At 29.1% G+C, this 57671-nt stretch carries 50 protein-coding genes and 1 other RNA gene (2 of these 51 running past the window's edge); 7 read left to right on the forward strand and 44 right to left on the reverse strand.

From position 1 onward, the window contains the following. On the forward strand, positions 1–628 hold the 3' portion of the coding sequence (locus tag IPH62_01115) for an excinuclease ABC subunit C (protein ID MBK7103870.1). Its footprint begins 1205 nt before the window's first position; 628 of the gene's 1833 nt are visible here — the last part of the coding sequence; its start codon lies off the left edge, out of view; its stop codon occupies positions 626–628. Between the two features lie 178 nt (positions 629–806). Next, complete coding sequence (locus IPH62_01120; GenBank protein ID MBK7103871.1) at positions 807–2060, forward strand: hypothetical protein; 1254 nt, start codon at positions 807–809, stop codon at positions 2058–2060. On the opposite strand, the gene ffs is transcribed toward IPH62_01120, so the two are convergent. From ffs to IPH62_01190, 14 genes are all read right to left on the reverse strand, one after another. Next, an RNA gene (gene ffs / locus IPH62_01125) (signal recognition particle sRNA small type) lies at positions 2061–2157 on the reverse strand. Positions 2158–2378: 221 nt separating this feature from the next. Next, positions 2379–3497 (reverse strand): glycosyltransferase, encoded by a 1119-nt coding sequence (locus IPH62_01130; protein MBK7103872.1) that lies wholly within the window; start codon positions 3495–3497, stop codon positions 2379–2381. An 8-nt stretch (positions 3498–3505) separates the two neighbouring features. Next, a complete protein-coding gene (locus tag IPH62_01135; protein ID MBK7103873.1) occupies positions 3506–4465 on the reverse strand; it encodes a GNAT family N-acetyltransferase in 960 nt (319 codons plus the stop codon). A 95-nt stretch (positions 4466–4560) separates the two neighbouring features. Beyond that, entirely contained in the window at positions 4561–5460 is a 900-nt protein-coding gene (locus IPH62_01140) for a PorV/PorQ family protein (GenBank protein MBK7103874.1), read from the reverse strand. A 79-nt stretch (positions 5461–5539) separates the two neighbouring features. Beyond that, complete coding sequence (locus IPH62_01145) at positions 5540–6529, reverse strand: hypothetical protein (GenBank protein MBK7103875.1); 990 nt, start codon at positions 6527–6529, stop codon at positions 5540–5542. Between the two features lie 26 nt (positions 6530–6555). Next, positions 6556–8121 (reverse strand): hypothetical protein, encoded by a 1566-nt coding sequence (locus tag IPH62_01150; GenBank protein MBK7103876.1) that lies wholly within the window; start codon positions 8119–8121, stop codon positions 6556–6558. A gap of 2 nt (positions 8122–8123) precedes the next feature. Continuing rightward, complete coding sequence (locus IPH62_01155) at positions 8124–8933, reverse strand: hypothetical protein (GenBank protein MBK7103877.1); 810 nt, start codon at positions 8931–8933, stop codon at positions 8124–8126. 183 nt (positions 8934–9116) lie between these two features. Next, positions 9117–9971 carry a site-2 protease family protein gene (locus IPH62_01160; protein ID MBK7103878.1) on the reverse strand — a complete coding sequence of 285 codons (855 nt, stop codon included), beginning with the start codon at positions 9969–9971 and terminating at the stop codon, positions 9117–9119. A gap of 122 nt (positions 9972–10093) precedes the next feature. Continuing rightward, entirely contained in the window at positions 10094–10966 is an 873-nt protein-coding gene (locus IPH62_01165; GenBank protein MBK7103879.1) for a DUF1207 domain-containing protein, read from the reverse strand. Positions 10967–10971: 5 nt separating this feature from the next. Further along, positions 10972–11952, reverse strand: a complete 981-nt coding sequence (locus tag IPH62_01170) for a radical SAM protein (GenBank protein ID MBK7103880.1) — start codon at positions 11950–11952, stop codon at positions 10972–10974. Beyond that, on the reverse strand, positions 11952–13043 hold the full coding sequence (locus IPH62_01175) for a glycosyltransferase (GenBank protein MBK7103881.1): 1092 nt from the start codon (positions 13041–13043) through the stop codon (positions 11952–11954). The genes IPH62_01170 and IPH62_01175 overlap by 1 nt, the downstream gene beginning before the upstream one ends. Continuing rightward, positions 13022–13666, reverse strand: coding sequence for a polysaccharide deacetylase family protein (locus IPH62_01180; protein MBK7103882.1), 645 nt, complete (start codon positions 13664–13666; stop codon positions 13022–13024). Before IPH62_01180 ends, IPH62_01175 begins: the two co-directional genes overlap by 22 nt. After that, positions 13663–14793 carry a glycosyltransferase gene (locus IPH62_01185; protein ID MBK7103883.1) on the reverse strand — a complete coding sequence of 377 codons (1131 nt, stop codon included), beginning with the start codon at positions 14791–14793 and terminating at the stop codon, positions 13663–13665. The genes IPH62_01180 and IPH62_01185 overlap by 4 nt, the downstream gene beginning before the upstream one ends. Continuing rightward, positions 14790–15722: a flippase-like domain-containing protein gene (locus IPH62_01190; protein ID MBK7103884.1), complete on the reverse strand. Its 933-nt coding sequence runs from the start codon at positions 15720–15722 to the stop codon at positions 14790–14792. The genes IPH62_01185 and IPH62_01190 overlap by 4 nt, the downstream gene beginning before the upstream one ends. 222 nt (positions 15723–15944) lie before the next feature. Between IPH62_01190 and bshC the strand changes: the two genes are divergently transcribed. Continuing rightward, the gene (gene bshC, locus IPH62_01195; protein ID MBK7103885.1) at positions 15945–17561 is read left to right on the forward strand and encodes a bacillithiol biosynthesis cysteine-adding enzyme BshC; all 1617 of its coding nucleotides are present in this window, start codon (positions 15945–15947) and stop codon (positions 17559–17561) included. A 2-nt stretch (positions 17562–17563) separates the two neighbouring features. Beyond that, the gene (locus tag IPH62_01200) at positions 17564–18226 is read left to right on the forward strand and encodes an alpha/beta hydrolase (GenBank protein MBK7103886.1); all 663 of its coding nucleotides are present in this window, start codon (positions 17564–17566) and stop codon (positions 18224–18226) included. A 51-nt stretch (positions 18227–18277) separates the two neighbouring features. Here the strand turns inward: IPH62_01200 and ettA are convergent, their stop codons facing one another. The 10 genes from ettA to IPH62_01250 form a co-directional block, all read right to left on the reverse strand. Continuing rightward, positions 18278–19960: an energy-dependent translational throttle protein EttA gene (gene ettA / locus IPH62_01205; protein MBK7103887.1), complete on the reverse strand. Its 1683-nt coding sequence runs from the start codon at positions 19958–19960 to the stop codon at positions 18278–18280. 142 nt (positions 19961–20102) lie between these two features. Next, positions 20103–21383: a 3-phosphoshikimate 1-carboxyvinyltransferase gene (gene aroA / locus IPH62_01210; GenBank protein MBK7103888.1), complete on the reverse strand. Its 1281-nt coding sequence runs from the start codon at positions 21381–21383 to the stop codon at positions 20103–20105. Further along, positions 21380–21970, reverse strand: coding sequence for an RNA methyltransferase (locus IPH62_01215; GenBank protein MBK7103889.1), 591 nt, complete (start codon positions 21968–21970; stop codon positions 21380–21382). Before IPH62_01215 ends, aroA begins: the two co-directional genes overlap by 4 nt. Then, positions 21967–22200, reverse strand: a complete 234-nt coding sequence (locus IPH62_01220) for a hypothetical protein (GenBank protein MBK7103890.1) — start codon at positions 22198–22200, stop codon at positions 21967–21969. Before IPH62_01220 ends, IPH62_01215 begins: the two co-directional genes overlap by 4 nt. Beyond that, positions 22200–23069 (reverse strand): deoxyribose-phosphate aldolase, encoded by an 870-nt coding sequence (deoC, locus tag IPH62_01225; GenBank protein ID MBK7103891.1) that lies wholly within the window; start codon positions 23067–23069, stop codon positions 22200–22202. Before deoC ends, IPH62_01220 begins: the two co-directional genes overlap by 1 nt. A gap of 6 nt (positions 23070–23075) precedes the next feature. Next, positions 23076–23960, reverse strand: a complete 885-nt coding sequence (gene folD, locus IPH62_01230) for a bifunctional methylenetetrahydrofolate dehydrogenase/methenyltetrahydrofolate cyclohydrolase FolD (GenBank protein MBK7103892.1) — start codon at positions 23958–23960, stop codon at positions 23076–23078. 23 nt (positions 23961–23983) lie between these two features. After that, positions 23984–24970, reverse strand: coding sequence for a site-specific DNA-methyltransferase (locus tag IPH62_01235; protein MBK7103893.1), 987 nt, complete (start codon positions 24968–24970; stop codon positions 23984–23986). Continuing rightward, a complete protein-coding gene (locus IPH62_01240; protein ID MBK7103894.1) occupies positions 24967–25773 on the reverse strand; it encodes a TIGR00282 family metallophosphoesterase in 807 nt (268 codons plus the stop codon). Before IPH62_01240 ends, IPH62_01235 begins: the two co-directional genes overlap by 4 nt. Before the next feature lie 36 nt (positions 25774–25809). After that, entirely contained in the window at positions 25810–26079 is a 270-nt protein-coding gene (locus IPH62_01245; GenBank protein MBK7103895.1) for a hypothetical protein, read from the reverse strand. A gap of 155 nt (positions 26080–26234) precedes the next feature. Beyond that, positions 26235–26486, reverse strand: coding sequence for a hypothetical protein (locus IPH62_01250; protein MBK7103896.1), 252 nt, complete (start codon positions 26484–26486; stop codon positions 26235–26237). Positions 26487–26701: 215 nt separating this feature from the next. Here IPH62_01250 and IPH62_01255 point away from each other — a divergent pair, with 215 nt between their 5' ends. Next, positions 26702–28348, forward strand: a complete 1647-nt coding sequence (locus IPH62_01255; GenBank protein ID MBK7103897.1) for a GIY-YIG nuclease family protein — start codon at positions 26702–26704, stop codon at positions 28346–28348. Between the two features lie 22 nt (positions 28349–28370). On the opposite strand, the gene IPH62_01260 is transcribed toward IPH62_01255, so the two are convergent. The 20 genes from IPH62_01260 to nth form a co-directional block, all read right to left on the reverse strand. Beyond that, the gene (locus IPH62_01260) at positions 28371–29324 is read right to left on the reverse strand and encodes a polysaccharide deacetylase family protein (GenBank protein MBK7103898.1); all 954 of its coding nucleotides are present in this window, start codon (positions 29322–29324) and stop codon (positions 28371–28373) included. A gap of 164 nt (positions 29325–29488) precedes the next feature. After that, a complete protein-coding gene (htpG, locus tag IPH62_01265; GenBank protein ID MBK7103899.1) occupies positions 29489–31417 on the reverse strand; it encodes a molecular chaperone HtpG in 1929 nt (642 codons plus the stop codon). Between the two features lie 298 nt (positions 31418–31715). Beyond that, positions 31716–33365, reverse strand: a complete 1650-nt coding sequence (locus IPH62_01270; GenBank protein ID MBK7103900.1) for a S41 family peptidase — start codon at positions 33363–33365, stop codon at positions 31716–31718. Next, a complete protein-coding gene (gene tmk / locus IPH62_01275; GenBank protein ID MBK7103901.1) occupies positions 33358–33990 on the reverse strand; it encodes a dTMP kinase in 633 nt (210 codons plus the stop codon). Before tmk ends, IPH62_01270 begins: the two co-directional genes overlap by 8 nt. A gap of 1 nt (position 33991) precedes the next feature. Next, positions 33992–34903 carry a hypothetical protein gene (locus tag IPH62_01280; GenBank protein ID MBK7103902.1) on the reverse strand — a complete coding sequence of 304 codons (912 nt, stop codon included), beginning with the start codon at positions 34901–34903 and terminating at the stop codon, positions 33992–33994. Between the two features lie 65 nt (positions 34904–34968). Further along, positions 34969–35622, reverse strand: coding sequence for a BMC domain-containing protein (locus tag IPH62_01285; protein MBK7103903.1), 654 nt, complete (start codon positions 35620–35622; stop codon positions 34969–34971). Positions 35623–35630: 8 nt separating this feature from the next. Beyond that, on the reverse strand, positions 35631–35909 hold the full coding sequence (eutM, locus tag IPH62_01290) for an ethanolamine utilization microcompartment protein EutM (GenBank protein MBK7103904.1): 279 nt from the start codon (positions 35907–35909) through the stop codon (positions 35631–35633). A 93-nt stretch (positions 35910–36002) separates the two neighbouring features. Then, complete coding sequence (ruvX, locus tag IPH62_01295; protein ID MBK7103905.1) at positions 36003–36434, reverse strand: Holliday junction resolvase RuvX; 432 nt, start codon at positions 36432–36434, stop codon at positions 36003–36005. 1 nt (position 36435) lies between these two features. Beyond that, positions 36436–38610, reverse strand: a complete 2175-nt coding sequence (locus tag IPH62_01300; protein ID MBK7103906.1) for a bifunctional (p)ppGpp synthetase/guanosine-3',5'-bis(diphosphate) 3'-pyrophosphohydrolase — start codon at positions 38608–38610, stop codon at positions 36436–36438. After that, the gene (locus IPH62_01305; protein MBK7103907.1) at positions 38607–39683 is read right to left on the reverse strand and encodes a hypothetical protein; all 1077 of its coding nucleotides are present in this window, start codon (positions 39681–39683) and stop codon (positions 38607–38609) included. Before IPH62_01305 ends, IPH62_01300 begins: the two co-directional genes overlap by 4 nt. Next, entirely contained in the window at positions 39619–40245 is a 627-nt protein-coding gene (gene upp / locus IPH62_01310) for a uracil phosphoribosyltransferase (GenBank protein MBK7103908.1), read from the reverse strand. Before upp ends, IPH62_01305 begins: the two co-directional genes overlap by 65 nt. Then, on the reverse strand, positions 40245–41603 hold the full coding sequence (locus IPH62_01315) for an FAD-dependent oxidoreductase (protein MBK7103909.1): 1359 nt from the start codon (positions 41601–41603) through the stop codon (positions 40245–40247). Before IPH62_01315 ends, upp begins: the two co-directional genes overlap by 1 nt. 38 nt (positions 41604–41641) lie before the next feature. Beyond that, complete coding sequence (gene der, locus IPH62_01320) at positions 41642–42955, reverse strand: ribosome biogenesis GTPase Der (GenBank protein MBK7103910.1); 1314 nt, start codon at positions 42953–42955, stop codon at positions 41642–41644. Between the two features lie 3 nt (positions 42956–42958). Continuing rightward, complete coding sequence (locus tag IPH62_01325; GenBank protein ID MBK7103911.1) at positions 42959–43825, reverse strand: hypothetical protein; 867 nt, start codon at positions 43823–43825, stop codon at positions 42959–42961. A gap of 8 nt (positions 43826–43833) precedes the next feature. Next, on the reverse strand, positions 43834–46920 hold the full coding sequence (locus tag IPH62_01330; GenBank protein MBK7103912.1) for a PD40 domain-containing protein: 3087 nt from the start codon (positions 46918–46920) through the stop codon (positions 43834–43836). An 11-nt stretch (positions 46921–46931) separates the two neighbouring features. After that, entirely contained in the window at positions 46932–49889 is a 2958-nt protein-coding gene (locus tag IPH62_01335) for a T9SS type A sorting domain-containing protein (protein ID MBK7103913.1), read from the reverse strand. A gap of 8 nt (positions 49890–49897) precedes the next feature. Continuing rightward, positions 49898–51061 (reverse strand): PorV/PorQ family protein, encoded by a 1164-nt coding sequence (locus IPH62_01340; protein ID MBK7103914.1) that lies wholly within the window; start codon positions 51059–51061, stop codon positions 49898–49900. Between the two features lie 51 nt (positions 51062–51112). Next, complete coding sequence (porU, locus tag IPH62_01345; protein ID MBK7103915.1) at positions 51113–55087, reverse strand: type IX secretion system sortase PorU; 3975 nt, start codon at positions 55085–55087, stop codon at positions 51113–51115. Between the two features lie 270 nt (positions 55088–55357). Beyond that, positions 55358–55915: an HDIG domain-containing protein gene (locus IPH62_01350; protein MBK7103916.1), complete on the reverse strand. Its 558-nt coding sequence runs from the start codon at positions 55913–55915 to the stop codon at positions 55358–55360. Continuing rightward, positions 55916–56563, reverse strand: coding sequence for an endonuclease III (gene nth, locus IPH62_01355; GenBank protein ID MBK7103917.1), 648 nt, complete (start codon positions 56561–56563; stop codon positions 55916–55918). A 64-nt stretch (positions 56564–56627) separates the two neighbouring features. On the opposite strand from nth, the gene IPH62_01360 reads away from it, so the two are divergent. Both IPH62_01360 and IPH62_01365 read left to right on the forward strand, forming a co-directional pair. Further along, the gene (locus tag IPH62_01360) at positions 56628–57464 is read left to right on the forward strand and encodes an NHL repeat-containing protein (GenBank protein ID MBK7103918.1); all 837 of its coding nucleotides are present in this window, start codon (positions 56628–56630) and stop codon (positions 57462–57464) included. A gap of 2 nt (positions 57465–57466) precedes the next feature. Next, positions 57467–57671, forward strand: partial view of a DUF2085 domain-containing protein gene (locus IPH62_01365; GenBank protein MBK7103919.1) — the 5' end (the start) only. It continues 257 nt past the right edge of the window; 205 of the gene's 462 nt are visible here — the first part of the coding sequence; its start codon is at positions 57467–57469; its stop codon lies beyond the right edge, outside the window.

A 57671-nucleotide genomic window follows, 5' to 3' on the forward strand; every position in this document is an offset into this window, starting at 1 on the left:
ATGTTTCGATATTTCAAATCTTCAAGGAACTGATACGGTTGCAAGCATGGTCGTTTTTGTTGATGGAAAACCTAAAAAATCTTTGTACAGAAAATACATTATTAAATCTGTTGAAGGTCCAAATGATTTTGCGAGTATGCAAGAAGTAATCGAAAGACGCTACTCAAAATTAATTGAAGAAAATGAACCGCTTCCGGATTTAATTATGGTTGATGGTGGTAAAGGTCAGCTTTCAAGCGCGGTGGAAATTTTGGATAAACTTGGAATTAAAAAATATCAAATTATTGGCTTGGCAAAAAGATTAGAAGAAGTATTTTTTCCGGGAATTTCCGAAGCACAATCAATTCCTAAAACTTCATCAAGTTTAAAATTATTGCAGCATTTACGAGATGAAGCTCACAGATTCGCAATAACATTTCACAGACAAAGAAGAGATAATAGAACACTCCAAACTGAATTAACTGAAATAAAAGGAATTGGGAAAAAAGTTGCTGAAAAATTATTAACAAATTTTAATAGCATAAATGATATCAAATCCGCAAGTGAAGAAGATTTATCAAAAATAATTGGAAAAACAAAAGCAAAGATAGTTATTGAATTTTACACACATTCTGAAGAAAATATTTAATTTTTTTCAATAAATAAATTACTCATCATTCAATCAAAAGTAATGTCGATATTTTTGACCTTAAAATTTGATTGTCAATAATACAAATTTATCTTACTTTAGACTTAAACAAAATTACTTTTTTTGTATTGAAATCTTGAAATTATATTCGACCAAAAATAAAATATGAGTTTATCCAATGAAAAAATTAATTGCATTTATAGTTTTTATTAGTAAATTTTCATTTGCTCAAGGCGAAGCAGCCATACCGTTTGTAACATTGCAGCAATCAAATTTATTATTAGGTGCCGGACAAATTGGCGTATCTATTCCAAATAATGATGTATTGGGATTTTATTTTAATCCGGCAATTTTAGGTTATACATCAAAAGAAAATCATGCCTCCATTTATTCATTAACAAAAAAAACTGATTGGTTTTGGGATCCGATTACATACCACAATTATGGGTTAAATTTAGGTTATAATTTAGCATCTGAAATAAATTTCCCGTTATCAATAGGAGTGGGATTTATACATAACAAATTTGATTTTGGAGAATATTTTGTAACCAGTGAAGAAAGTCCCGTACCAATTGGTAAATATAGAAGTTATGATAGTTTTAACAGTTTTAGTTTAGGAATTGGAATTGATTATTTTGCAAAAATTAATGTTGGTGTTTCTATTAAATCTTTTGATTCAAATATAGGAGCAAGATATACAGATGGACAAATTAAAAAAATTTCAGTTGATGGAACAGTACTGGATTATGGCACTTTAATTATTCTTCCATTTTCAGAATTATTAAAATCAAACTTAGATTTTCAACTTGATGATTTTTCAACTTTAACTCCAAATCTTAATTTTAGTCTTGGATACTCACTAACAAATGTTGGTGATGAAGTTTATTATATTGATGAAAGTCAAAAAGATCCGCTTCCAAGAACTTCAAGATTTGGTTACACTCTAAATTTTGGTTATCAACTATTACATAAAAATATTAAAATCAATTTAGTTGACTATTCTTTTACAGCAGAGGCAAATGATATATTGGTTAATAGAGACTTTGATGATGATGGTAATCAAGTAACATTTAATGCACAATACCAAAATTTATTTGGTGATATAGATATAATTGATCATGTAATTAGTCTGAATCCAGACGAAAAAGTTATTGTTCATAAAGGGCATATTTTTAATTTCTTTGAAACAATAATTTTAGCTAAAGGAAGTTTTTTAGGCAGAGGATATTCTGAAGTTAGAAAAACTGACGGAATAGGAGTTTCTTCAAAAGGAATTTTTAAACTATTAAATTCAATAATTGGAAATTCTACAATAAATTTTATAACCAAACATCTTCAAATAGATTATTATGATTCGTTTGTAGAAATTTCGAAAGGAAGTAAAACAAATTTTAATGGCATATCATTACATTTTATTGATTTTGAACTATAAAAAAGCCAAGCAGCAAATTACACAAATTGAATACTGACCGCTGCTTCCTTCCGGACCTCACGGAGTTGGGCATCAACTTGTTAAAATGTGCTTGGCAAATTTGAGGTGTAAATATAATTATTTATTGTTTTAGATAAAATTCTTTTCTATGCTAAATTGATTTTCATTTCTCATATTCTTAATCATAATCTTATTCTTAATCTTACTCATTTTTTTAAAATAATAATTACTACATAGATAAAGGGAAAACATGATTTTAGAAAAAATTAAAAAAGGTTAAGATTAGGATTATGAGTAAGATTAAGAAAATAAATGAAGTTATGACAATTGATTCAACACTTTTTTAAATTCATTTTCCCAGTTTAATTCCTTCGAAGCTTTTACACAGTTTTCTTTATAAGTAAAAAGCAAATTTTCATTCTTCAAAAATTCATTTATCGCAGAAATAATTTCATCATCATTTTCAACATTTACATATTTCCCAACATTGAATTCATCAACTATTTTTTTCATTTGCGGAAGATTGCTGCACAAAACCGGAACTCCAGCCATAATGTATTCAAATATTTTATTTGGTAATGCGTAGTAATAACTTAGACTAATATTTTCAATTAATGCAATTCCCAAATCCGCAGAAGCCGTACAGTTTAAAAGTTCATTATGATTTACAGAGCCGATAAAATGAACTCTATTTTGCAAATTTAATTTTCTTGTTTCATTTTCAAATTTCGTTTTAAACTCGCCATCACCAACAATAACAAAGTGTGCATTTTCAATTTTGTTCAATATTTGAATTAATTTTAAAATTCCTCTGCCTTCTAAAATTACTCCTTGATATAAAATTATCTTTTCATTTAATCCAATTCCTAACTTTTTTCTTAAATCAACTTTTTCAAAATTATCCTTAAACTTTGGCAAATTTCTCAATACAAGAATATTTTTTAACTCATATTTTTCTTCAAGAAATTCTTTATCCATTTCTCCGGTAACAAAAACATTGTCAACTTTTCTAATAAACTTATTTTCAATTTTTGCAATTATATTTTGCACAATTGATTTATTTCTTAATCCGGCTAAGTGGGCATAAATTTCTCTGCTGTTATAAAATATTTTTGCTTTATTAAATTTTGCAAAAAAATATGTTACATGAAGTGTATAAACATCTTCGGCAAAGTAAATATCTGATTTATATTTTAATAAATCTTTTATAAGTAAATAAAAAAATGAGAAGTAAAATTTTAAACTAGATTTCGATTTATCAAGTTTATAAATATTTGTTTTGCCCAACTGGGATTTGAAATTTTCGGATTTCCAATCGAATGAAATTGTTTGAACTTCGTAATTTAAATTTGTTAAAGATTCAATCAAATTAACAACGCGCGAATCTTGATTTGCATTACCGAGAAAAGTAATTATTACAGATTTTTTATCAGACATTTTAATGTCTATAATTTTATGTGAAGTGTATTTCTCATAATTGATTTTGCATCAAATTTTTCTTTGAAATCTATTAAGTTCATGCTTGGCGTCATTGGATTTTCAGCCGATGTATCTTGCGAAACTCCAATATCGACATAATTATAATCGCGTTCGGTTGCATCTTTTACAACTTCAAACATTACACGCTGAATTGGTTTGTATTCGGCATATTCATAACGAAGCATATTGTAAAAACAAATTGCAACATTTTTATTTGCATAAAACATTAGCGAACCGGCAATCGGTTCTTCATCCAAATAAACCATAAAAAGTTTTAATCTATCCGGCATAAGTTGTTTTAATTTTAATAAATCTTCGTACGAGTGCGTTGGCTTTACGTTATGTCGTGATTTGTTCTCAATCAATATCGGATAGAATTCATCATATCGTTCATTCACTTCTACTCTTACACCTTCTTTAATTGAATGACGAATATTTCTTCTTGTAGTTTGTGTAAATCTAGAAATTATTTCAATGTTTGGATTTAGTTTTATTGCACTAGAAATATAATGTAGTTGAAATTTAAATCCTTGCCACAACATTGCAAAATCCAAATTATGATTTGGAAAAGTTTCGTAAATCATTGGAGCAGCAGTAAGTGTTAATTCATTAATTCCATTTTTCTTTGAATATTCCAAAAGTGCAGAAACAATTTCCATCGTTTCTTTAAAAGTTATATCTGGAATTACAATTGATCCGTAACTTGCACCAATTGGTGATTCAAAATGTGAATTATTTATTAGACTTCCCGGAAGCACGGCGGCAATTTTATTTTTATCCAAAAATATTAAATGATTAAATTTGAATTTTCCCGGAGTGTGGTAATCAAAAAATTTCTGCATGTGAAACATTGTTCCATTGCTTGACTTTAGAACAAATTCATCCCACTTATCTTTCCATTCGGGTGTGTATTCAATAATTTCCATAATTGCCAAAAGTAAGTTGTACGGAGGTTAAAAATACAAAATAAGAATATGTTTCACATAATTAAAAAAACTCAAATTATAATTTTGAAACATATTTAGAAAATATATTGAAGGGAAATTGTATTTGCATTTCCGATGTTATAAGTAAATGGTGTAAATGCATAATCCAAATTAAAGCCTTTGTAGAAAACTCCAGCACCGAAAGAAATATTACGAGATTCAATTCCATTTACATAACCAAATCTTAGAAAGAATTGTTTATCGTATCCAATTTCCGAGCCGAAATGAATGCGCGTAATTTCAGAATCAAAATAATTTTGAATTCCAAAAACCGGAAAAATTTCCAATGAAGCTGATTCAACCGAAAATTTATATGTCGCATTTAGCAATAAATCCGAAGGTAATTTTGTTTTTTCAAGTCTTAAATTATTCATACTTCCTAAATTTCTTACTGATAAACCTAAATTTAGATTTTCTAAAATATCTGTATAAATTAAACCCAAATCATATCCTAATCCGGCTGCATCATCAGTAAAAATACTTTCATATAAATATTTAATTGAAAAGCCAAAGTAAATATTTTCGGTCAATCCAAATCCGGATGATAAATTTCCATAAAAATAATTTACGTCAAAAGTTGATTGTGGAGTTTCAGTCGGTTGAGTTCTAACTTCAAAGTCATTTACTTTTGTTGTGTTTGCGCCAACTGAAAATGGAATTCCCCATAAACTAAAGTTTGCTCCAACAAATTGACTTGATAAATCTTGAATCCATGCTTGGTGAGAAAACATAATACCGGCAGAATTATTTAAATTTACCGTCGCCGGATTATAATAAACAGATGAAACATCGCCGTCTAAAAATCCAATATCGGAAACGGCAATTGTTTTTGCACTTGGTCCAATTTTTAAAAATGATAAACCGCTTTTGCCAGCATTTTGAGCAAACACTGAAAAGATAATTATGAAATTTAATGTTAAAATTTTTTTTATCATTTTATTTTCAAATAATTCTTCTTAAAAAATTAACCACAGAGAACACAAAGATGTTCTCAAAGATCACAAAATATTTTAATTAAAATAAAATTTCAATTCCAATTATATGATGATCGTAAGCAGCGTAAGGTTCAATTGCAAAGGCGTAATTTATTCCGACTAATATTTCATTTATCATTTTAGAATAAGAAAATCCAAATGCTGGTCTTAATGGAATATCAAAATTTGAAATACTAATTCTATCAATTCCACCTCTTAAAAATAAATTTTCTATTATATTATATTCGGTTCCTAATCTTAAAAAATCTGTTTCGGCGTTACTATGTTCAAATTCTAAAGTTGCAATCACTTTTGGATCTTCAAATTTATATGCCGATGAAATTTTTACGAAAAAGGGAAAATTGTAAGTCTTTGAGTTTCCGCTTGTTCCGTATAATTTACTTGAATCCCATTTATATTTTGAATTTACGTCTGTTAAAACAAAAGCAAAATTTAAATTTTTATTAAATTTATATAAAGCACCAAAATCCAATCCAAATCCAGATGAAGTTATATCTTCATAAAGTTTATAATAATACAGCTTTAGTCCTACCCCAATTGATAATTTTTCCGAAAATCGATTTGAAAAACTAAGGAAGAACTGATTTTCCGATGTTGATAAATCTTTAAATTTTTCTCCTTGATTATCTCTTCCATCAATATTACTTACGCCGGCATTTATTATCCCAAAACTTATTCCGGCAATTGAACGCGGTTTTCCATCTGCAGATTTATTTTTTCCAAATTCAAATTTTCTTGTAAAATTTAGAAAATTTAATGATCTATCTAATGACAAAAATGAATATGAAGTTTGAAAATAATTATTTTCTTGAAATGCAGATAATGCGGGATTATAATATGAAACTAAATTTCCTTCATCTAATGCGGAAATTGAATTTCCCATTGAAATTCCACGAGCGCCAAAACCCATACGACTAAAGGCTCCGGACATACTGTTTAATTTTGAAAATTCCGATTGTGCAACAATTGATGAAGATAAAATTAATATTCCCGAAAAACTAAATGACAAAAATAATTTGGTAAGATTTCTTTTAATCACATCAACACCATGATTTTGCCATAAGATTGTTTGTTATCGCCAATATCAATTCTAAAAAAATAAACTCCATTCGGAACAATATTATTATTTTCATCACGGCCATTCCAATAATCAATATTATCTAATCCGCCCGGTCTATTTGCATTTTGAATTATTGTCTTTACCAGATTCATTCCAAAATCAAAAATTCTAATTGTTACTTGCTTACTTTCGCCATCAAAATTATATTTAATATTAATTTGCTCTTCATCAGGCTGAAAAGGATTTGGAAATGCAATCGCTTCTGATTCAGAAGAAACCGCTGGTGATGAAAGGAAAACTTTCCAATTGCCGACCCACATTCCACCCGTTTCAATTAGTTTTGCAGTCCCAGATTCAGAACCAAGCCAAATATTATTGCTCTGTGAATTATCCAATGTGCAATTAACTGCTCTGAATTTTGTAGTATTTAGAGTATTACCAGATTCAGAATCTATAATTTGCGGAATGTTTATCCAAGTATTACCTAAATCATTTGAGCGAAAAACTCCATTATCAGTTGCTGCTAAAATATCAGCTTCTGTTTCATTCTGATTAAATGTAAAATCAATATCGTGAATATTTTCGCCAGCCAAATAAGTATTCCAGTTTTCACCAAAATCTGAAGAAGAACTTAAGCCATAAAATTCTGTTAATCCTTCGGCTTTCCAAGTTGCAGCCCAAATTGTATTGTTGGAAATATCAAAATCAATTTTTAAAACAAAATTTCCGCTGATAGAATTTTCTTGATTCAAATGATTAAATTTACGCCAGCTAATTCCGCCATCCGAACTTAAATTAATTCCGTTTGCTGTTCCCACTAAAATTGTAGAATCATTCAAAGTTTTTAGAGAGAAAAATCTATGATTTAAATTATCTTCAAATCCCAAAGCTCCAGAAGATGGTGAAATAGTAAAATCCAAAGTATCGGTTGGTTTAATAGAATCAAGGTAATCCGGCGGGACTACAACTTTTTCCCAAGTTTTACCAACATCAATACTTTTTCTAAATCCTCCGTAAAATGAAGCAATCCAAATTGTGTTTTTTGTAAAAGCAATGCTTCTTGTAAAATTCCCTTCTTCAACCGGAATTGGCAAAGCACGCAAAGTATTTATTCCATAAACAATTGACGAATCATCTTCTGCATCAATCGGTTGAGCAATGTCAATCCAAGTTTCGCCCTTATCCGCAGAATAATGCAAACCTGAGCCAACAGGAACAACATCATCGGAATTTTCAAGAGGATGCCAAGTTGCGCACCAAATTGTATCATTATTTATTGCAAGAGCAGAAATTCCTTCTTCGCCGAATTTGTAACTTGTCCAACTTGCTCCGCCATCTATTGATTTACTCAAACCAATTGTTGTAGCAACCCAAATATCTGAGCCCATAAAATCAATGTATTCAACAGCGTTTCCGCTTGGAGTTGGATCCGCTAAAATTTTAGAAAGACTTGTTTTATCTAAAGTAAATTTATTTGGTAATGTTTGTGCATACAAACTTACTGCAAATATTAACGAAATTGTGATAAAATATTTTTTCAAAATTAATTTACTTTTAGTGAAAAATTAATTGTATTGCTAACTAAACCGGATTTATCAACTGCGTTAAATTTAAAGTGCCAAAAGCCGGTTTGAGATGTAGGTCCAAAATTGTTTTTTAAAGAAAAAATTCCATCTCCGCGAACTTCGTCACCAGATCCGGAAACATCACCGTTATCAAACATTGGAAATTTTGTAATTGTATTGTTTGCATCAACAAAAACAACAGAGCTATCCGGTCTTAGTAATTCAAAATAAACTTGTTGAATATCACTTAATCCATTTGGTTCACTTACTTTTACTGTAAAAACAAAAGTTGTATTTCTATCTACTGAAGATGGAATGTTTAAATCAGAAATGGCAGGATGAAGATTTTCTGCATTGCTTAGATATTTAAACTTTTTAACACCAATTTTCTTAATATTTTCACCAGCAGGATTTACATTATCTTCAACATAAAAATCAATTTCATAATTTCCAGGTAGCATACTTTCGCTAAAAATAATTTCACCCGAATATGTTTTCTTAATACTTGAATTATTTGTATTCATTAAAATTCTATCAGTAATTTCTTCACTTCCATCTTCGTTAAATAAAATAAACCAAACTGATTTTACTGATTGCGATTTATTTATTGAAACAAAATTTTGCAATTTTTTATTTGTTGCGGAATAAGCAAATTCATCTGGCGAGGAAATAGATTCAACAAAATAATCGGCATTTTCCTTTTCAATAACATCGTTAGGAATTTCTTCACAACTTAAAAATATTGCGATTGAAACGATGTAAAATATTTTCATCAATTTTATTTTCATATTAAAAAAGATGTGATTGCTTGAAGAATTTTGATTAGAAACCACATTAAAATTTACTGTCTTATTTTTGTTGAGAAAATTTAATTAAAAAGTAGCAAATTTTTCTATGGTCACCTTTTGATTTTTGTGGATTAAAATTTAGAGAAGTTGATTAAAACTATCAAGTACAATTTTTATTGCACCTTAAAAGCTAATATAAAACGGTGACGGTGAAAATGAAATTGCCAAAATAAACAAACTGAAATAACCAATTAGTTTCCTTTTCCAATCAAGTTTTTCAAAATATCTAACCGGCGGATGTTTTACCTTAATAATAAAGTATAGAATTACTGCCCAAAATAGCCAACCCGTCCAGCCAAAACCAATACTCAATTCTAAAAGTCCATCAACAATTCCGGAAATTCCAAATATTATTAAAAATATCATTGAAATACTTGCAACTGCTTCTTGAATTTTTGGACCAAACATACTAAATACAATATGTCCGCCGTCTAATTGTCCAACCGGAATCATATTCATTGCGGTGATTAAAAGTCCAAACCATCCCGTCATCAAATAAGGATAATGATAAACTTCGGTCATCGGCGGAACAAATTCATTTGTTGAAGTCAATAAATTTTTTAGAAAAATAAAAAGTAAATTATTTCCGAATTCAAGTGATAAAGAATTTTTGCCGTAATCCGGAGAAAAATAATCGGGATGAATTGCGAGAATATAATCTTGTGTGGGAAGATGAGTAAATCCGTAAACCAAAACAATTATAGATGCAATAAAGCCGGCAATTGGTCCGGCAACTCCAATATCAAACATTGCTTTGTTATTGGGAATTTCCGATTTTGTTCTAATCACTGCGCCCATGGTTCCGAAATTAAAAAACTCCGGAATCGGAGGAATCGGAATAAAATACGGAAGCGTTGCTTTTACTTTATGAAATTTTGCCGCAAAATAATGTCCGAATTCATGAGTAGCTAAAATGAATAACGCCGAAAGAGAATATGGAAGCCCGATTGCTAAAGATTCCAAATCATATGGACCCATTGTTCCGGTTACCCATTCGGTTCCGGCAATAACAGTTGTTATAAAAGTTATTAAAAAAAGTAATAAATGAAAAAATGGACTTTGAAAAAATTTATTTTTGATCAATATAAAATTCCTTAAAACTATAAATCTAAATTGAAACCAAATGCAGTGAAATTTTCTTTTAAATCAAAATATTCACCGTGAATATTGTAGCCGCTAAAATATCTTAAATAAATGCTAAATCCTTTATCTGCTATATTTCCAATTTTAATACCAACTTGCAATGAATTATTTCCAGTATATCCATAAATATTTATTAAGCGAAAATCATAAGCTAAATATGGAGTTATTTTTTTACTAATTATATTTGTAAGAAAATAATCAAATCCGATTTGATATTGATCTTGACCAATATTTTTCGGATCAATTTTATAAATGTAAGTTAATCCGGCATAAATTCTAAAATCATTAATTTTAAAATATGGAAGAAGTTCGAAAAATTCTCTGCTGTAAACTTTCGGATTTCTAACATCTCTCCATTGATTCAAATCTTTATCAAAATGGCCATCTACAAAATGAGCGCTAATGTGACTAATTCTTAACCTTGCGCCAAATTCATATTTATCACATATTTTTCTATATCCAAAATTAAATCCAAATAAATAATCAACTGCATCAACTGGAAAATGAAAATCACTTTGACTTCTTAAAAGTGTATATGTAAACAAATCTGCGCCAAAAGATAATATATTTTTTTCATCTATTTTGAATTGTAAAATATCTAATGAATTTCCAACATTCAGACTTAATTCATTAATATTTGTTTTGACTTCAAATCCCAATTTTGGTTCTAAAGTATTTGTCGTGTATGGCTGTAATAATAATTTGGAAGGAAATAATTCCCAATTTGATTGAGCAAAATTAATATCTATTAAAAACAGAAAGAAAATAATTGCCGACAAAATTATATTTTCTATCTCATTAAATTTTAAAACTGATTTCACAAATTTCATAAAGTTTAATTTCTAATAATTTTTTTAATTTTTTGTTTTACTAATTTATTGTATCCATATTTAAATTTGGAAGTAACACTTGCCAATCCGTATAAATTTGTTGGGAATGCAAATGATGGTTCAAAATAACAATTAACCGTACAGCCTTGACAAAAATCAAATTTTCCTTCCATCTTTAAAAAATATTTATACTTTTCACTCTGCATAATTTCTTTAATTGGCTTATCAATTTTAATTTTATCATTTTCAAAATGATAGCATGGAAGAATAATTTCATTAAACGGAGAAATTACTATTACTCGTGAAACTGCTTTGCACAAAGGATTTTGAATATTGTTCCCGCCATTTCTTCTCAAAGTTAAAAAGGAAGGATTTATATAAATATCCAACTTTCCATCTATATATTCTTCAATAAAATCCATTGCTTCGTTTGATAAGCCCGGATTTCCAAAATATGAAAACACTGGATTAACCAATAAAACTAAATCTCTTTTTGCAGCTAACTCATGCATCTGAGGAAGTTTTTTATAAGTATCATTTGTAACAGTAAAAAGTATATCCGGAAATTCTCCAATACTTTTTGCAATTTCCACACTTTGCAAAACGGAATTGTAGCAATCAATTTTTCTAATTTTGTTATGTTCTTCTTCATCCGGAGAATCTAAAGAAAAATGGAGCAAGTTTACTTTGCTGGCTAAAGATTCTGCAAACTTTTTATAGAGCAAAGTATTTGTTGTAATGCTGGTTTGCATTCTATAATTTTTTGCGAGTGAAACCATTTCAGCAATATCTTTATTTAGTAAAGGTTCCCCGCCGGTTAAGTCAATAAATTTCACTCCCAATTTTGCCAATTGCAAAATATTATTTCTAAAATCTTCCAATGTTGCATGAGGTGAGTCTTTAAATTTTCCATGTTCCGCAAAATGACAAAATTCGCAAAAGGCATTGCACCTATATGTTACATAGTAGTTGCATAAAAGAAGCATTAAAATTTCCTACCTTTCCACATAACTTTTCTGCTGAATAATAAGTTCACACTTGTTACAATAAAATAAATAGGTACGTAAATTTCAAAAGCAATAAAATTTATAATTTTAAGTTTTAGTTTCAGACTTTTATAAACATTTGAAATCATGAAATAATCTGTAAATAATTTGAATACTAATAAATACAAAGCTATATCTGAATAATTAAATGGAATTAAAAGTGAAAGCAGCATTACAAACATTGCAGTTCCAATTACAATTGCTCCATCGAGTCTGACATTCAATCCGCCAACTGCCCAGCGTTTTTTCTGATGAAAAATTGTTTTAAAATCCAGACAAGGTTTTGAAGTTACCAAACCTTCGGAATCAAGCGGATAAATAATTTTATATTTTTTGTGATCATGAATTGCCATTAATAACTGAAAATCTTCAGTTACGGAAAATGGAATTTTCTCATATCCGCCGACTTCCAAATAAGCAGATTTTCTGTACGACATATTATTTCCAATTGCAGAAATCGGTTTCCAAATATTTATTGAACCGGCTGCGACAATTAGCAAATAGATAAAATCAATATCTTGAACAGCTTCAAAAATATTATCTGATTTTTGATTTGTATAACCACAAACCATTGCAACATCATCTGTGTAATAACTTGCTAAAGTTTTAACCCAATTTGGATTTACAACGCAATCTGCGTCGGTAGTAAAAATTATTTCACCTTTTGCAACTTCAATTCCATTTGCAATTGCTCTCGCCTTTCCAAGTGTTTGTCCATAATTTTTAATTGGCTGAATTAATTTAAATATCGGTTTATCAGTAATATACTTTTCAATTATACTTTTTGTTTGATCATCGGAAAAATCATCGACGAGAATAATTTCTAACTTACCTTCCGGATAAATTAATTTGTTCAATGATTCCAAACATTCGCTTATATTTTTTTCTTCATTTCTTGCTGCCACAATAACGGTGGCGCTTGGAAGATTTTCAACATCAATTTTCTTAAATTGTTTTTTCGCACCAATTGAAATTAAAATTGCTTGAATAAAATAAAGTGAAATGCTAATTATGAAAAGTATTTCAAACATTCAGAAGGTTTTCCAATTTGATATTTTTTATTTGCCGATTCTTCCACAATAATATTTATCGAATCTAAAATTATATCTTTTGATTTATTGCTATCGTGCAAAACTATTATTGAGTTTTGTATTAAATATTTTTCTACGGCAAATTTAACAATATTTAAATCATTTTTGTAATCAAATGTGAGAAGAGACCAAAGCACATTTCTGAGATGAAATGAATTAAGAATTTTTTTTGTACGAAAATCAAATCTTCCGTGCGGAGGTCTGAAATATTTTATTTTATAATCAAATTTTTCCAAAGCATATTTTTGTACTAAATTTATCGAAGAATGAATTTCCGAAGAATTTAATTTTGTAATTTTCTGATGTTTCAAAGTATGATTACCAATTTCGTGACCTTCATTCATAATTTCTTTTGCTAAAGAATTATACTTCTGAAGATTTTCACCTACGCAAAAAAATATTGATTTAATATTATTTTTCTGTAATTCTTTCAAAATAATTTCTGTTGTATTAGGATTTGGTCCATCATCAAAAGTGATTAATATTTTTGATATTTGAGAATTCCATTGGAAATCAGAAAAAATATTTTTTACTAAACTTGGCGGATTATATTTCCATTTCATCTTTTTATTTTTCTGCCTTTCCATTCGTAGTTGCCGAATAATCCGGAAATTCCCGCAAATATTATATATGGTATGTGTAAAATTTCTGCAAGAATAAATAATTTCAAATTAACTTTTTTGAATAAATCTATTGATTCTTTTCGCATTATTTGATTTTCAGTTATGACTTTAAAAAGAAAACTAAAAATAAAACTCACAAAAAATAATTTGTTAAAAAATAATCCAAGTAAAAACTGAATTAGAAAACTTAAATAAAACAAATAGATTAAAGCCAGCATAAACGTGATTGATTTTTTAACATAATAAAAACTTTTACTTGACCAACGTTTTCTCTGACTGATAAAATCTTTAAAAGTTGAATTTGGATTTGTATAACTAATTGCATTTTTATCAAAACAAAACTTGATTTTATAATCTGTTTGTGATGATATTTTCTGCATTAAAAATTCATCATCGCCGGAAGATAAATTTAAATTATCTTCATAACCATTAACTAATTTGAAAACTGATTTTCTAAAACCAAGGTTTGCGGCATTGCAAATTATTGGTTCTTTAATTCCAATTAAAGCTGCGCCAACAATAATCAAACTCGAGAATTCTAACCTTTGCATTTTTGAAAATAATTCTTCATCATCAATAAATTCAACCGGACCGGAAACAAAAGCTGTCTCCGAATCAAATTTATTAATCATTGTTTTTAGCCAATTTCTTCCGTGAATACAATCAGCATCAGTTGTTATAATAATTTCACCTTTTGCTAATTCTATTGCCTTTGTTAACGCAAGTTTTTTATGTGCGCGATTTGCTAAACTTGAATCTGATTTTATGATTTTTACATTTTCAGAAGTAATTGAATTGTTTAATATTTCAAAAGATTTATCATCAGAATTATCATCAATATAAATAATTTCATATTGGTTTTTAGGAACTGATTGTGACTCAATACTTAACAAACTTTTTAAAATATTTTTTTCTTCATTTCTAAAAGGAATTATTACGCTGATAAATTCTTGATTTTCATTTTCAGCTAAATCATTTTTAACAATTCTAATTCCATCAACAATCTTAACTAAAAAGACTAAATAATATAATCCCAGTAAAGCAAATATTAAAAAGAGAATTATCATTTATTTTTTTTGATAAGTAAGAATAAACCAATTATAGATGGGATGAGAAGATTAAATAGAAATAAAAATATTGCGGAATTAAATCCTACCGCTTTTGATAAACCCATTTTTGTTAAAACTAAAATTGATGAACTTTCTCTAATTCCCAAATCGGCAAAAGAAATAAAAGATAAAACACTTTTTACAAACATTACTAAAGTTCCGGCCCAGAATGAAAAAATTAAATTTCCGCCGTTATTAAAAGCCAAAACTAAAAGTGCATATTGGAAAATGTATAGAAAATAAAAAAAGATGGAGTACATAATTAATTTTTGCAAACTTTTTTTTCCAATTTCCTTTACATATCTAAGCTCAACAAATAAGTTTTTAAAAAACAAAAATTTTTCTTTAAGATAATTAACAAATTTACTTGATCGTTTAATTCCTTTAACAAAATAAAATATTGAAATAACTGATAAAATAAAAAACACAAATGCAAGAGCTGCAAATTCAGATGAATAATAATTGTATAAAAATATTATCAATGTTATTGATCCAATAAAAAGTACTAAAATTAATGATGTAAATTTTTCAATAACTGTTGCTATTGTAACTTTCATTAATCCAATATTCTCAAAAGCTAATTTACGACCAACATATTCACCAATACGCACCGGGGTTGCAATTCCGCCGCTGAATCCATAAAACAATGAAAGCCAGATTTTATTTTTATCTTTCATTCCTAACAGTGAATTACATACTATTTCCCATTTAAGAAATTGCATATAAATATTTAGAAAGCTTAACAAAAAAACAACGAGAATTATTACTTTATTCGATTTTTTCATCGCCAAAATAATTGAATTATAATTTACATATTCAATCAAATAGACCAATAATATTAAGGCTATACTTATTTTAGCAATTAGTTTAAATTTATTTTTTAACATCACATTTTAAGCTATTTGAGAACTTGATTTTACCAGAACAACTATATTATTATTATCAAAACTAAATTTTAATTTAGTTAAATAAGAAGCAAAATAAAAGAATTCTAATCACAGAACGAATTGCAAAATTTATATTTTCTAAAAATGGAATTATTAAATACCTGTAAAACAAACTTTAAGATTATTATTTTTATAATTACAATGTTATAAATTGGAGAAATAATGCAAGTTGATTTTAGTCAAATTCCTGGAATGAGCGAACTTTATATTGATTATGTAAATGATTTTGAAAAAGTCAAAAATTTTTATGAGATAAATTTTAGAGATGAGAATTTTTATGAAAAGATTTTCAACAATATTAAAAATAGAAACGGAAATGAAATTGTTGAAATTATAAAAAAACAATACAATAATTTCTCAGCATCGGAAAAAACAAAATCCAATATTGAATTGCTGAAGAAAGAGAATACGATTGCCGTTTTTACCGGTCAGCAGCTTGGCTTATTTGGCGGTCCACTTTATACAATTTATAAAATTTTTACAGCAATAAAATTAAGTGAATATCTAAATGAGAAATTTAAAGATCACAATTTTATTCCTATTTTTTGGATGGCTGGCGACGATCATGATTTTGAGGAAATTGCAAATTTAAAACTTCTTAATAATGAAAATGAAATTGAGACAATTTTATATAATGATAAGATTCTAAATGAGGAAAATAATGGAAGCGTTGGTTCGTTAAAATTTTCAGACTCAATAAATGATTTTAATAATAGAATTATAAATTCTTTACGCCAAACTGAATTTATAAAGGAAGTTATAGATTTTTCGAAAGAAGTTTTTGATCGAAATCTAACAATTGCAGAATCTTTCTTTAAATTCATTCACAAAATTTTTGATGAAACCGGATTAGTAATTTTTAATCCGCAAGATAAAGAAGTAAAAAAATTATTAATTCCAATCTTTCGCAAAGAACTAACCGATTATAAAATTCACACAAAAGATATTTTGTTAAGAAGTGTTGAACTTGACGAAAATTATCATTCACAAGTAAAAGTAAAACCTATAAATTTATTTTTCTCTGATGAAACCGGAAGACATTTAATTGAACCAATTGAAGATGAATTTAGACTTAAAGGAAAAAGAAAAAGAATTACAAGCACAGAGATTTTCAATTTACTTGAAGAAAAGCCGGAATGTTTTAGTCCGAATGTTTTGTTGCGACCAATTTGTGAAGATTACCTTTTCCCAACCGGTTTTTATGTAGCTGGTCCCGGTGAAATAAATTATTATGCACAAGCAATTCCGCTATATAAACATTTTAATTTACAGCATCCGTTTATTTTTCCGCGCGCTTCGGCAACAATTTTAGAAAGCAATATTGCAAAAATATTAATGAAGTATAATGTAAGTACTGCACAATTTTTTGGTGATTTTCAAAAACTAATAGATGAAATTTTAAATAATATTTCTGATAACAGTATTGAAAAAATGTTTACTGATGCTTCAGAAAATATTCAAAACATTTTGAATAATTTATCAAATTCATTAGAAACAATTGATAAAACCTTGAGCGATTCTTCAAAAAATGCTTCCGAGAAAATTATTCATCAACTTGAAATTCTAAAATCAAAATCTCTTAAATCGCAAGAAGTTAAATTTGAAGCTACAATAAGACAGCTTAAAAAAGCAAAAAATAATATTTACCCAAATGATAATCTGCAAGAAAGAGAATTGGGAATTATAAATTTTATAAACAAATACGGATTTGATTTTTTCGATTGGCTATACAATGAATTGGATATTCATGAATTCAAACATCAAATTCTTGAATTGTAATAATGGATAAAAATCAATATTCACTATACTTTATTCCCGGCTTATGTTTTGATAAGAGAATTTTTGAAAATCTTAATTTAAATTCACAAAAAATTACTTATCTAAATTGGATTGAACCAAGAATAAAAGAGTCACTTTCAAATTATGTTGAACGAATAACACAACAAATTAGTAATAATGAAAATAAAATAATTTTAATCGGACATTCATTTGGCGGAATTGTTGTTCAAGAAATTTCTAAAATAATTAATGTTGAAAAAGTAATTATCATTTCAAGCATAAAACTTAGTAAGGAAAAACCCTTTTCTTTATTGATGTTTAAGCACTTACCAGTTTATAAATTGTTTAATAAAAAATTGGTTTTAAAAACTTTTCCTTTGTGGGCAAATCTATTTGGATATAATTCAGATAAAGGTAAAACACTTTTTATTAATATGTTAAATAACTGCACTGATAATTATTTTAGATGGGCATTTGATAAAATCGTTAATTGGGAAAATGAAAAAATAATTCACCCAAATTTATTTCATATTCACGGAACAAATGATAAAACATTTCCAATTAAATTAATTTCAAATCCAATTATTGTTGAAGATGGAAGTCACTTTATGGTAAACTCTAAAGCAGAAGATTTAAGTAAAATTTTAAATGAATTGATTGTTTAAAAAGATACGATCTTTCTAAAAGATCGCATCTTTAATTATATTCAAACGGAATTATCTAACCAACTTTTTATATTTTATTCTTTGCGGAATATCAGCAGCAGAACCTAATCTTTCCTTTTTATTTTCTTCATAATCTGAAAAGTTTCCTTCAAACCAAACAACTTGACTATTTCCTTCAAATGCTAAAATGTGTGTACAGATTCTATCCAAAAACCATCTATCGTGACTAATAACAACTGAGCAGCCGGCAAAATTTAATAAGCCTTCTTCCAAAGCCCGCATTGTATTTACGTCTAAATCGTTTGTAGGTTCATCCAACAAAATTACATTTGCACCTTCTTTCAAAACTCTTGCTAAGTGAACTCTGTTTCTTTCACCTCCGGAAAGAACTCCAACTTTTTTCTGTTGATCGCCTCCGGCAAAATTAAATTGCCCCACATAAGCGCGAGAATTCATTTCTCTGTTTCCTAATTTAATAATATCAGAGCCTTCAGAAATAATTTCCCAAACTGATTTATCACTTTTTAAAACATCTCTGCTTTGATCAACATAAGCTAGCTTAACGGTTTCGCCAATTTTAAAATTTCCCGAATCAGCATTTTCTTGTTCAATAATCATTCTAAATAAAGTTGTTTTTCCGGCACCATTAGTACCAATTACTCCAACAATTCCTCCTGGAGGAAGCGAAAAATTTAAATTTTCAAAAAGTAATTTCTCACCAAACGATTTTGAAACATTTTCTGCTTGAATTACAACATTCCCTAATCTTGGTCCGGCTGGAATATAAATTTCAAGTTCTTTCTGGGCTTGTTCTTTTTCATCCTTCAACATATTTTCATAAGAAGTAATTCTAGCTTTGGATTTTGCTTGTCTTCCTCTTGGCGACATTTTAATCCAATCTAATTCGCGTTGTAAAGTTTTTTGTCGTTCAGTTTCTTTTTTCTCTTCAAGCTTTAATTTATTTTGTTTTTGTTCAAGCCAAGAAGAGTAATTTCCTTTCCACGGAATTCCTTCTCCTCTATCTAACTCCAATATCCATCCGGCAACATTATCAAGAAAATATCTATCGTGAGTTACCGCAATTACAGTTCCGGGATAACGATTTAATTCAGATTCAAGCCATAATACAGTTTCGGCATCAAGATGGTTTGTTGGTTCATCCAATAGAAGAATATCGGGCTTCTTCAATAATAATCGGCATAAAGCAACTCTTCTTTTTTCACCGCCGGAAAGTACTTTAATTGATGTTTCTCCTGGAGGGCAACCTAATGCATTCATCGCCATATCTAATCGCGAGTCTAAATCCCACGCATTCATAGAATCTAATTTATCTTGAACTTTTCCTTGCTTTTCGAGCAATTCAGTCATTTCATCTTCGGTCATTTCTTCAGCAAATTTTGCATTAATATCATCATATTGTTTCAAAGTATCTACAATTTCTTGTACTCCCTCTTCAACAATTTGTTTTACGGTTTTTGTTTCATCAAGTTGCGGTTCTTGTTCAAGCAATCCAATTGTATAGCCGGGAGAAACTGCTGTTTCTCCGTTAAATTCTTTATCAACTCCGGCAAGAATTTTTAGAAGTGAACTTTTACCAGATCCGTTTAGACCAAGAACTCCAATTTTAGCACCGTAGAAATAAGAAAGATAAATATTTTTAAGTATAACTTTTTTATCATAATATTTACTCACGCCAATCATTGAGTAAATTACTTTTTTATCATCAACACTCATTTATTCTCCGTAAAAACTTTTTCTGATTTTTTTATTTTTTTCTTACTCTTAATCATAATCTTATTCTTACTCTTAATTTTATTTTAGGTTTATTACTCTCAGATTAAGATTATGATTAAGAGTAAGATTAAGAAGTTCATAATTATAAATTACTTATACTCTTTAATTGATTTATGAAATCCGGATTTGAAACAGCTACGCAATCAAAATTATCAATCGTAAAATCTCCTTCAATTATGGATGACAAAATTGCAAACGACATTGCAATTCTATGATCTCCATAACTATCAAAAGTTGCTGTTTTATTTGTAATATTTCCGTGAACTGCAAATCCGTCTTCAAATTCATCAACTTGTAATCCCAACTTTTCCAAATTTCTGCATATTGAATTTATTCTATCACTTTCTTTTGTACGCAATTCCTTAACTTCGGAAATTTCAAAATCACCATTTGCAAAAATTCCCGCAATGGTAAGTATTGGTATTTCATCAATAATATTAGGAATTATTTCTTCATCGAATTCAACATTTGTTAATTCTGCACTTTTAATAATTAAATCACCTCTTAATTCACCGTTAAGTTCACTAATATTTTCAGCAGAAATATTTGCGCCCATTGCATCCAACACAGAAATAATTCCAGTTCGAGTTTCATTTAATGAAACTCCCGTAATTTTTAATTCGGAATTTTTTACTAGGCTTGCCAAAACAATAAAGAAAGCTGCAGTTGAAATATCAGATGGAACTTTATACTCCGAGGCAACCGGATATTTATCTAATGAAGAATAAATTGTTTTAATATTTCCTTCTTGAATTACTTTTAAACCCAACATTTTTTCTGTGTGATCTCTTGTTTCAACATCTTCTACAACAACAGTTTCTTCATCCAAATACAAACCAGCTAACAAAATACAGCTCTTAACTTGCGCACTTGCAATTGGTAACTCATAATGAATTGGTCTTAAATATTCTGTTGGTTTTATTATTAGCGGAAGACAATTATTATTTCCGGAAATGTTTGCACCCATTTGTCTTAGCGGAGTTATTATTCTTTTCATCGGACGCTTGGATAAAGATTCATCACCGATAATTGTAGTTGGAAATTTTTGTGCAGCCAAAATTCCGGCAATTAATCTTGTTGTTGTTCCGGAGTTTCCTAAATCAAGTTCACTTTCCGGTTCGGTCAATCCGCTGAAACCGTTGCCCCAAACAATAATTTTATCTTTTTCAATATCGAATTTGGTTCCCATATTTCTGAATGCGCTAATTGTAGAATTAACATCATCTGACATTAAGCAATTATAAATTTCCGATTCACCATCGGCAAGCGCAGAAAACATAACTGCTCTATGCGAAATTGATTTATCGCCGGGTAAAATTAAAGTACCATTAATATTTTTTATTTTTTTGAATTGCTGATTCATTTGTTGCACCAAACATTAATTAAATTTTCTAACTGGTTATTTGTAAGTTCACTTTTTTCATACATTTTTTTATTTGTTCTCTGTCTTTGAGCTTCATATAAAATTACAGCCGCTGCAACAGATACATTTAAACTTTGAATCATTCCGTGCATTGGAATATAAATTTTTTTATCAACTAACTTTGCAATTTCATCCGAAATTCCACGATGTTCATTTCCCATAATTATCGCAACTTTATTTGTGAAATCAACCTCATAAATACTTTCGGCATTTTCAGATAAAATACTTCCGTAAATTTCAAAACCATCCGATTTCAATTTATTTATACAATCTTCAACTGAATCATATCTATTTTGCTCTATCCATTTTTTTGAAGAAGCAGAAGTTATTTTACTAATTTTGGGAAATGTTTCAAATGTATAAATTAGATCAACTTCCGGAATTCCAACAGCATCACAAGTTCTAAATATTGCACTAACATTATGCGGATCATGAATATTTTCAAGAACAACTCGTAAGGAAAATTGCCTTTCCGTTAAAACTTTTTCAATTTTTTTTAATCTCTTTTCTGTTTTGAATTCTTTCACGGAAGGTCTTTATTAAAAACTAATTTGTAAACTGTTTTGAATTTATTTCCACGAGCTTTATCAATATTAATTTTAGAATCTGAATCAAGATTTAAGTAGTATTTTAAAAGTTCAATTGATTTTTCAATAACTTCATCTTCTTGATGCGCCCAACATTCACATCCTTTTATTGAAGGAATTTCAGCGGTAAAACCATCATCAGATTTAATTGTAACTAAATCTAAAACCACTAATATTCTTCTGATTTAGATTTATCACCGGAAACAATTTTTACACTTGCGCTTGCACCAATTCTATCGGCGCCGCTTTTAATCATTAATTCTGCATCTTCTAAAGTTCTAACTCCGCCGGAAGCTTTTACTCCAACTGAAGAACCTACAACAAATCTCATTAGCGCAATATCTCCGGCAGTTGCGCCGCCTTTGCTAAATCCCGTTGAAGTTTTAACAAAATCTGCTTTTGCTTGTTTACTAATTATACAAGCTTTCACTTTTTCTTCATCAGTTAAAAGTGCGGTTTCAAATATAACTTTACAAACTGCATTTTTTCTTTTTACAGAAAGCACAACTTGATTTATATCATTAAAAACATATTCATAATCACCGGCTTTTAATTTGCCGATATTAATTACCATATCAATTTCTTCTGCACCGTTATTTAATGCTTCTTCGGCTTCAGCTCTCTTTGTCAAAGTTGTTGTAGCTCCAAGTGGAAATCCGATAACCGTACAAACTTTTACTTGAGTTCCGAATAATAATTTACTACAAAGTGGAACATAACTTGGGTTTATACAAACGCTTGCGAAATTATATGTTTTTGCTTCTTCGCAAAGAGTTGTAATTTCTTGAGGAGTAGCTTCCGGCTTAAGCATTGTGTGATCAATCATTCGTGCTAAAGAAATATCTTTTAGTTCCGTTCCAATTCCTTTACCGGCAGAAATTCTTTCAGCACCATTTTCAACAATTTTATTTATTGCTGTTGGCTGATCAACAATATTTCTTTCCCAACCTTTGCAAGTATCTCCAACACAATAAAAATCGTGTAGAGCTTTTTCTGTAAATACTTGATTTACAATTTTATCAATAATATTTTCTTTCATAAAATACTAATTTGAATTTTCCTTTAATGAATATGCTTTGAATGTATTACTTAAAAGCATTGCAATTGTCATTGGTCCAACTCCGCCGGGAACCGGAGTTATAAAAGATGCTTTTTCAGATACTTCTGCAAAATCAACATCTCCAACTAACCTATATCCATTTTTACTATTTTGATCTTCAATACGATTTATGCCAACATCAATTATTACAACATTTTCTTTAACCATTTCTTTTGTAATAAAATTTGCCTTTCCAATTGCAGCAATTAAAATATCTGCTTGTTTTGTGTAAACGGAAATATCTTTTGCAGCAGAATGACAAATTGTTACAATTGAATTTGCACCATCTTCTTTTTGTAACATTAAATTTGCAATTGGTTTTCCAACTATATTACTTCTACCAACTACAACAACATGTTTTCCCTTTGTTTCAATTCCGTATCTTTTTATTAATTCCATAATTCCAAAAGGCGTGCAAGATTTAAAAGTATCTTTTCCGATTACTAATTTTCCAACGCTGATTGGGTGAAATCCATCAACATCTTTTTGCGGATTTATGGTCTCAATAATTTTATCTTCATCAATATGTTTTGGCAACGGAAGCTGAACAAGTATTCCGTGAAAATAATCATCATTATTGTATTGTTCAATAATTTTTAATAATTCATCTTGACTAACATTTTCATCTAATTTTTCAAGTTTGGAATTCATTCCAATTTCTGCGCAAGCTTTTATTTTGCTGTTTACATAAACTTTTGATGCCGGATTTTCACCAACTAAAATTGTAATCAAGCCGGGAACTTTTTTCCCTTTTTCTTTCAGAGAATCAATTTTCAATTTTAATTCTTCTCTAATTTCTGCAGATGTTTTTTTTCCGTCAATAATTTGCATTTTCAGTAATTACCTATTTCAACTTAATCTTTTATTTCTAAATTATAATTTTCTATTAAATAATTTTTCAATTCGGCATTTTCTAAAATTTCATTTTCAAAAGGATTAGAATTCTGCCATCCTAATTTACCAGACTTTCTAAATCTTTCCAATCTTCTAATTGCAATTTCACAATAAATTGGATCTATATCAATCGAAATTGATCTTCTGTTTAATTTTTCGGCAGCCAAAGTTGTTGTTCCGGAATGAGCAAAAAAATCAATTACCAAATCATTTTCTTTGCTCGAAACTTCAATAATTCGTTCAAAAGCTTTTAATGGTTTTTGAACGAAACATCCGTTTACATTTTCTTCGCGAAGATAAAAAACTTGCTGAATATCAATCCACACATTTCCCGCACGAATTTTATCAGATTTGCTTCTTTCAATATTTTCCGTAATGCTTCCGTTAATTTCTTTATAGTAACCTTTTACAGCTTTGGGAATATCCGTATAAACTTTTTCAATATTAAAAATCGGTTCACCTTTTACATAATATAATAATTCTTGCCGAACCGACATCCAATTTTTTTGAGTTCCGTAACCGCGCTGATTACGCATTGTAATAAAACTTCTTGATTTGAATTCTGATTCTTTCATCATTAAAATAAATTCTGCGAAAGGTTCAAAATGATTTTTTTGATCTGCGCCGAGCCAAATATAAAGTGATGAATTTTCATCTAAAATTTTATCCGAAATATTTATCCACTTTTTACACCATTTTACAAAAGTTTGAGAATCCCATTTTTCAAACGCAATCATATTATACGGCGGATCATGAACGGCAAGCTGCGATTTATTATTCCCGAAAAGTTTATAAATTGAATTTTCATCAATTGCATCTAAACAAGCAATTTTATGTTTTCCAATTGGATCTTCCCAAAATTCTCCGGTTTTTAATCTGCAAAATTTTTGGAGATAATTTTTTAAAATTGGATCTTTATCAATTCTTGGAAGCGGAAAATTTTTCATTCCTTTGAAATTTTTGTTTCGAATTCTGGAATTAAAATTCTCTCAATTTCAACAGTTTTTCCGGTTTCAATATTTACTTTTGCAAAAATTCCGCATAAATGATTGTTCTCAGTTGCTGTTTGATATTTTTGTGGGGTTTGTAAAATAAATCTGTTAATTGCAGCTTCGGTTTTCATTCCAATTACGGAATCGTACGGTCCGGTCATTCCGGAATCTGTAATATATCCCAAACCTTTTGGAAAAATTCTTTCATCCGCTGTTTGAATATGAGTATGAGTTCCGACAAAAACACTTGCTTTTCCATCAACATGATTTGCCAAAGCCAATTTTTCTGCCGTTGCTTCAGCATGAAAATCTATAAAAATTACTTTTGTTTCTTGCGCTAATTTGCTTAAAATCCATTCTGAAGATCTAAACGGACAATCAATCGTAGCCATAAAAGTTCTACCTTGAAGATTTACAACTGCGGCTTTTCCTTTTTTTGTTTCGACAATTATATAACCGTTTCCGTAAGTTCCTTTTGGATAATTTAACGGACGAAGTGCGCGTTTTTCTGTCTTTAAATATTCTTGCGATTGATGTTTATCCCAAGTATGATTTCCGCCGGTTAAAACATTTGCACCTAAGTTGAATAAAATTTGTCCCTCAGTTTCAGTGCATCCTTTACCATCCGACGCATTTTCTGCATTAACAATAACCAAATCTGCTTTGTATTTTTTTATTAAACTTGGCAGCCACATTGTTGCAATATCCATTCCCGGTTTTCCAACAATATCGCCAATAAATAAAATATTTAAATCCATAATCTCCAACTTATATAAAGTAACATTTTTTCCAAATTATTTTCTTAAATTAATTTCTGCTAAAGCATGTAATTTATATTCGCGAATTTTATCATTCAATAATTGAGAAATTTCTCGTTTTCTTACATCTAATTCCATATGACTCATTTCTTCTAAGCCATCTTCAGATGCTTTTCGGTAAGCGTGTTTTTCAACTTCATAATCTAATAGAACTCTCAAAAGTGCATTATTATCTATTAATTGCTGAAGAACAGCTTTATTATATTCGCCGATATTATCAAATTCCAAGGGAATATTATCTGCCATAAAAAAACTCCAATAAGATGTTTATATTTCTGAATATAATTATAACAAAAGATGACTAAATTTTGAAATTTTCTCTTATTGTAATTAAATATTTTTTAAGATTTTTTTAATAAGAAACTTTAATTGATATTTTTAAGTTATTAAATAATAAAATTTTAGGAAGTTTTTTTATTTTGGAAATATTTAAATATTCCAAAAAAACTTATCAAAACCCAAAAAACTTCAATTACAAATGCCGAAATGTTGAAATCATTTAACAAAGAAATAATTACAAAAGCGGCACCAAATAAATTCATCAAAGAATATTTAATATTTTCGCTTTTTATTTTGTTAAGCTGCAAAAGTAAGTAGGCAAGAATTATTAAAAATACTCCAACGATTCCTATAAAATCATAAATTGAATACATTTTTACCAAATAGTTTTTTAATCAAATTACAAACAAAGTTTATTTATCAGAAACTTCTGAAATATTCAAAATGTCATTCCCGTGATCCGTCAACTGACGGACGGAATCTATTGGATTCTCGCTGGATTCCCACTTTCGTGGGAATGACAAGTACTATTAGTTTAATTTTTCAGAAGTTTCTATAGATTTGTTTAGAAAAATATTATTATTGTTTGATGAATCAAAAAGAAAAAAATTTTACCGAAGCCGTATTTTCAGTTTTGGATTTTGAAACAACCGGAACCTCGCCGCCAAGAAGCAGAGCAATTGAAATTGGAATTGTAAAAATTGAGAATGGAAAAATTAAAGATAGTTTTCACTCACTAATAAATCCCGGTCAAATTATTCCGCCTTTTATAAGTTCTTTAACCGGAATTACAAATGAAGATTTATTTGATGCGCCGGCATTTGAAACGATTTCCCAAAATGTAAAAGATTTTATTGATGGAACAATTTTAGTCGGGCACAATTTACCATTTGATTTCGCATTTCTAAAATCCGAATTTGAATTTGCCGATATTCAACTTCCTAAACTTGATCAGATTTGTACTTTAAAAATTTCGCGGAAAATTTTCCCGGAATTAAAAAGTAAATCTCTGGGAAGCATGATTAATCATTTTAAAATTGTGCATAAAGATGTTCATAGAGCTTTGGGCGATGCAACTGCAACGGCAAAACTTTTTCTCAAACTTCTTGAGAAATTAAAGGATGATTACAATTACGAAAGTGTTTCCGATTTGGTTGATTTCCAAACTACTCAGCAAGTTTCAAAAAGTTTTAGATTAGTGAAAAAAAAGTTAGTGGGAGATTTGGCAAGTTTGCCGGATTCACCCGGAGTTTATTTTTTCAAAGATGCAAATGATAAAATAATTTATATCGGAAAAGCTAAATCATTAAAGAATCGTGTAAAGAATTATTTCTCAAGTTCGGCTGCAAGAAAGGCAAGAAAAATTGCGCGCAAAGCAAATCGATTGGGATTTCATAAAACAAATTCAGAGTTGAGCGCATTAGTTTTGGAAGCCGAATTAATTAAACTTCACAAACCGCAATTAAATACTTTACTAAAAAAATTTTCGCAAAATTATTTTATTAAGGCAAATCTTAATCATGATTTTCCGGATATAAAAGTTGAAACTGATTTTGATTTTGACGGAAACGATTATTTTGGACCTTATTCAAATCGAGTTACAGCAAACAGTTTAAAAGAAATTGTTGATAAAACTTTTACTTTGCGTGAATGTTCTGATAAAGAATTAAACAAACATAAAAAATGTTATTTATTGGATATTAAAAGATGTTCAGCTCCGTGCATTGCAGAAGTAAATTCTGAAGATTATAAAATTGAGTTGGAAAATGTTTACGAATTTTTATCCGGAAAAAATCAAAATGCAGTAAACAGATTGCTGAATAAAATGAAGGAATTTTCTGAAAAGCAAAAGTATGAAGAAGCCGCTGAAGTTAGAGATACGGTAAATTTAATTTTGAGTCAGCTTACAAGATCATCAATTTTAGCAGAACCAATAAACAAAGTAAATGCTATGATTGAAATTAAAGATTATGAATTTACAGACTACATTTTGTTTTTGGAAGGAAGAGTTTACATTAAAGATTATCATATAAAAGAACAAGATTTTTTTGAAATGGCTTTGGATGATTATTTTGAAAATACATTTCAGCTTTTATCCGAAATGGAGGACAGAGATTTGGAAAAAATTAAAATTTCACTTAGCTGGCTTGTAAAAAATAGAAATAAAATTAAAGTTCATTATCTTCAAAATTACAATTCAAAAGAAGAATTATTCAGACAATTAAAATATTCTTAAGTAACAAATAATTTCTAATATCTTAAACAGCAATTTTACTTGGCAAATTTTTATTTTTTAATATTTCATTAGCATGTTCACTCATACAAACCAAGTTAAAGTTAGAAGTCATTTTTTCCATAACAATATCAAACAATTCTGCTTTATAACTGCTTGATAAATCCATTCCCGGAAAAAAATTTAACTCCGGAATTAAATCGCCGCCAATTAAATCCAAAGGATGGAGTAAAAAACTTGGTTCAGTGTTAGTAATTTTACAAAGTGAAATTGCAGTTTGCAAATATGAATTCATTAATCCGACAGAAACTTTTGCTAAATAATGTAAATAACTAAAATGAAATGGTACTTTTAAAATTGGAATTGTACTTACGGGAATTTCAAGTAATTCTGAATTATTTCCCAAATTCCACTTGAATGGTTTTATTGTTTTAAATCCATCAGAAAAAGATCCGAATAAACCTTCGCGGGTTTTTCTTTCTTCCTTTGTTAAATTTGATTGCCGGAAATAATATGTTCTTGCTAATGGACCTATCCAAGTTGGCAAAGTTGATGCATCATATAAATAATTTTTCTCTTTTAGAATTTGAAATAATAACTTGCTCCGACTAAATCCGGGTCCTCGGAAACCAATCGGCTGTGCTCCCGTAATTTTTAAAATTGCTTCTTCTGTTTTATTAAGTTCATCTAAAATTTCGTCTCTTTTGTAAAAATTAAAAGCCGCTTCATGATTGTAAGAATGGTTTCCAACTTCGTGCCCGAATTTTGTAATTTCACTTATTGCTCCGGAATTTCTTTCATCATCCGCATCTTTTCCAACTATAAAAAAAGTTATTTTCAGATTGTACTTTTTTAACATTTCCAATCCATGTGGAATAAATTTTTCTAAATAAGTTGGATATTTTTCCCAACCTTCATCTCCGTGGACTTTCATATAAGCCCATTGATTGTCTAAATCGAGTGAAATACTTGCATCCATTTTATTAACGGTTTTTCATTGATAAATTGATAATATGAAATTTAAATATTATCGTATAATTTAATGAAGAATTAAAGTTTGTAAAGGAAAAGTTTGATAAATAATTAAATCATTCCAGATCATGTCTAATAAAAAAATGACATGTCTGGATTAATAATTACATTTTATTTTTGGATATCATTTAGATTTTTTACGGATGCATACCAATCGCTTGAATTTTCCAAAAGTGAATTTACTCTATTTACCAATTTATGCGGATCATACAAAAATCCTTCAAGTAAAAGTGACGATTCATAAAGTTGTTCAACAACCGTTGTAATATATTCATCTTTATCATTTGCCTTAAAAACTTTTATTAAATTTCTTATCAATTTATGATCTTTATTTACTTCCATTGTTTTCTGTGGCACAGTAGAAGTTTTGCCGGTAATGTTCATTAATTTCTGCATTGTTGATGTCATGCCACCATCAGAATTTACAAGAACAATCGGACTTCCGGTTAATCTATCGGATTCTTTTACATCTTTAATTCTATCACCCAAAATTTCTTTCATTCTTTTCATCAAACTTGAAAAATGTTTTTTATCATCTTTAGAAAGTTCATCAACTTTATCTTTTTTATTTTCTTCAACATTATCTAATTTATTTAATTTTTTAATATCTGCAGATTCAGTTGATTTGATTTCATATTCCTTGTACTTCCTTAAAGAATCCATGACAAATTCATCCATCGGATCATACAAATACAAAACTTCAATTCCTTTTGTTTTGAAAATTTCCAATTGAGGATCTAAGGTAATAGATTCGCGACTATTTCCCGCTAAGTAATAAATTTCTTTTTGATCATTTTTCATTCGTTCAACATATTGATCTAAGCTAAAAAGTTCTTCTGAATCTTTTGAAACTGATGTATTAAATCTTAAAAGTTTACTGAATTTTTCATGGTTTGTAAAATCCATGTAACCCATTTTAAAGGTTTTTCCGTGTTCCTTCCAAAATGTTTTAAATTTATCTTCTTCTTTTTCGGATAGAGTCTGGAGATGCGATAAAATTTGTGTTGTTACGCTTCCGGCAATTTTTGTGAAAATTATATTTTCTTGCAAAGTTTCTCTGGAAATATTTAAAGGCAAGTCTTCCGAATCAACAACACCTTTTACAAAGTTTAAATATTCCGGAAGCAAATCTTTATTCTGATGCTGAATTAAAACGCGGCGAACATATAAATCTAAGCCATAATCTTCACGATTGTAACCCCAAATATCCATATTCTTTTTTGGCATGAACAACAAACTTGTAAACTGAATAGGCGCATCAACACTTCTGTGAATTGTTGTTAGAGGTTCTTCTTGATCATAAGTTAAAAATTTATAAAACTCTGTATATTGTTCCGGTTTAATATTTGATTTTGGTTCGCGCCACAAAGCAGAAACGGTATTTACTCTTTCATTTTCTACTTTGATTGGAAAACTTATAAAACTTGAATGTTTTTTTACGATTGAATCCAATCTATACTTTTCTAAAAATTCATCCATTTCATCTTTAAGATGAATTTCAATTGTTGTTCCTCTCTTAAATGGTTCATCCAATTCAGATATCGAATAAGTTCCCAATCCATCAGAAATCCATTTTACCGCTGGTTCGTCTTTTTTAAAGGATTTAGTTTTAATCACAACTTCTTTGGCAACCATAAATACTGAATAAAATCCAATTCCAAATCTTCCAATAATATTACTGGAATCTTCTTTATTTTCTTGAAGTATTTTTAGAAAATCTGAAGTTCCGGATTTTGCGATTGTTCCGATGTTTTGAATTACTTCATCGTGTGTCATACCAATTCCGGCATCAGAAATTGTAATAATTTTTTTATCCTTATTTGCAGAAATATTAATTTCCAATTCCAGATTGCTATCGGCAATATCGGTTCCTTTGTTCGATTCAAATCGTAATTTATCCATCGCATCAGATGCGTTTGAAATTAATTCACGCAAAAATATTTCTTTATGCGTGTATAGCGAATGAACTAAAATATCCAGAAGTTGTTTTACTTCGGCTTTGAATTCAAGCTTGGTTTCTTTTGCTTGTGTTTCAGACATTATTCCTCCTAATTTTATTCATATTTTACTTTTAATCTCTATTTGATGCAGAAATGCAAAAAAGGTTAAACTGATTAGTAAATTTAACATTTTTCAAAAAAATTGTTTTAAGAATTTATATTTTGGATTAATTCATTAGTCATTAATTTATTTTTTACTTCCGAACATGAATTGTCTTATTGAGTCGAACATTAGTGATACGAAATATCCCACTTTAAAGTATGAGATTCTTCTTTCTCTAAATCAGAATTATTATGACAATTTATAGTTATTGCAGAAGTATTTCTTCACGAAAAAATTAATTTTTCGAATTCAACAAAAAATTATAAACTTTATTTTTATTTAAGATTTCAAAAGCTGAAGCAAATTGATTATCATATTTTAATGATTCTGTAATTCTGCCTTTTCTTCCGTCTTTTCTTGCTGCAAGTTCTTGTTTAATTTCTGAAATTATATCCGACTTATATTTATTCAATTCTTTCTTTTTTATATCGCTAAATTTCAAATTTAATTTTGAAACTTCTTCAATTAAATTTGAGTTGTATCCTTCTTTTTGTATAGATTCTTTCAACTCGGAAATTAAAAGTTCTGATTGAGTTTTATAATTGAAATCTTCTTTTTCCAAATATTCTATAAATGAATTAAATAAATTTTCTTCGTTTTCATTTTTTACGTTTTCGGAAGGTGAAGTATTAAAAAAGTTTGTCGCAAACTTGAAGAACATTCCTTTTGCAAGCAAACTTCTTACTAAATGTGATTCGGAAGAATTAATAACAATTGAATCCGGAACAATTCCGCCATTCGAATGAACTTCTCTTTTATTATCTGTTAAATAAATTGTGCTGTCATTAAGAATATTTTCACCAAAAATTTCTTTCTCTTTTGAATAATCAATTTCTTGAATACATCTTCCGCTTGGTGTGTAATATCTTGCTGTTGTCATTTTTAAAGATGTGTTGAAAGAAAGCGGAATTACTGTTTGAACCAATCCTTTCCCATATGATTTAGTTCCTAAAATTATTCCTCTATCATGATCTTGAATTGCGCCCGCAACAATTTCTGATGCAGAAGCAGATCCATTATCAACTAGTAAAACTAAATTTGATTTTCCCGCAATCGGTTCTTCCTGCGCATTAAAAATTTGTTCTTTTAATTGATCGCGTCCTTTTATTGAAACGACTTTTTGACCTTTTACAAGAAATTTTTCACTTACATCAATTGCCGCATCTAATAATCCGCCTGGATTTCCGCGAAGATCAAGAATTATTGAGTTTATATCTTTTTGGATTTTTAATTCGTGCAAAGCTTTTCTGATTTCATCGCCGGCACTTCTTGAAAAACTGCTGAGTTTCAAATAGGCATTATTACTATTTTCGGGTACAAATCCGTAATATGTTAAATTTTTGATTTCTATTTCTTCGCTAACCAAATTAAAAATTATTTCACCTTTTATACCATCTCTTTCAATCGTTAAAGAAATTTCAGTTCCGGGGTCACGTTTTAAATAGTTTCCTAATTCATCGTAATTATCTTTTGAAATCACAACTGAGTCAACTTTTTTTATAACATCTCCAATTCTAATTCCTTGTCGCTGAGCAGAATAACCTTCTATCAAATCTACAATTGTAATTTTATCATTGTACAAACCTACAGTTGCACCAATTCCGCCGTATTTTCCTTTTGTAATCAACTCGATATCTTTTTGATGTTTTTCATCAATATAAACGGTGTATGGATCCAAAGCTTCAAGCATTCCTTGAATTCCTTCAAGCATAAATTCTTCCGGTTTAACTTCATCTACATAATTTAATGCAACTTCTTTATAGACTCTTCCGTAAATATCTATTGCTTTTGACATTTTAAAATAAATATCTGAATCGCTGTTTATAAATCCGCCTAAAATTATAATTAACAAAACAGCAAAAAATTTATAAATATTTTTACTCATTATTTTTTTTACCTTTTAATAAATTTTCCACAACTTTTTTAATTTCTTTTTGAATATGTTCTCTGGACATTAAACCATCAATTGTGATAAAGCGTTCCTCATTTTTTGCAATATTTTTATATCCGTTTCTCACATTTTCATAAAATGAATTTTTTGAAATTTCAATCCTATCAAGTTCCGAATTCTGAACATTTGATTTTCTTAAGTTAACTTCTTCAATTGGGATATCAAGAAAAAAAGTTACATCGGGAATTGCATCTCCGATTGCAAATTTCTGAAGATCGGTAACAAATTTTACATCAAGCTCTCTTCCGTAACCTTGATAAGCAATTGACGAATCATGAAATCTATCAGAAATAATTATAAACCCATCTTTCAATTTAGGAATAATTTCTTCTCTAACTAATTGTGCACGGCTTGCGGAAAAAAGTAAAAGTTCGGTTTCAAAAAACATTTCTTCGTTTTTTCTATCAAGAATAATATTTCTAATTTTTTCAGAAATTTGTACACCGCCCGGTTCTCGTATTAAGGAAACTTTATAATTTTGCGAAATTAAAAATTCGTGTAAAAGTTTTACTTGTGTGGATTTACCACAAAAATCTAAGCCTTCAAATGTTATAAACATGTTAGTATTTTTTAATTATATAATCCAATCGTTTAGGTTTTATATCTATTATAGAAGTGAATTTGGGGATTTCTATCAATGGTTCTATCGAGCCGGTTGTATCATTCAGCGCTTGCTGAAAATTTACATACGCTGATAATTCATCACTTTTAAGTTTGCTTAACAAATTTATTCCACCGCGAATTACAACTGTAATATTTTCCGGTGATAGATTTAACTCATATTTATCTGGAATATTTTTAGTTTCAACCGAAATATTTTCAAAAGATTTATCAACAATTTTTTGTACATCTAAACTAATTTTACATTCGGAAATATCTAATTCAACAAATTTGGGATTCTGTAAAAGTATTTTAAAACTTGTTTCTTGTTCTAGATTATTTAACTTTAAACCAATTGTATTTATTATTGAATAATCATTTATTATACTTTCCGGACCGGTTATTTGAACAGAATCCGGTTCAATTTTCGCGTCTGAAACAAGATCATAACCCGGTTTAAATGATAAAGAAAGTACTGGAAGAATCTCAACTTTTTTCGTAATTCGTTTTTCAATTTTAACCGAAATTTTTTCCGGACTAACTTCAGCCAATTGCAAAGTAGAAGAAATCCAAGAATTTGCGTGTAATAAATTTCTTGTTGAAATAACCGTCTCGCCTAAATCATTCGGTGATGGAATAAAGAATTTTGGATCTCTGCCTAAAGTATGTTGCGCTAATTGCCAGCCTTGTCCCTTTAAACTTAACGTAATTTCATTTGCAGAAATTAAACTGACCGCAAAATTTTCCGGAACATCTGTAACTTGCGGAGGAAGATTTAAAGTGATTGAAAACTCTCCCGAAAATGAAACAAAAACCCACAGTAATACTGAAAACGTAACTATAAATAAAACTGTAAAAATTTTTCTTTTCATATTGTAAATATAAAAAACTCCACATTCTCGTGGAGTTTAAATAAAAAATCTTATTTGAATATAATTTATTTTTGCAAACTCTTAAAATAATCTAAAAGTAGATTTCTATTCGCTTTAGAAATTTCTCTTCCTTTAATCGGGAAATTATTAAAATTTCTTGCAATTTTTCTTAATGAATGAACATTTAAAATTTCTAATTCACTTAATTTTGGCATCGGTGAATTACTAATTTTATGTTCGATAGGTTTATTAATAATTTCTTTTTTAGGTAAACTTTTTTCAACTTTTACTTCAACTTGAGATTCTACTTTTACTGAAGATACTTTTTTAATTTCTAATTCTTTAGGTTTTTCAGATTCACTTTTTTCTTCAATTTTTGCTTCAGCTTTATTTTCTATAATTTCACTTTGTACATTTTCATTTACTAATTCATTTGAGATTGAAGCTGAATCTTCATAAAGAATTTTATCAAGATCATCATCCGGTCTTGGAATTACATGAGCGGAAACCAATTCTCCAACTCTTTGTGCTGCTGCTGAACCAGCATCAACTGCAGATTTTACTGCGGCTGTATCTCCAACAATTTTTATTAATATTAAAGCTCCGGTAACTTTTTCCTTACCGATAATTTTTACGTTTGCGGCTTTAACCATTGCATCTGCAGCTTCAATTGCAGCCACTAATCCTTTGGTTTCTATTAACCCTAATGCTTGATCCATAATTTTACTTATTTGCGTTTTGGCAATATTAATTCAACATCCGAGTGTGGTCTTGGAATTACGTGAACAGAAACTAATTCTCCAACTCTTTGTGCTGCAGCTGCGCCGGCATCTGTAGCTGCTTTAACTGCTCCTACATCGCCTCTAACCATAACTGTAACGTAACCGCCGCCAATAATTTCTTTTCCTAATAATTCAACTTTTGCAGCTTTTACCATTGCATCTGCAGCTTCAATTGCACCAACTAAACCTTTGGTTTCAATCATTCCAAGTGCGTCAAGTGTCATAAAAAATGCTCCCAAATTGGTTAAAATTTACTTGAAAAATAGCTTATATATTTAATAATGTCAATTATATTTATATGAATAAATACTTGCAATTCAATACTTTTTTAATGTTGATAGATAATCTTCAAGTATTACTGCAGCTGCATTTTTATCAATTAAAGATTTGTCTCTTCTTTTCTTTTTTGAGCTTACACTATTTTTAATATGCTCCCAAGCAATTGAAGATGAATATCTTTCATCAATAAATTTTACTTGGATGTTAAATTGTTTTTCAATTTTTTCCTTAAAATTTTCAACAATATCAGATAAATTTGTTTTTGTTCCATCTTCTTTTAGTGGATATCCTAAAACAGCAAAAGTAAAATTATATAGTTGGAATAAATTCTTTAGTTTATCAAAAAATGTGTTATTATTTTCAAATGTAATTAGAGGAATCGCAAATATTTTTAACGGATCTGAAATTGCAATTCCGATTCTTTTTTCGCCATAATCTATCGCCAGAATTCTTTCTATTTCATCTTTCATTTTACTGATTTGGCGAATCAAATCGTTCAACCAAATAAACTCCTTTTATTCTTTTCAATCTATCAATTAATCTATTTAAATTATTTACATCTTGAATGTGAACTGCAATATGTCCGTTAAAAATTGATTCCGAAGTATTTATTGAAACTGATTTAATATTTGTATTTTGAAATCCAGCAATCGTGTTGGAAATATCTTTTAAAATTCCAGGTCTGTCTTCTCCTTTAATCGTAATACCAGCTAAGAAAAATGAACCGGCTTCCCCGGGCCATTCAACCGGAACTAAACGATTCTCATTATTCTCAGAAAGTGATATTAAATTTTTACAATTTTTTCTATGAATTTTTATTCCTTCGCCGATTGTAATGTATCCAACTATTGGATCCCCTGGAATTGGATTACAGCATTTTGCATAATTATAGACAAAACCTTTGTGCGCACCTTCAACAACAACTTCACCAATACTTTCACGCGCAAATTTTGCAAAACTATCAAATTTTAAATCATTTAATTCTTCTTCTTTTATTTCTTCAGGATTTAAAATACCTTCCAAATCTACTTGATCTTCAGCAACTGCAACAAAAAATTTTGAAGGATTTTCGAATTTCAATTTTTTCGTTAATTTATTTATATCATCTTGCGAAAAAACAAGTTTATATTTTTTTAATTTTCTTTCCCAAATTTCTTTTCCGGTTTCTACAATTCTATCTTCTTCTTTCTGTATAAACTTTCTAATATTGGATTTTGCTTTATGAGTTTTAACAAATTGCAGCCAGCTTTTATTCGGATGCTGATTTTTTGAAGTTAAAATTTCCAGCTGATCACCGCTTGATAATGGACTGCTGAGCGGAACAATTTTTCCGTTAACTTTTGCTCCAATACAGTGATATCCAACTTTGCTGTGAATTTCGTAAGCAAAATCAACAGGAGTTGAATCGAGTGGAAGAATTTTCAAATCCCCTTTAGGAGTGAAAACATAAATTTCATCTTGATATAAATTTAATTTGAAACTTGCTAAAATTTCGCTGCTTGCTTCATCACGAGAAACACTTTCAAAAATATCTCTAATCCAATTTACCCAATCTTCTAAATCTCTGTTTGTAGAAGACATATTTTCTTTATACTTCCAATGAGCCGCAACACCTTTCTCCGCAATTTCATGCATAGCTCTTGTTCTAATTTGAATTTCAACAAGTTTTCCATCGGGACCAATTACAGTATTATGAATAGATTGATAATTATTTTTCTTTGGTATTGAAATAAAATCTTTAAATCTATCCGGAATTGGTCTGAATAATTGATTTATAATTCCCAAAACATAATAGCAATCATTTTGATCATTATTTTCCAGAATAATTCTAATTGCAGAAAGATCATAAATATCTTCAAGCGGTTTATTCTGCTTAATCATTTTTTTATAAATACTGTAAAAATGTTTTGGTCGCCCACCAATATCATAGACCAATTCTAGTTCATCTAATTTCTTTTTAATTGGTTCGGTAAAATTTTTTATGTACGCTTCTCTTTCTCTTCTTGTTTCATTAAGCTTTTTTGCAATTTCATTATATGCATCTTTATTTAAATATTTAAAAGCTAAATCCTCCAATTCCCACTTAACTTTTCCCAAACCAAATCTGTGCGCAAACGGTGCATAAATTTCTAAAGTTTCCGTTGCAATTCTTCTTTGCTTATGAGGAGTAACAAATTCCAAAGTTCTCATATTGTGAAGACGATCGGCAAATTTTACTAAAATTACTCTGACATCATTAACCATTGATAGCAATAATTTTCTATAATTTTCCGCTTGAGTAATATTATGCCCTCTAAAAACTCCGCTTATTTTTGTTACACCGTCAACAATTTCTGCAACTTCTTTTCCAAATTCCCGCTCGACAAATTCCAAACTAATATCGGTATCTTCAACAACATCGTGCAAAAGAGCGCTAACAATAGAAATATCATCCAAAGGAATTTCTTTTGCTACAATCATTGTAACGTTGTAAGGATGAAGAAAATAAGGCTCTCCGGAAGCTCTGAAGTGATTTTTATGCGCTTCATAACTTAACTTGAATGCTTTGGTTACAAGCTCTTCATTAAATGAATGAAGATTTTTTTTGCACAATCCAAGCAAATCTGATAATAAAGTATCCAATTGTATTTCATCAAGAACAATCATTTATTTTTTTCCAGAATTTTTTCCAATTCATTTTTCAAATCTAAAACTCTGTTCAATCTCTCATCTAATCTGTTCTTAATTTCTTCAGATTTAATATCAAAATCAAGTATTTGCAAACACAATTGATACGATTTATTATAATTTTCTAAATCAAAATATAACATTGCCATTTTATGTTTTAAGACAATGTCATTGTAAAAGTTTCTGTTTTTTAATTTTTCAACAGAAGTTAAAATTTGCTGATAAATTTCAATAGATTTTTCCTTTGAAATATCTTGATAAGCCCGAGCCAATGCCCAATTAAAATATCTCGAATTTTTATATTGCTCCAACATTTTTTTTGATAAATCAACAGCTTTCTGACTTTCATTGTTATCAATATAAATCCAAATCAATGAACTAATTCCCAAATATTGATTATAAGATTTATGTTTAATTGATGTTTCGAGAAGTTTAATTGCTTCTTCTCTTTCATCTTTTACAAATGGCAGCCAATTTAAAGATTTTGTTTGAGCACTTTTCCAATATTTATAAATTCCGTTTGCAATTAAAGCTTCATTAAAGTTATTATCGATTTCCAAACAATTCTGAAAACTGTGAAGTGAAAGAACGCCGTCTGCAAATGCTGAAACTAGATTAGAAGTTATCGAATTGAAGTAAGCTCTGTATCCGTAAATTGTAGCTTCAAAATAATTGTACCACAAATTTTCACCATCAGATTTTAGTAAAATTTCAGTTTGATTTTGCGCTTCCGTTAAAATTGAATCAATATAATTTTCATTCGGTGACTTTTCATAATCAACGGATTCTGCAATATGAGCGGCGGCTAAATATATTTTTCCAAGAGGTAAATCAGAAAAATCTTTATCAATTAATTTGAATATTTTTTTTGCGGAACCGTAATTTTCATTTAAAATATTTTGAATGCCAAGATTTAAAAGAGAATCAACTTTTTGATTTGGAAATTGCTGTCCAAATAATTGTTTAATAACAAAAAGAAAAATTAGACTATAACGTACCAAAAGTTCTGTCTCCAGCATCACCCAATCCGGGCAGTATGAAACCGTGTTCATTTAATTCTCTATCTAATGTCGCAGTATAAATTGGAACATCCGGATGATTTTCACTTAATTTTATTACGCCTTCCGGAGCAGCAATTAAAGATGCCATTACTAAATCATTTGCTCCTCTTTCTTTTAAAAAAGAAATTGCCGCAGATGAACTTCCGCCGGTTGCAAGCATTGGATCCAAAACAATTACTTTTGATATTTCTAAATTCTTTGGAGCTTTATAATAATAATCAATCGGCTGTAAGGTTTTTTCATCGCGCTGTAAGCCAATATGCCCAACCTTTGCACTTGGGATCATTTCTATAAAAGAATTTACTAAGCTTAATCCGGCGCGTAAAACCGGAACCAAAACAATTTGCTTTGCAATATTGTAACCTTTTGTAATTTCAAGAGGAGTTTCAACTTCAATTTCAATCGTTTCAAATTCCTTGCTAATTTCAATTGCCAAAGCATATGCAATTCTTCTTACTGCCAATCTAAATTGATATTCTCTCGTCTCTTTATTTCTTAAGTAAGTTATGTCTCTGCTTATTAATGGATTTGAAACAATTTTAAGATTTTTCATTAAAAATTCTCCTCAATCTTTCTTCCCAAAATAGAAAGTAAATTTATAAATGGTGATAACGGCGGCGTATAATTATAGTTTATTTTTGCCAAATTCATTACTGAAATTTCATTATAAATATAAGAACTTATAATATCTGCATAACCGGAAACTTCTTCACTCCCAATAAATGAAGCACCCAAAATTAATTTTGAATTATTATCATAAATTATTTTTCCAAAAACTTTTGAGGAATTTGGCATTATTTTAACTTTATTATTTGCTAATGCTGTTACATATTTTGCGCTATAAAAGTTTTTAGAAGCTTGATTCCAATTCAATCCAACTTGAGCAATAAATTTATCTGCCAATTTAAATGTAGAATTTAAAATTACTGGATCGGCAATTTTATTTCCTCCGGCTGCATTTTCTCCGGCAATATGTCCAAAGTGATGTGCATAAGTTGCCAAAGGAAAATAATCGTTTCGATTCGTAATTTTGTTTATTATTTCAATATTGTCGCCTGCCGCATAAATATTAGGGTTGGAAGTTTTTAATTTTCTGTCAACAATCAAGCCGCCAAAACTTCCAAATTTTAGATTTGCAGATTCTGCTAAAATATTATTTGGCTTAATTCCAGCAGTTACTATAGCCAAATCAAAATCTAAAAATCTTCCTTCATTTTTTAGCTGAACAAATTTATTGCCATTCAAAATAAATTTTGTATGATTTTCTGCTGATAAGAATTTTATATTATTGTTAGTTAAAATTTCTTTAACCAAATGCTGAATTTCTAAATCAGATGAAGGCAGCGGTAGTTTTTCTTTTTCCAAAATTGTAACTTCATAACCTTTAGTTTTCAAAGACTCCGCAACTTCAAGTCCAATATATCCGCTTCCAACAATTAAAATTTTTTCAACTTTATTTTTTTCAATAAAAGATTTTAGTCGCAAATAATCTGTAACCGATTTATAACTAAAAACATTTTCTAGTGAAAAAGGAATTTCCGGTAATTCATTTGCTTTGGAACCGGTTGTTAAAATTAATTTATCAAAATGAATAATTTGTTTTGAATTATTTTTTCTATCAAGTACCTCAATTTCGTTTTTCTTTGAATCAATTTTACTAACAAAATTATTGATTAAAACTTTAACATTTTTTTCTTGGTAAAATTTTTCGGGCGAGTAAAAAACTAAATGATTGTAATCTTTAATTATTCCGGAAAGCAAATAAGGAAGTTCGCAAGTTCCGGTAGAGATGAATTCACCGGCTTCAATTAAAATTACTTCGGCAGAAGGATTAGTTCTTTTCGCTTTGGCAGCAGCACTTGGTCCGGCTGCATTTCCTCCAACTACAATAATTTTTTTTGAAGTTTGCATTTATTTGGGAATAGAAAAATAATTGAGGTTAAATATAATTATTTTTCTTTAAAACTTACTGTTATTGGTACGCCCCAAAAACCGAATTTTTCACGAATTTTATTTTCTAGAAATCTGCGGTAATGTTCGGGAACCTCTTTGCTGTTGCTGCAGAAAAATAAAAAGATTGGATATTTCTCACCAACTTGCGAAATAAATTTAATATTTATTTCTTTTCCTCTTTTAGTTGCCGGCGGAGGACTTTTTCTAATTTCATCAATTAAAATTTCATTTAATTCAGATGTGGGAATTTTTTTAGATCTATCAACTTGAATACTTTTTGCAAGATCAATAAGTTTATAAATTCTCTGTTTTGTTAATGCAGAAATAAAAACTATTGGAAGATAATTTATTCCTCCCAAATTAAATTTCATTTCATCTTCAAACTTCTTAGAAGTGTTTGTTTCCTTTTCAACTAAATCCCATTTATTTACAGCTAATATAATTCCTTTTCTTCTGTGAATTGCTTCATCAATAATTTTTTGATCTTGATTTTCCAAACCGGCTTGAGCGTCAATCATTATAATTGCAACATCACAAACACTTAATGCCCGTAATGTTCTTACGGTTGAATAGAATTCAATATTTTCTTTTACTTTTGTTCTTTTTCTTAAGCCAGCGGTATCAACTAAAATTATTTCTTCGCCATAATATTTTAAAACAGAATCAATACTATCTCGCGTTGTTCCGGGAATATCAGTTACAATACTTCTATCATAACCAAGAAGCGCATTTGTTAAAGACGATTTACCGACATTAGGTTTACCAAGCAAAGCAATTCTTAATCTTTTATCATCCTCAAAATCATTTTCCGGAAAATTTAAATCACTAACCAACGAATCAAGTACATCGCCAATATTTCTTCCGTTTAAAGCAGAAATATCATAAACGTGTTCTAATCCAAAAGAATAAAATTCTAATTTGTCATTTTCAAAATTTGCAGTATCGGCTTTATTAACTAAAACATAAGTAGGCTTTTTTGTTGTTCTCAGCAATGCTGCAACTTCGCTATCAAGATGAGTTACGCCAAGTCTTCCATCATTTACAAATAAAAGTGCATCTGCTTCTTCAATTGCAATTTCAACTTGTTCCTTAATAGCAATTTCGAATTTATCATCACTTGATTTAACATAACCGCCGGTATCCATAATTTTGAAAATTTTTCCGTTCCATTCAACTTCGCCGCTTATTCTATCACGCGTTACTCCACTTTGATCATCAACAATAGATATTTTACTTTTTGTTAATCTATTGAATAAAGTTGATTTGCCAACATTAGGTCTTCCGACTATTACAACTAAAGGTGTTGCCATATTTTAAAAGTTATATTTTATATTTAATTGAGGATGATATTCTTTATAAAATCCTATGCGTTCTTCTTTTACAGAAACATTTAAGTTTAGATTTTTATTAAATCTACTTGCAGTCCAAGCAGCATCGAGTGCACTAATGAAATGATTTGAAACAACTGCAATTACTGCCCACTTAGAAATATTATAAAAATCATTTGCTTTTCCTCTTTCAACTGAATAATAATCAAATTGTTCAACAAGAGGATCACCATAAACATAAGCTTTATTTGGATCATCCCCAAATTGTACCCAGCCGACATTAAACTGAGAATACTTACCGATCATTTCATAATATTGCTGATCACCTAATGGAGCTAAACGATGTGAATAATAATTTCCGATTGCACTTTCTAATTTATTTAATTCACTCCAATCAACATTTCCATTATTGTCAAAAACATTATAAAGACTTGCATCAACATTCGGATTTATTGTTGCAGCATTGTGTATTGTCCAATTTGCATATCTGTAAGCGCTCCAATTTTCATTCGCATAGTTTTCAAAAAATTCAGTTTGATCATCTCCTTTATTATCATAAATAACTGCTAAAACAATTACACCAACTTCAACTGCTGCAAAAATTCCAGCTTTTAGATAACTTTCAGAATAAACTTGTCCGGCACCGGGAATTGCAAATGACATAAGTCCCGCCAATATTGGAGTTTTCTTATTTTTCAAATTTGATGTTGAATTTAAATTTTCATCAATTAATAATTTTTGATTTGCAATTTTTGTGTCGTTGATTAATGAACCGCTTAATAAAATTTTTTCAGAATTTTGTGAAAACAGATATGTATTAAAAATTAAAAAATAAAAAATAAATTTTCTCATATTAATTCCTAAAAACTAAATTCAAATAAAATTCCACCGTAGAAATTCCATTCTTTACCGTACAAAATATTTTCATCTCTAACAATTTTTTCATATTCATCAAAAGCATAAGAAGCATTAAAAAATAAACTTGTAGGAAATAAATAAAATGAAATCATTTTTAATCTTAATTCTGCGCCGGCGCCTTTTTTGAAATCACTAAATTCGGGAAATTCATCATTCCATGCATTTCCATAATCTCCATTCACAGAAAAGAATAATTTATCAATGTATAAATGTCCAAGTCTGTAATCAATATTTTTAAATATTGGTAAACGGTAAGTTAAATTTAACCAAGCAAGTTCGTTTCCGCTTATTGCATAAAAAGGATAACCTTTCATTCCAACTAATCCGCCGAGATAGAAATCAAAAAAGTCCGGAACTTGTGGACCCAAAATTGTTCCCAATCTAAATCTTGCGGATAAAGTATGTTCATCATAAATCTGAAAATAATTTTTTAAGTTCAACTCTAATCTATGGAAACTAAAATTTTTATAAATTGGAACGAGCACACCATTTTTAATATCATATTCTCCATCGGGATTATATTTATTCATTTCGTAATTGTATCTTGCTTCAACCTCAATACCCACGGGATTTATATCGCTATCGGTTGTTGGATAAATAGAATTGAATGAATAAGTTAGCTGCAAATTTCTTCCGATAAAATAATTATCACTGCTGCTCGGATACAAAGTTGAAGTATTAGGAAAAATAAAACTCCCAATTGCGGCAGAATATTGGCTGTATATAAATCTGAATTCCAAATTGTGCATTGGATTAAAAATTTTATGCTTAGCTGCAAGATCTACTTCAAATAAATTATATGTAACATCTGCATTTACTGCGCTTTCAAAAGTTGGAATTCCATTAACAGTATCTGCTCCAAATTGAATATCAACATCGGCTTTTCTGCTTATGGAATAAACGTCAACAGATAATTCCGGTTTTAATCCCAAACTATATAATAACGGAACTTTATTTTTAAAAATAAATGTTAAAAATAAATCGCGCTCAAGCCTTGTATTTATTGAACCTCCGGCAAAAAATGAATAACGATTTAACATATCTGATGATGTTAAATATACGCCGGGTTTAATTTTATCTATTGCAGAATTTGAAGTGTTATAATTATCATAACGAATAAACGGTAAAATTGTAAGTTTTGTAAATGCACCCGAATAATTTTTTTCTTGAACTTTCTGAATTTCATTATCATTAAAATTTCTAAGTTTGGCAAAAACTTCTTCAGAAATATCACCTTTTGATTTATCAATATTCAAAGGCGGATTTGCTGATTGAATATATTTCATATTCGAGTTAACAGAATTTTCTGAATAATTTTCTAATTCAAAAATCTTATATCCAGTTGAAGTATAACCAGCATAAACAATTTTATTTTGTTCGTTCATTGAAGGCATAAATGCACTTCCAACAACATTTGTAATTTGAGTTTTATTTTTGGTAATTATATCAAATTCATAAATGTTAAAAATTCCGGTTTCATCTGAGCAATAAATAATTTTATTTTCATCAGAATAAAATGCATTTCGTTCATCAAATTTTTCTTTCAGCAAAAATTCAAAATTGCTTCCGTCAATATTTACTTTTGCAATATCTCTTCCATGATGATATGAATATTCAAATAAAATTTCGCTTCCGTTCTTAGAAAACTTAGGATTAAAAACTTGCTCACCTTTTTCAAAAAATGTTAACTTCTTAAAATTCTTTCCATCAATATCACAAATTCCAATATTTGCAGTTCCATCTCTTTGAAATATAAAAGTAATTTTCTTTCCATCTGAAGAAACACTTGGATTATTTGCGCGCCAACCGTATGTAATTCGCTTTTCATCTTCACTATCTAAATCATAAATATATAAATCGTGAATGTTCGTCCATTTAGGATTTTCTTCACTCAATTTTGCATAAACAATTTTATTTGTGTTTTTTATAAAACTAAATGTTGAACGAATTCCGGATTTAATTAGTTCTTTTTCCTTCGTTTCCAAATTCAGTTTGTACAAACCGGAATTAACAAAATAATTTCCGCCGGAATTTGAGATGAAATAAATTTCTTTTCCGTTTGGTGAAAAAGCAGGATAAAAATTTCCAAATCCTTCATCAACAATTTGCTTACCTTTTACTTCATTCGCTCTAACATTTTTAATTCTCTCGATATAATCTTTTGTAAGATAATCTTTCCATTCATTATAAATTTCATTTCCATCTTTACCTAAAACATCTTCAAAAGCCGCATCAATAGTGAAGTTTGTAAGTTTTCCTAATTTGCGGGTTATATCATTTAATTTATCTTCGCCATATTTTTGCGCAATATATTTTGTTAACGCAAACCCGGAATTATAAACAGATTCATTTCCCAAACTTGTTTTACTAAAAACTCCCATTTCATTCCATGTGAGCATTTTATTATCAAGAACATAAGAACGCAAAATCATATCACGATGAGAATCCCAATTATCATAATCAAATTCTTTGCGCATGTATTGAGCTGTTCCTTCGGCAAACCATGCGGGCATGTTTATAGTAGCAATTGGATAAGATGCAATAAAATTAGGGAATCCATAAAGAATATCGGGACGACGTTTGTCTTCATAATTTAAAAATTGAAGATAAAAAGCGGGAATTGCTCTGCTAACTTTCATCGCAGCTTGAATTTGAACCATGTGCGTAAACTCATGAGAAATTACATTTCTCAACCAATTATGAGAACCACGCAAATCAAAGTCCAATGCAGAAGCCCAAATTTCAATTTTGTTATCAAAAAAATACGTTGCGCCGTTTGAGTAATCATCAATATCTTTAATTATATAATGAACCTTTTCCGGTTCATAATTATATAAACTTGTTATTGGTCCCCAAACATCCTCCGCAATTTTTAAAACTGTTCTTGCGGATCTTTCAGCTTCGGTATGATAATGAACTGCAACATGTTCTCCTTCAATCGTGTACCAAGAATAATCGGGATCAAAATCATCAATTTGACTAAAAATATTTATTGAAAAAATAATTGAGAGTAATACGATTTTTTTCATATGGGAATTGATTACTTAACGATAGCTATTTTAATAATTTTACTTTCTGATTTTCCACTGTTTGAAGTTACTTCAAGATGTGCTAAGTAAGCTCCACTTTGGATGTTTGTAACATTCCAAGAATATTCTGAATCTAAACCGCCGACTGCATTGAAATTAAATTCGTCAACTAAATCTCCGGCTAAATCAAATATTTTTACAATTACTTTTGAATCCTCAGAAACATAAGTTCTTATAAAAGTCTCATTTTCGTAAACGGGATTTGGCCAATTGTATGTTTTATTTTGTGGGAAAAATTCTGAAATATAATTTTCATTTTTTGCAGAATTTATTGAAGCTGAATTTAAATTATTGCCAAATTTACTTCCCCATTGAACTTCTCCCAATGAGTTTATACTCCAATTAGAAATTTCATTTTTAGATGAAGTTGCCGAAAGCAATAAATCATTTTCCCGTTTAATAATTATATTTAATCTGGAAATTTCTCCGCCGGTAGAAAGAGGAAATTCAGAAATAATTTTTCCGTCTGTTCCGGAAATTGCATAAATATCACCATTATTATTTAACGAAATTATATCGGCATTTTCATCATTATTTATATCTGCAACATTTGGAATTCCAATAAAATTATTTGTTGAATTATTTTGATATGGAAAATTTTCTGCTTGAGTTCCCAAAAAATTTATTGCTTGAATTTGATTTCCGGAATTAAATACAATATAATTTTCTCCGTTTTTTCGTAAATCACAAATTGCAATTCCATCAATTTCATTTTCACTTGAATAAATTTTTTCTGCCGATTGATCACCTTTTATAAAGGAAAATATTGAATTATCCGAAGTCAAAATAATTATTGTAAACTTATTTGATTTATTTTTTGTTAATACAAAATTTTTAATTTCTTCTGGAAAGCTAATTTCATTCTCATTTGAAAATTTGAATTTGTTTTTGCTAATTGCCGCAATTTGATTTTCAAGAATTGCAATTTGAGAAATTTCAGAATCAAACATTTGAATTGTTTCTTCTAAAACTGGAGCGGAATTTAATGCAATATTATTTCTGTAAGTTTTGATTGCTCCGTTTGCAAGTCCAACTAAAATTACACTTTCATTTTCATTTATTTGATTAATAACAATTGGTGAAGTACATTTTTCACCAATATTTATCCGCTCATTATTTTTTTCAATTTCGTAATAAAAAATATTTAGCAAACTATCTTTTGAACCAACTACATATTCACCAACTCTATTTTCAACAAGAGCAAAATCAACATCAGAAAAATTTGGAATAAATAAACTTCCGAAATTAACAACCAATCCATTTTCTTGAACAGTAAAAGTTTTGGAAGGATTTTTTTTGCTAATTTTTAAATTTGAATGTTCACCAAAATTTTCCATTCTGCTAATAAGATCAACTTTATCAGAACCAAAATTTAAACTAAAAGTCATTTCATTTCCAAAATCGGCAAAATTGGAAATTGTAATTAAGCTGTTTGCACCACTGTTTGTTTTAGTATTTGGTTTGGAATCAGAAGAAAAAATATTTTTATATAATTTTGATGGATTACTTGCAAACCAAAAATCGCTTGAATCACCTTCGGCAATTACAATATCTCCAAAAATTGTTTGAAATTCTTCGCCAATATCTTGAATTCCATCGGCTTCTTCCAAATCTACGCCGCGATTTTTTCCAACATTAATTTTATTTGCGGATAAGTTTTCATTTATAATTTTTTCATCAATATGCCAAATTAAAATTCCATTTCCCGGCGTTGCCCAATCAAATTCATCAACATCCAGCACAACTCCGTTCAGCGTATCAATAATTGCATTATTAAATTCATCAATATCTTCTTGAAAAGTGGTTGATTTTATTACACTATTTGTCTTATAAGTAACTTTTACACCGTCTTTGTTTGCATCCCGCTGTCTATTTTCGATTAAATAATATTCTGAAGAGTTGATTGGAATTTTAACAATTTTATAATGTTCACGATTTAATGCATAAGCGAGACGGGTTACAACATTTATACTTGGTTTATCAAAATCAAAAGTAACGGGTATTTCCCATCCTAAAAAAACTTTTTCCCAAGCTGAAGGTTCCGGCGGGAACAATCCGCCGAAAGCAAACAGTGATTGTCCATCCATTAAACCAAATCTGCCAATTGCACTTTTTCCGGTTTCCGCATCAAATAAATCCGGTAAACCTAAATAGCTTGCAATGTTAGAAACTATCAATCCATTTATTGAAAGTTCAAGAAGAACTGTTCCGCCGAATCCGCTTTCTTCTCTTGATTCGGTTTCGGGAAGAATTGCGGAATTTGTAATTTTAAATCCGTTTGATAAAGTAATCCCATCAAACTCATTTCCGTAGAATTGTTTTAACGAATTAAGACTAATAAATATTGAAGGTAAATCACGAGGCTCTCCAAGTAAATTTGAAGTAGAAATATCTTTTCCAACACCGGCATGAAAAATCATAAATAAATCATATTGAGAAAAATCCAAATCCGGATTTTGCTGCTCAGCCAATGTCCAAACTTCAGTTGCAAAATCACCCAAAATTTTAAAGCCGCCATTATCATCCGGAGAATATTCTCTCATAAATTTAGAAACTTTTACAATTTCGGGAATTACATTATAATTTATTTCAACAATTCCATTTGAAGATTTATTATAATAATTTTCAGCAAATTTTAGATGATCTTCAAAATAATTTTTATCATGCGGAAGCGGATCAATAATAGAATTGCCGTAATCCTTTGAATAAATTGTTCCGAAAGTTCCGTCACCATAAGTCAGTTCAAATTTATCCGGCTGGAATTCAACCATAACCGCTAAAATATTAATTGTGTTTGAAACTTTCACATTTTCGTTTTTTTGAAGTGTGGAAAATTGCGGAGAAAAAGTTTGGGCAGATAATCCACCCAAACATAAAATAAAAAATGCGGTAAAATTTTTGAGATTCATAATTTTAATTAAATACCCCGCGGAAAACCTTTACCGACATTTGGTGTAGTTGCTCCCCAGCCGATTGAAAGCGTAAATCTTAATGTATCTGAAAGCGGATGCTGTTCACCGTCTTTGAATAAATCTGTAGTAATATAACTGAAATCAAAACCATATAAATCATATCTAATCCCAGCGCCAATGGTAGCAAATTTTCTGTTCCCAAAACTTGGATCTTCATAAAAGAAACCGGTTCTTAGCGCAAATTTAAAATCTTCACCGCCATACCAATATTCTAATCCTAATGAAGTAACTAAATCTCTTAATTCGGTTCTAAAATCATCATCAAACCAAGATGTAAAAATTGCTTCGTAAAATTCAGCTCTTTGTGATGCGCTATCAGCTCTATCAACTAAAAGCTTACTTACGTCAGTTGTAAGAGTTAGAGAATTGAAATCATCTTCTACTAAACGGAAAGCCATGCCAAATCTGAAATTTGTAGGAATTGGATCAGCTTGCGATTGATCAATATAATAAATCTTTGGACCGACATTACTTAAATTCATACCTAAGCTAAATTTATTTCCGATATTACCAATAAGCGGAAGTTCTAAATCTTCCGGTCTCCACATTGTTGCAAGATCAAAACTAATTGTTGTTGAAACTCCTTCACCTTTTTCTTGAGCTGTAGGTTTATCAGAAAGTCTGCTGTGAATTACTCTAAAGTTTAATCCAAGTCCCCAATCGGAATGTAATTTTGTCGCGTATCCTATTGTTAAAGCCGCATCAAATGATCTAAATTCACCTAACGCAATTGGCGAGTCTTCACCGGTGCGAATAAATGTACCGTAATTCATAAATGTAATACTTGATGTTATGCTTCCGTCTATTTCTTCAACATATTGTCTGTAATTTAAATAATCGTAAAATAAATCATCCAAACCAAATTGCGGAAGCCATTTACTATGAGTAATACTTGCTTCTGAACCGGTTAAAAAAGCAATACCAGCAGGGTTCCAAAAAATAGCTGATGAATTATCTGCAAGTCCGCCGCCGGATTCGCCAACACCGCCGGCTCTTGAGTCCGGAGCAAGTAGTAAAAATGGAACAGCGGCTTCCCCTTGCGCATTTATATTATTTGTAAATAAGACTAACATTGGCAAAAACACCAATATTATTAATGATTTCTTCATTGAAAAGTACCTCCAAATTGATAAAAATTTTTAAACAAGGCGATTTTAATTTTACCTAATAACTGCCATTTTTCCAAGAATATTCTCAGTGTATTCGCCATCAACACTTTGAACTATGAGTTTATACAAATATGTTCCGTTCCCAATATTGTTATTATCTTCATCTTTTCCATCCCATTCTAACTTTACAAATTTATCTTCTACATTTGATGCATTAATTTCCTTAATGACTCTTCCGGCAACAGTATAAATTTTAATTTTCACATTTATTGCATCACTTAAGTTATGCTGAAATGTAAAAAATGTATTTGAACTAAATGGATTGGGATAATTATAAACTTCTCTTAATGCTAATTTATCTCCATCAACAACTGTAAAATTATTTTCTGCAAAAGAAAAATTATTAAAAACATCCCATGCATTAATTTTTATTTTATATTCGCCAGGTTCTAATGAAGAAAAATTATAATTCACTTCACCGGATTTTCCACCGGAATTCAAATCACCAATAAAATAATTCGTTAAATCTATAGAATTTTGTTCATTATCATTTAATATTGCTTCAAGCTTATGACCAATACCTGTACCGGTTGTATTCAATCCGGTTTCATCAAAAAGTTTAACTCTTAATTTAAAATTAGGATTTACCAAATAAGAATTTTCTAATTCGTCATCATAAAGAATTTCAATATCGGGACCTTTTCCATCGTTTGTATTTGTTGTATCTGTACCGCCAATTGTTATATTATCGGTATATCCGATTCCATCAAACTCTTCATTAAAAAAATAAGCCGATATTTTACCATTTTTATTTTCATAAGAAATATCTTTTGGAACTGTAAAACTTGTAGAAAATTCCCCATTATTTACCGAAACTCTACCTCTAAAAATTACACCGCCTTGATCTTCCATATTGTAATTAATATCTTCAAGATGAATTGTTCTTTTTGAATCGAATACAGTAATTATTGCTTCACCATTAAAATTGCTTATTGCAGAATCTACATTTAATACTTTTCCGGAAATATTTACAGAGCTTAATGCTGAAATGTTTACCGGCTGAACTAAATTTGAATTATTTACGGATGTAATTTTTAAAGGTAATTTGGGAATATTTAATCTTAACGCCGGGTCACCAAATAAATGAAATCTTTCATCATTTGGTCCAGTTCTTTCATTTTTAAGTTTAAAATAAGCATTTCCAATTCGAGTTGGAAAACCTAAACTGTCTTTTGAACCAAGCATATGTTTATAAAATGTTATTGTTAATGCATAATTTTCATTTGAAAAAACTGGTCTAACTGCAGAAATTCCTCCAATCATTCCAAAATTTTCCATTAAGATCATTTCCTCTGTTGCACTTTGCAAATTAGGATCGTCATATTTTCCAAAATCACATGTTGCTGCAGTTAGGAAAAATAGTTCTTTATTTTTTAATTGCGGAATTGAAACAGTTCTTTCAAAAACTTGTTCGTGTGCCCATAAATCCGGGCTTCCATGACCAAAATAATTGAAAATTAGAGTTCCATTATTTATCGCATTAATTATTTCTGCATTACAAGTCGGTTTTCTCCTACCGATTCCGGTATTTATTGTTTGAAAGTTAGAAAGGTAGATTTTTTTTCTATCAAAACTTTTTGGAATATATAGGTTAGAAAGATTTTCTGATTGACCTGTATGGAGAGATCCGTCCCTATCATCAACTTTCCCAGTTTTTGCATTATATCCAGATAAGCCGTCATCACCAAGTAAAGTAATTCTGTTTCGCCAAAGTCCTTCATTTTGATCAGTTTCATAACTAATTATTTTATCAACAACAATTCTTGCTTCACTTGTGTTTGTTATACTTAACCTTCCAATTCCTAAATCTGCTTTTTCATCAGCACCGGAAATTCTTGAATAAAAATCATCATAAGGATATGAATCAATTTCATATAAAGATTCTATTTGCTGAAATGAAGGAATAAAATTTTTGCCAATTTCTTCAATGTTTAAATAATCATAATCGCCATCTCCAAAAAGTAAAACATATTCCGGTTTTATCTGCCAATTTTCATAAACATATTTTAAGAAATCCCTAATCGAAGTTGGATCTAACATTCCGCCGGAAAATTCTTTATAAATATCTTCAATAAAAACTACTTTTGATGATATTGGAAATTGTGCTTCAAGTGAACGATAATTTTTTAATCTTTCAGCCTGATCTTTAAATACAGATGGTGAAATTATAACATATTTAGCACCTTGAGATTCTCCACGAATATTCGAATTAGTTTCTTTTACGCCCTTATTCGGTTTTTTGAATTTACTCGAATGCACAGCCAAATACTTTGAACTAAAATTTGAATTTTCTTCGTTTGCAAATGTAAAATTGCCTCCGGTTATTTCAACATTAACAATTTTGGGATTTGAGAAATCGCTGATATTATAAACTATAAAATCACTTCCTCCAAAATTATTTCCACTGAATTTAACAATGCCATCAATTTGTTTTGAGAAAAATAAAAGTTCATTATCTGTCGCAATTAAATTTTTATAATATTCTATTTCGAAATAATCTAAATGTCCTTTATCGGAAATTGTAGCAGGAGTAAAAGTAAATTTTAGTGCCGATCTATTTTCCGGCAAAGTTCCTTTAAATGTTGCAAAACTTCTTATTGCAGCACCATATCTATATGTTTGATTATCAGTTGCAGCTCCGGCAATTAATCTTGAAAAAATTCTTGTGGAATTTTCATCGATTGTAAGTAAATTTTGCTGTTTTGCACCATTTATAAATTGGAAATTATAATTAATTGTGCTATCCGGAATAAACTCATTCAACATATTTGTGTACGTTTTAGTCTTGGCTGTACTACTATAATTATCATCGACAAAAAGAAGTCCCGTGCTCATTAAATTTTGATTATCATCATCTTTGTAAACATAAGCTTTTGTAGAAGTCTGTTGAATTGCTGGTTGATCAGTAATATTATTTTGGCTTAACATTCTTTTACCGGAAGTTCCGCCGTATGTAATCCAATAATAGTTTTTGTTTGAATAATAATTTTTATTTCTTGTAATCTTATTTGAAATTTTGTTAAACTCCCAAAAGTTTACACCTCTTCCGTAAAATAAAATATAATCGTTATCGCCAAAAGTTCCGTCTTCTTCGCCGGAAACAAAAATTGCATTTTCTACCAAATCTTCAGGTCTTACCGCAGAGATTGTCCAAGGTAAAATATATCCGCCGTTATTGTAGATTTTTATAGTTTTTGGATCAATAGAATTTACCGGAATTCCGAGTTCTGTTAAATATGCTTTATCTATTTTATAAATTCCTTCAACTGGGGCTTCAAATTTATACCATTCGCCTTCAGCCAAAACTGAATTTTGACCTGAAATTTTTGAGAGTTTTTTTTCACTTCCCCAAATTTTTGCAATTTCTTTATTTAAAATTACATCAGCAGCAAATTCTGAAATTTTATTACGATTTTGATTTGAGTTTTGTGCAAAATCAATTTGAAAAATTATCTTAGTATAAAATTTAATTTCAGAAGTAACCGGATCGAATAAAACGGGATTTACAATAATATCTTGAACTTGTGCATCTCTAATTTTTCCAAATTCACCAAACTCAATTATTTCCGGATGTTTGTAATAATTGTAATCATTAGATTTTTTGTAACTAAATTCCGTAAAACCATTTCTCTTTTCCATATTGGGAATTGGTTTTAAGTTTCCATTTAATACTTTGAAATCAGAATTTATAACACGAATATTATTCCCAAATTCTTGCGGAACTCCAATGTTAAAAACTCTTTTTGGAACTTCAGGCATTCCTTGCAAATTTTCTGCAATTTCACAATTTCTGATTGATGTTTTTCGATAAGTTTCAAAATTATAGATTGTTAATGTTGTGTCTTCAAATGATGGTGTGTATTCTATAATTAGCGAGTTTGAAGATGACGATAAGATCTTATAATCATCTTGTGCGGTAACAAATGAATAAAAAAATAGGAAACCTATCAAATAGTATTTGTTCACTAACTAATCCCCAAATTAACTTAGTTAAATTAGATTACAAACTTAGATAAATAATTATTTGTAAATCAAATTAAATGGTAACAAATACTCTATATAAATTTCCTTCTTTGAAACTGTTAAATTTTAAGTGACACAAATTAGATAAGTTTAGTACAAATTGTCAAGTCAAAAGATTTTTGTCAATTAAATTAACAAAAACTCAAAGTATATTTTAATTAAATTAATTCTCGATCAAATCTAAAAATTTTTAAGTTAAAAAATGATGCAAAATTAAAGACCTAAATTATCTTTAATTCCACGCAATGCATTTATGCAGAATTGAATATGTTCATCAAGCGAAATATTTAAATCTGCCGCACCGTTAATTATATCTTCCCTTTTAACTGCTTTTGCAAAAGCTTTATCTTTCATTTTTTTCTTAACTGAACTTACTTCAACTTCATCAATTTTCCTATTCGGTCTTACCAAAGTTACCGCAGTTATAAATCCGGATAATTCATCACAAGCATATAAAACTTTTTCAAGTAAACTTTCTCGCTTAACATTTGTATGATCTGCATGTGATAAAATTGCTCTTGTGAAAATTTCTGAAAATCCTTTTTCCTTTAGAATTTTTTCTCCTTGAGTAGGATGATCTACCATTGATGGAAATTTTTCATAATCAAAATCATGAAGCAAAGCAACATTTCCCCAAAACTCAATATCTTCATTAAACTTTTTTGCATATTCTTTAACACATGCTTCAACTGAATATGCATGTTTTAACAAACTTTCATTCTGAGTATATTCTTTTAAAAGTCTATGGCAAAATTCTCTGTTTCGTTCCATTTATTTTTCCTTCTTTAGATTAGAACTTGGGCAATATTTTTCTACAACACAATTTTTACAATTTGGTCTTCTTGCAATACAGATTTTTCTCCCGTGATTTATAAACCAATGTGTTGAATTTACCCAATCTTCTTTGGGTAAAAGTGTTTTCAATTTATTTTCAATTATTTCCGGATTTGAAGAATTCACTAAACCCAATAAATTTGAAATTCTATTTACGTGCGTATCAACTGCAATTGCTGGAATATTGAAAGCGTGTCCGGCAACAACTGAAGCAGTCTTTCTCCCAACTCCGGGTAATTTTGTAAGTTCATCAAAATTATTTGGAACTGTTGAATTATATTTTTCAACTAAAATTGTGCAGCAATTTTTAATGCTTTTTGCTTTCTGTTTGTAAAATCCGGTTGAGAAAATATATTTTTCCAACTCTTCAATTTTCGCATTCGAGAAATCTTCTGCGTCAACATATTTTTTAAATAATTCTTTAGTTACAATATTTACTCTCGCATCTGTACATTGAGCACTTAAAATTGTTGCAACAAGAAGTTGAAGCGGATTTGTAAATTCCAACTGCGGTTTAGTATTTGGATATTCTTTTTTAAGAATTGCAAATATTTTTTTTATTCTTTTGCTTTCTTCATCTTTCATATTAGCATTTTCTTTTTAACAATAATCACTTTTCTAAAAATAACATTTTAAGTAACTTTAATTTATGAAAATTCTATTTGCAATATTTTTTCTTCCTGCAATTTTAATTTCACAAACTTTACAATTTGTAAATGATTTTGGAAATTTTGAAAATGCATCTTCGTTTGATATTGATTTGTCCAATAATATTTTTGTTGCTGATGCAAAATTAAATACAATTTCTAAATTTGACTCAACCGGGAAATTATTAAATAGTATTGGCGGTTTTGGCTGGGATCAATCAACTTTTGATGAACCAATTGATATCGTTACAAATACGCTAAGTCTTTATGTTGCTGATAAAAATAATAATCGAATTCAAAGGTTTGATAAAGATTTAAATTTTTTATCGGAATATTCCGGTACAGATTCTCAAAGTGAAGTGCAGTTTGGATATCCTATTTGTGTTGAAATTTCAAACATCGGCGATTTATTTATTTTGGATTCTGATAATAATAAAATCTTAAAGTTTAATTTAAACGGAGAATTTCTTCAAGAAATCGGCGGAAATGATGCCGGAAATTTTGCAATAAATAATCCCAAAAGTTTTGCAATCGATAATTCAAATAATTTATTTGTCCTTGATGAACAAACGATTAAAGTTTTTGATCAATATGGAAACGATCTTTTCTATTTTAAATTAGATTTTTTTGCAGATAAAATAAAATTTGATTTTGACAATTTAGTTCTGATAAACAAAAACAAATTTTCTATCTTAAATATTTCTGATAGAAAAATTATTTTTGATTTTACAAGTTTTCCACATTTGGATGAAGAAAATATTATTGATGCAAAAATAATTGGGAATTATTTACTGCTTCTTTCACAACATAGAATTATTAAATATTTTATCATAAAATAAAATTGTTTAATATAAAAGTTAATTCGGTTAATCTATTTTTATTCTTCATTATTTTTATTTGGTGTTTGGGAATTTTAGCAGAATTTCTATTGAATTTGTTTCCTTCTTTATTTTACATTTTCCCTTTTCTCAAATATAATTATTCAATTGTTTGTCACACTCAATCAGAAAAACTTTTTACTTATTTTGGATATCATACATTGGTTT

Source organism: Ignavibacteriota bacterium, from assembly GCA_016708125.1.
Taxonomy (GTDB): Bacteria; Bacteroidota; Ignavibacteria; order Ignavibacteriales; family Melioribacteraceae.

What these genes read in the sequence shown, in the direction of transcription:
- IPH62_01120 (MBK7103871.1), top strand. Translation starts at nt 807, where the DNA reads ATGAAAAAATTAATTGCATTTATAGTTTTTATTAGTAAATTTTCATTT.
- IPH62_01130 (MBK7103872.1), bottom strand. Translation starts at nt 3,497, where the DNA reads ATGTCTGATAAAAAATCTGTAATAATTACTTTTCTCGGTAATGCAAAT.
- IPH62_01135 (MBK7103873.1), bottom strand. Translation starts at nt 4,465, where the DNA reads ATGGAAATTATTGAATACACACCCGAATGGAAAGATAAGTGGGATGAA.
- IPH62_01140 (MBK7103874.1), bottom strand. Translation starts at nt 5,460, where the DNA reads ATGATAAAAAAAATTTTAACATTAAATTTCATAATTATCTTTTCAGTG.
- IPH62_01155 (MBK7103877.1), bottom strand. Translation starts at nt 8,933, where the DNA reads ATGAAAATAAAATTGATGAAAATATTTTACATCGTTTCAATCGCAATA.
- IPH62_01160 (MBK7103878.1), bottom strand. Translation starts at nt 9,971, where the DNA reads ATGGGTCCATATGATTTGGAATCTTTAGCAATCGGGCTTCCATATTCT.
- IPH62_01165 (MBK7103879.1), bottom strand. Translation starts at nt 10,966, where the DNA reads ATGAAATTTGTGAAATCAGTTTTAAAATTTAATGAGATAGAAAATATA.
- IPH62_01170 (MBK7103880.1), bottom strand. Translation starts at nt 11,952, where the DNA reads ATGCTTCTTTTATGCAACTACTATGTAACATATAGGTGCAATGCCTTT.
- IPH62_01175 (MBK7103881.1), bottom strand. Translation starts at nt 13,043, where the DNA reads ATGTTTGAAATACTTTTCATAATTAGCATTTCACTTTATTTTATTCAA.
- IPH62_01180 (MBK7103882.1), bottom strand. Translation starts at nt 13,666, where the DNA reads ATGAAATGGAAATATAATCCGCCAAGTTTAGTAAAAAATATTTTTTCT.
- IPH62_01185 (MBK7103883.1), bottom strand. Translation starts at nt 14,793, where the DNA reads ATGATAATTCTCTTTTTAATATTTGCTTTACTGGGATTATATTATTTA.
- IPH62_01190 (MBK7103884.1), bottom strand. Translation starts at nt 15,722, where the DNA reads ATGTTAAAAAATAAATTTAAACTAATTGCTAAAATAAGTATAGCCTTA.
- bshC (MBK7103885.1), top strand. Translation starts at nt 15,945, where the DNA reads ATGCAAGTTGATTTTAGTCAAATTCCTGGAATGAGCGAACTTTATATT.
- IPH62_01200 (MBK7103886.1), top strand. Translation starts at nt 17,564, where the DNA reads ATGGATAAAAATCAATATTCACTATACTTTATTCCCGGCTTATGTTTT.
- ettA (MBK7103887.1), bottom strand. Translation starts at nt 19,960, where the DNA reads ATGAGTGTTGATGATAAAAAAGTAATTTACTCAATGATTGGCGTGAGT.
- aroA (MBK7103888.1), bottom strand. Translation starts at nt 21,383, where the DNA reads ATGAATCAGCAATTCAAAAAAATAAAAAATATTAATGGTACTTTAATT.
- deoC (MBK7103891.1), bottom strand. Translation starts at nt 23,069, where the DNA reads ATGAAAGAAAATATTATTGATAAAATTGTAAATCAAGTATTTACAGAA.
- folD (MBK7103892.1), bottom strand. Translation starts at nt 23,960, where the DNA reads ATGCAAATTATTGACGGAAAAAAAACATCTGCAGAAATTAGAGAAGAA.
- IPH62_01235 (MBK7103893.1), bottom strand. Translation starts at nt 24,970, where the DNA reads ATGAAAAATTTTCCGCTTCCAAGAATTGATAAAGATCCAATTTTAAAA.
- IPH62_01240 (MBK7103894.1), bottom strand. Translation starts at nt 25,773, where the DNA reads ATGGATTTAAATATTTTATTTATTGGCGATATTGTTGGAAAACCGGGA.
- IPH62_01245 (MBK7103895.1), bottom strand. Translation starts at nt 26,079, where the DNA reads ATGGCAGATAATATTCCCTTGGAATTTGATAATATCGGCGAATATAAT.
- IPH62_01250 (MBK7103896.1), bottom strand. Translation starts at nt 26,486, where the DNA reads ATGTATTCAATTTATGATTTTATAGGAATCGTTGGAGTATTTTTAATA.
- IPH62_01255 (MBK7103897.1), top strand. Translation starts at nt 26,702, where the DNA reads ATGAATCAAAAAGAAAAAAATTTTACCGAAGCCGTATTTTCAGTTTTG.
- IPH62_01260 (MBK7103898.1), bottom strand. Translation starts at nt 29,324, where the DNA reads ATGGATGCAAGTATTTCACTCGATTTAGACAATCAATGGGCTTATATG.
- htpG (MBK7103899.1), bottom strand. Translation starts at nt 31,417, where the DNA reads ATGTCTGAAACACAAGCAAAAGAAACCAAGCTTGAATTCAAAGCCGAA.
- IPH62_01270 (MBK7103900.1), bottom strand. Translation starts at nt 33,365, where the DNA reads ATGAGTAAAAATATTTATAAATTTTTTGCTGTTTTGTTAATTATAATT.
- tmk (MBK7103901.1), bottom strand. Translation starts at nt 33,990, where the DNA reads ATGTTTATAACATTTGAAGGCTTAGATTTTTGTGGTAAATCCACACAA.
- IPH62_01280 (MBK7103902.1), bottom strand. Translation starts at nt 34,903, where the DNA reads ATGAAAAGAAAAATTTTTACAGTTTTATTTATAGTTACGTTTTCAGTA.
- IPH62_01285 (MBK7103903.1), bottom strand. Translation starts at nt 35,622, where the DNA reads ATGGATCAAGCATTAGGGTTAATAGAAACCAAAGGATTAGTGGCTGCA.
- eutM (MBK7103904.1), bottom strand. Translation starts at nt 35,909, where the DNA reads ATGACACTTGACGCACTTGGAATGATTGAAACCAAAGGTTTAGTTGGT.
- ruvX (MBK7103905.1), bottom strand. Translation starts at nt 36,434, where the DNA reads ATGAAAGATGAAATAGAAAGAATTCTGGCGATAGATTATGGCGAAAAA.
- IPH62_01300 (MBK7103906.1), bottom strand. Translation starts at nt 38,610, where the DNA reads ATGATTGTTCTTGATGAAATACAATTGGATACTTTATTATCAGATTTG.
- IPH62_01305 (MBK7103907.1), bottom strand. Translation starts at nt 39,683, where the DNA reads ATGAACACGGTTTCATACTGCCCGGATTGGGTGATGCTGGAGACAGAA.
- upp (MBK7103908.1), bottom strand. Translation starts at nt 40,245, where the DNA reads ATGAAAAATCTTAAAATTGTTTCAAATCCATTAATAAGCAGAGACATA.
- IPH62_01315 (MBK7103909.1), bottom strand. Translation starts at nt 41,603, where the DNA reads ATGCAAACTTCAAAAAAAATTATTGTAGTTGGAGGAAATGCAGCCGGA.
- der (MBK7103910.1), bottom strand. Translation starts at nt 42,955, where the DNA reads ATGGCAACACCTTTAGTTGTAATAGTCGGAAGACCTAATGTTGGCAAA.
- IPH62_01325 (MBK7103911.1), bottom strand. Translation starts at nt 43,825, where the DNA reads ATGAGAAAATTTATTTTTTATTTTTTAATTTTTAATACATATCTGTTT.
- IPH62_01330 (MBK7103912.1), bottom strand. Translation starts at nt 46,920, where the DNA reads ATGAAAAAAATCGTATTACTCTCAATTATTTTTTCAATAAATATTTTT.
- IPH62_01335 (MBK7103913.1), bottom strand. Translation starts at nt 49,889, where the DNA reads ATGAATCTCAAAAATTTTACCGCATTTTTTATTTTATGTTTGGGTGGA.
- IPH62_01340 (MBK7103914.1), bottom strand. Translation starts at nt 51,061, where the DNA reads ATGAAGAAATCATTAATAATATTGGTGTTTTTGCCAATGTTAGTCTTA.
- IPH62_01350 (MBK7103916.1), bottom strand. Translation starts at nt 55,915, where the DNA reads ATGGAACGAAACAGAGAATTTTGCCATAGACTTTTAAAAGAATATACT.
- nth (MBK7103917.1), bottom strand. Translation starts at nt 56,563, where the DNA reads ATGAAAGATGAAGAAAGCAAAAGAATAAAAAAAATATTTGCAATTCTT.
- IPH62_01360 (MBK7103918.1), top strand. Translation starts at nt 56,628, where the DNA reads ATGAAAATTCTATTTGCAATATTTTTTCTTCCTGCAATTTTAATTTCA.